General features: G+C 59.0%; 54 protein-coding genes (1 of these 54 only partly in view). 33 read left to right on the forward strand and 21 right to left on the reverse strand.

Going from position 1 to position 56910, the window contains the following annotated elements; all coding sequences use genetic code 11:
- The first annotated feature begins 263 nt into the window (after positions 1-263).
- Together ACOWVD_RS19100 and mdtD are read left to right on the forward strand one after the other, a co-directional pair.
- A complete protein-coding gene (locus tag ACOWVD_RS19100) occupies positions 264-953 on the forward strand; it encodes a FadR/GntR family transcriptional regulator (RefSeq protein ID WP_004933751.1) in 690 nt (229 codons plus the stop codon).
- A 67-nt stretch (positions 954-1020) separates the two neighbouring features.
- The gene (gene mdtD / locus ACOWVD_RS19105) at positions 1021-2436 is read left to right on the forward strand and encodes a multidrug transporter subunit MdtD (protein ID WP_015379462.1); all 1416 of its coding nucleotides are present in this window, start codon (positions 1021-1023) and stop codon (positions 2434-2436) included.
- Here mdtD and rbsR read toward each other — a convergent pair.
- The 7 genes from rbsR to kup form a co-directional block, all read right to left on the reverse strand.
- On the reverse strand, positions 2433-3434 hold the full coding sequence (gene rbsR / locus ACOWVD_RS19110) for a ribose operon transcriptional repressor RbsR (protein WP_197800724.1): 1002 nt from the start codon (positions 3432-3434) through the stop codon (positions 2433-2435). The genes mdtD and rbsR overlap by 4 nt on opposite strands.
- Before the next feature lie 4 nt (positions 3435-3438).
- A complete protein-coding gene (gene rbsK, locus ACOWVD_RS19115; RefSeq protein ID WP_160125844.1) occupies positions 3439-4365 on the reverse strand; it encodes a ribokinase in 927 nt (308 codons plus the stop codon).
- 61 nt (positions 4366-4426) lie between these two features.
- Positions 4427-5314: a ribose ABC transporter substrate-binding protein RbsB gene (gene rbsB, locus ACOWVD_RS19120; protein ID WP_049240409.1), complete on the reverse strand. Its 888-nt coding sequence runs from the start codon at positions 5312-5314 to the stop codon at positions 4427-4429.
- Between the two features lie 24 nt (positions 5315-5338).
- Positions 5339-6307 (reverse strand): ribose ABC transporter permease, encoded by a 969-nt coding sequence (gene rbsC / locus ACOWVD_RS19125; protein ID WP_033652333.1) that lies wholly within the window; start codon positions 6305-6307, stop codon positions 5339-5341.
- Between the two features lie 6 nt (positions 6308-6313).
- On the reverse strand, positions 6314-7819 hold the full coding sequence (gene rbsA, locus ACOWVD_RS19130) for a ribose ABC transporter ATP-binding protein RbsA (RefSeq protein WP_004933767.1): 1506 nt from the start codon (positions 7817-7819) through the stop codon (positions 6314-6316).
- A 7-nt stretch (positions 7820-7826) separates the two neighbouring features.
- Positions 7827-8246: a D-ribose pyranase gene (gene rbsD, locus ACOWVD_RS19135; RefSeq protein ID WP_015379466.1), complete on the reverse strand. Its 420-nt coding sequence runs from the start codon at positions 8244-8246 to the stop codon at positions 7827-7829.
- Positions 8247-8416: 170 nt separating this feature from the next.
- Complete coding sequence (kup, locus tag ACOWVD_RS19140) at positions 8417-10285, reverse strand: low affinity potassium transporter Kup (RefSeq protein ID WP_049240407.1); 1869 nt, start codon at positions 10283-10285, stop codon at positions 8417-8419.
- Between the two features lie 283 nt (positions 10286-10568).
- On the opposite strand from kup, the gene ravA reads away from it, so the two are divergent.
- Together ravA and viaA are read left to right on the forward strand one after the other, a co-directional pair.
- Positions 10569-12077 (forward strand): ATPase RavA, encoded by a 1509-nt coding sequence (gene ravA / locus ACOWVD_RS19145; protein ID WP_049240406.1) that lies wholly within the window; start codon positions 10569-10571, stop codon positions 12075-12077.
- A gap of 2 nt (positions 12078-12079) precedes the next feature.
- Positions 12080-13543, forward strand: coding sequence for an ATPase RavA stimulator ViaA (viaA, locus tag ACOWVD_RS19150; protein ID WP_004933781.1), 1464 nt, complete (start codon positions 12080-12082; stop codon positions 13541-13543).
- Between the two features lie 6 nt (positions 13544-13549).
- Here the strand turns inward: viaA and asnA are convergent, their stop codons facing one another.
- Positions 13550-14542 (reverse strand): aspartate--ammonia ligase, encoded by a 993-nt coding sequence (gene asnA / locus ACOWVD_RS19155; protein WP_049240405.1) that lies wholly within the window; start codon positions 14540-14542, stop codon positions 13550-13552.
- Between the two features lie 155 nt (positions 14543-14697).
- Here asnA and asnC point away from each other — a divergent pair, with 155 nt between their 5' ends.
- The 23 genes from asnC (at position 14698) to ACOWVD_RS19270 (ending at position 37327) form a co-directional block, all read left to right on the forward strand.
- The gene (gene asnC, locus ACOWVD_RS19160; protein ID WP_004933786.1) at positions 14698-15159 is read left to right on the forward strand and encodes a transcriptional regulator AsnC; all 462 of its coding nucleotides are present in this window, start codon (positions 14698-14700) and stop codon (positions 15157-15159) included.
- 100 nt (positions 15160-15259) lie between these two features.
- On the forward strand, positions 15260-15700 hold the full coding sequence (mioC, locus tag ACOWVD_RS19165; RefSeq protein ID WP_016929621.1) for an FMN-binding protein MioC: 441 nt from the start codon (positions 15260-15262) through the stop codon (positions 15698-15700).
- Positions 15701-16080: 380 nt separating this feature from the next.
- Complete coding sequence (gene mnmG / locus ACOWVD_RS19170) at positions 16081-17970, forward strand: tRNA uridine-5-carboxymethylaminomethyl(34) synthesis enzyme MnmG (RefSeq protein WP_049240404.1); 1890 nt, start codon at positions 16081-16083, stop codon at positions 17968-17970.
- A 138-nt stretch (positions 17971-18108) separates the two neighbouring features.
- Complete coding sequence (gene rsmG / locus ACOWVD_RS19175; RefSeq protein ID WP_015379471.1) at positions 18109-18729, forward strand: 16S rRNA (guanine(527)-N(7))-methyltransferase RsmG; 621 nt, start codon at positions 18109-18111, stop codon at positions 18727-18729.
- Between the two features lie 639 nt (positions 18730-19368).
- Positions 19369-19752: a F0F1 ATP synthase subunit I gene (gene atpI, locus ACOWVD_RS19180; protein ID WP_004933796.1), complete on the forward strand. Its 384-nt coding sequence runs from the start codon at positions 19369-19371 to the stop codon at positions 19750-19752.
- 22 nt (positions 19753-19774) lie between these two features.
- Positions 19775-20554 carry a F0F1 ATP synthase subunit A gene (atpB, locus tag ACOWVD_RS19185; RefSeq protein WP_015376132.1) on the forward strand — a complete coding sequence of 260 codons (780 nt, stop codon included), beginning with the start codon at positions 19775-19777 and terminating at the stop codon, positions 20552-20554.
- Positions 20555-20603: 49 nt separating this feature from the next.
- Positions 20604-20843 (forward strand): F0F1 ATP synthase subunit C, encoded by a 240-nt coding sequence (gene atpE / locus ACOWVD_RS19190; protein ID WP_004093904.1) that lies wholly within the window; start codon positions 20604-20606, stop codon positions 20841-20843.
- Between the two features lie 57 nt (positions 20844-20900).
- Positions 20901-21371, forward strand: coding sequence for a F0F1 ATP synthase subunit B (atpF, locus tag ACOWVD_RS19195; protein ID WP_004933804.1), 471 nt, complete (start codon positions 20901-20903; stop codon positions 21369-21371).
- Between the two features lie 14 nt (positions 21372-21385).
- A complete protein-coding gene (gene atpH / locus ACOWVD_RS19200) occupies positions 21386-21919 on the forward strand; it encodes a F0F1 ATP synthase subunit delta (protein ID WP_015376133.1) in 534 nt (177 codons plus the stop codon).
- A 12-nt stretch (positions 21920-21931) separates the two neighbouring features.
- A complete protein-coding gene (gene atpA, locus ACOWVD_RS19205; RefSeq protein ID WP_004933808.1) occupies positions 21932-23473 on the forward strand; it encodes a F0F1 ATP synthase subunit alpha in 1542 nt (513 codons plus the stop codon).
- Positions 23474-23532: 59 nt separating this feature from the next.
- Positions 23533-24396: a F0F1 ATP synthase subunit gamma gene (atpG, locus tag ACOWVD_RS19210; RefSeq protein ID WP_004933811.1), complete on the forward strand. Its 864-nt coding sequence runs from the start codon at positions 23533-23535 to the stop codon at positions 24394-24396.
- 32 nt (positions 24397-24428) lie between these two features.
- Entirely contained in the window at positions 24429-25811 is a 1383-nt protein-coding gene (gene atpD / locus ACOWVD_RS19215; protein WP_033631385.1) for a F0F1 ATP synthase subunit beta, read from the forward strand.
- Between the two features lie 20 nt (positions 25812-25831).
- Positions 25832-26251 (forward strand): F0F1 ATP synthase subunit epsilon, encoded by a 420-nt coding sequence (locus ACOWVD_RS19220; protein WP_004933814.1) that lies wholly within the window; start codon positions 25832-25834, stop codon positions 26249-26251.
- A gap of 290 nt (positions 26252-26541) precedes the next feature.
- Complete coding sequence (gene glmU / locus ACOWVD_RS19225; RefSeq protein ID WP_033631386.1) at positions 26542-27915, forward strand: bifunctional UDP-N-acetylglucosamine diphosphorylase/glucosamine-1-phosphate N-acetyltransferase GlmU; 1374 nt, start codon at positions 26542-26544, stop codon at positions 27913-27915.
- 150 nt (positions 27916-28065) lie between these two features.
- Positions 28066-29895 carry a glutamine--fructose-6-phosphate transaminase (isomerizing) gene (gene glmS, locus ACOWVD_RS19230; RefSeq protein ID WP_049240395.1) on the forward strand — a complete coding sequence of 610 codons (1830 nt, stop codon included), beginning with the start codon at positions 28066-28068 and terminating at the stop codon, positions 29893-29895.
- Between the two features lie 335 nt (positions 29896-30230).
- Positions 30231-31271, forward strand: coding sequence for a phosphate ABC transporter substrate-binding protein PstS (gene pstS / locus ACOWVD_RS19235; protein WP_004933819.1), 1041 nt, complete (start codon positions 30231-30233; stop codon positions 31269-31271).
- Positions 31272-31362: 91 nt separating this feature from the next.
- Complete coding sequence (gene pstC / locus ACOWVD_RS19240; protein WP_004933822.1) at positions 31363-32319, forward strand: phosphate ABC transporter permease PstC; 957 nt, start codon at positions 31363-31365, stop codon at positions 32317-32319.
- 1 nt (position 32320) lies between these two features.
- On the forward strand, positions 32321-33211 hold the full coding sequence (pstA, locus tag ACOWVD_RS19245) for a phosphate ABC transporter permease PstA (RefSeq protein ID WP_004933824.1): 891 nt from the start codon (positions 32321-32323) through the stop codon (positions 33209-33211).
- Positions 33212-33265: 54 nt separating this feature from the next.
- A complete protein-coding gene (gene pstB, locus ACOWVD_RS19250) occupies positions 33266-34036 on the forward strand; it encodes a phosphate ABC transporter ATP-binding protein PstB (RefSeq protein ID WP_016929614.1) in 771 nt (256 codons plus the stop codon).
- 11 nt (positions 34037-34047) lie between these two features.
- Positions 34048-34782, forward strand: coding sequence for a phosphate signaling complex protein PhoU (phoU, locus tag ACOWVD_RS19255; RefSeq protein ID WP_004933833.1), 735 nt, complete (start codon positions 34048-34050; stop codon positions 34780-34782).
- A 168-nt stretch (positions 34783-34950) separates the two neighbouring features.
- Complete coding sequence (locus tag ACOWVD_RS19260) at positions 34951-35790, forward strand: ABC transporter substrate-binding protein (RefSeq protein WP_019455482.1); 840 nt, start codon at positions 34951-34953, stop codon at positions 35788-35790.
- A gap of 81 nt (positions 35791-35871) precedes the next feature.
- Entirely contained in the window at positions 35872-36585 is a 714-nt protein-coding gene (locus ACOWVD_RS19265) for an amino acid ABC transporter permease (protein WP_421105743.1), read from the forward strand.
- 1 nt (position 36586) lies between these two features.
- A complete protein-coding gene (locus ACOWVD_RS19270; RefSeq protein ID WP_015376138.1) occupies positions 36587-37327 on the forward strand; it encodes an amino acid ABC transporter permease in 741 nt (246 codons plus the stop codon).
- Here the strand turns inward: ACOWVD_RS19270 and yieH are convergent.
- Both yieH and ACOWVD_RS19280 read right to left on the reverse strand, forming a co-directional pair.
- Entirely contained in the window at positions 37324-37992 is a 669-nt protein-coding gene (gene yieH / locus ACOWVD_RS19275) for a 6-phosphogluconate phosphatase (protein WP_004933845.1), read from the reverse strand. The genes ACOWVD_RS19270 and yieH overlap by 4 nt on opposite strands.
- A gap of 45 nt (positions 37993-38037) precedes the next feature.
- Entirely contained in the window at positions 38038-38442 is a 405-nt protein-coding gene (locus tag ACOWVD_RS19280) for an NUDIX hydrolase (RefSeq protein WP_049240393.1), read from the reverse strand.
- A gap of 233 nt (positions 38443-38675) precedes the next feature.
- Here ACOWVD_RS19280 and ACOWVD_RS19285 point away from each other — a divergent pair, with 233 nt between their 5' ends.
- Positions 38676-40013, forward strand: coding sequence for an NCS2 family permease (locus ACOWVD_RS19285; protein WP_004933851.1), 1338 nt, complete (start codon positions 38676-38678; stop codon positions 40011-40013).
- Between the two features lie 35 nt (positions 40014-40048).
- Here the strand turns inward: ACOWVD_RS19285 and ACOWVD_RS19290 are convergent, their stop codons facing one another.
- The 9 genes from ACOWVD_RS19290 to rpmH all read right to left on the reverse strand — a co-directional run bounded on the left by ACOWVD_RS19290 (position 40049) and on the right by rpmH (position 47551).
- Positions 40049-41101: a hypothetical protein gene (locus tag ACOWVD_RS19290; protein ID WP_197799081.1), complete on the reverse strand. Its 1053-nt coding sequence runs from the start codon at positions 41099-41101 to the stop codon at positions 40049-40051.
- Between the two features lie 76 nt (positions 41102-41177).
- Positions 41178-41744 carry an NADPH-dependent FMN reductase gene (locus ACOWVD_RS19295; RefSeq protein WP_004933859.1) on the reverse strand — a complete coding sequence of 189 codons (567 nt, stop codon included), beginning with the start codon at positions 41742-41744 and terminating at the stop codon, positions 41178-41180.
- Between the two features lie 161 nt (positions 41745-41905).
- Complete coding sequence (locus tag ACOWVD_RS19300) at positions 41906-42631, reverse strand: 4'-phosphopantetheinyl transferase family protein (RefSeq protein WP_004933861.1); 726 nt, start codon at positions 42629-42631, stop codon at positions 41906-41908.
- Positions 42632-42764: 133 nt separating this feature from the next.
- Positions 42765-43565: an MBL fold metallo-hydrolase gene (locus ACOWVD_RS19305; protein ID WP_049240390.1), complete on the reverse strand. Its 801-nt coding sequence runs from the start codon at positions 43563-43565 to the stop codon at positions 42765-42767.
- 146 nt (positions 43566-43711) lie between these two features.
- Positions 43712-45076 (reverse strand): tRNA uridine-5-carboxymethylaminomethyl(34) synthesis GTPase MnmE, encoded by a 1365-nt coding sequence (mnmE, locus tag ACOWVD_RS19310; protein WP_033649555.1) that lies wholly within the window; start codon positions 45074-45076, stop codon positions 43712-43714.
- Between the two features lie 96 nt (positions 45077-45172).
- Entirely contained in the window at positions 45173-46810 is a 1638-nt protein-coding gene (gene yidC / locus ACOWVD_RS19315; RefSeq protein ID WP_004933876.1) for a membrane protein insertase YidC, read from the reverse strand.
- 2 nt (positions 46811-46812) lie between these two features.
- Positions 46813-47070, reverse strand: coding sequence for a membrane protein insertion efficiency factor YidD (yidD, locus tag ACOWVD_RS19320; protein ID WP_421105744.1), 258 nt, complete (start codon positions 47068-47070; stop codon positions 46813-46815).
- Positions 47034-47393 carry a ribonuclease P protein component gene (gene rnpA / locus ACOWVD_RS19325; protein ID WP_004933883.1) on the reverse strand — a complete coding sequence of 120 codons (360 nt, stop codon included), beginning with the start codon at positions 47391-47393 and terminating at the stop codon, positions 47034-47036. Before rnpA ends, yidD begins: the two co-directional genes overlap by 37 nt.
- A gap of 17 nt (positions 47394-47410) precedes the next feature.
- Positions 47411-47551, reverse strand: a complete 141-nt coding sequence (gene rpmH, locus ACOWVD_RS19330) for a 50S ribosomal protein L34 (RefSeq protein ID WP_000831330.1) — start codon at positions 47549-47551, stop codon at positions 47411-47413.
- Positions 47552-48233: 682 nt separating this feature from the next.
- Here rpmH and dnaA point away from each other — a divergent pair.
- From dnaA to yidA, 5 genes are all read left to right on the forward strand, one after another.
- Positions 48234-49628, forward strand: a complete 1395-nt coding sequence (dnaA, locus tag ACOWVD_RS19335; protein ID WP_004933889.1) for a chromosomal replication initiator protein DnaA — start codon at positions 48234-48236, stop codon at positions 49626-49628.
- 4 nt (positions 49629-49632) lie between these two features.
- A complete protein-coding gene (gene dnaN / locus ACOWVD_RS19340) occupies positions 49633-50733 on the forward strand; it encodes a DNA polymerase III subunit beta (protein ID WP_004933892.1) in 1101 nt (366 codons plus the stop codon).
- 45 nt (positions 50734-50778) lie between these two features.
- Entirely contained in the window at positions 50779-51864 is a 1086-nt protein-coding gene (gene recF, locus ACOWVD_RS19345; protein WP_004933895.1) for a DNA replication/repair protein RecF, read from the forward strand.
- Between the two features lie 18 nt (positions 51865-51882).
- On the forward strand, positions 51883-54297 hold the full coding sequence (gyrB, locus tag ACOWVD_RS19350; protein ID WP_004933898.1) for a DNA topoisomerase (ATP-hydrolyzing) subunit B: 2415 nt from the start codon (positions 51883-51885) through the stop codon (positions 54295-54297).
- Between the two features lie 124 nt (positions 54298-54421).
- A complete protein-coding gene (yidA, locus tag ACOWVD_RS19355) occupies positions 54422-55237 on the forward strand; it encodes a sugar-phosphatase (RefSeq protein WP_021504165.1) in 816 nt (271 codons plus the stop codon).
- Positions 55238-55262: 25 nt separating this feature from the next.
- Here yidA and ACOWVD_RS19360 read toward each other — a convergent pair whose 3' ends face one another.
- Entirely contained in the window at positions 55263-56204 is a 942-nt protein-coding gene (locus tag ACOWVD_RS19360; RefSeq protein ID WP_049240385.1) for an ornithine cyclodeaminase family protein, read from the reverse strand.
- On the reverse strand, positions 56191-56910 hold the 3' portion of the coding sequence (locus ACOWVD_RS19365) for a threonine/serine dehydratase (protein ID WP_049240384.1). The gene runs 249 nt beyond the window's last position; the window shows 720 of its 969 coding nt (coding positions 250-969); its start codon lies off the right edge, out of view — the gene reads right to left on this strand; its stop codon occupies positions 56191-56193. Before ACOWVD_RS19365 ends, ACOWVD_RS19360 begins: the two co-directional genes overlap by 14 nt.

Raw genomic sequence — 56910 nt, forward strand, 5'->3', positions numbered from 1 at the left:
CCCGGAGAGTCAAGCGTTTATTTCGCTTTCTTCTCGCTGACCCGGCGGCTTGTCAGTCGTTGTTCCCGGTCAGTGGAGGCGCATTATAGGGAGTTCTCGGCAGGCCGCAACCCCTAATTGCAAAAAACTTTTCAAGCGCGGATTTTTTCAACAAAAGGGCGAAAAAGCGGCGAATTAATGTCACTTTTTCAGGTAAACAGCCATAAAAGCTGGCGATCACTGGAGTAAAATAGAAATAACGATGTCAGTAAGGATCCGCAGCCATGCCGTTAAATGCACAACAACAGGCCGCCCAACGCAATCTTTCTTATCTGCTTGCAGAAAAACTCGGCCAACAAATTCTGGCAGGCGATTATCAGGCCGGCAGCATCCTGCCTGGTGAAATGGAACTGGGCGAGCAATTCGGCGTCAGCCGCACCGCGGTGCGCGAAGCGGTAAAGATGTTAGCCGCCAAAGGCATGTTGTTGCCGCGCCCGCGCATTGGCACCCGCGTGATGCCGCAAAGCCAATGGAATTTCCTCGATCAAGATTTACTGACCTGGTGGATGACGCGGGAAAACTTCGATCAGGTGATGCAACACTTCCTTATCTTGCGCACCTCGCTGGAGCCGCAGGCCTGCGCGTTGGCGGCAAACCACGCCAGCCCGCAACAAACCAAGTTGCTGGCGGGGCTGATGGCGGAAATGCGCGCGCTGCATACCCAGTTTGATCGCGAGCGTTGGATCCAGGTCGATACCCAATTCCACCAGCTTATCTACGAGGCCAGCGGCAACCCGTTCCTGACCTCGTTCGCCAACCTGTTCAGTTCGGTGTACCAAAGCTACTTCCGCGCCATCACCGGCAATGAAGTGATCAAGCTGCGCCATCATCAGGCTATCGTCGATGCGATACTCGCCGGAGACAGCGCAGGCGCACTCGTCGCCTGCCAGGTGCTGCTGAAAGAGAAAGACTAGACACGCTCCCCGCTTATATATAGAAGAAAGAGACGAGGGACAGACGACCATTTAACCAGGACCGACCATGACCCAATCCGCGCGCAGTATGGCAGGACTACCGTGGATCGCCGCAATGGCGTTCTTTATGCAGGCGCTGGACGCCACTATCCTCAACACCGCGCTGCCGGCGATCGCCCAAAGCCTGGGGCGTTCGCCGCTGGCGATGCAATCGGCCGTCATCAGCTACACGCTGACGGTGGCGATGCTGATCCCGGTCAGCGGTTGGCTGGCGGACCGCTTCGGCACCCGCCGCGTGTTCATCTTCGCCGTCACGTTATTCACCCTCGGTTCGCTGCTGTGCGCCTTGTCTCCTACGTTGAGCGTGCTGGTCGCCTCTCGCGTGCTGCAGGGCATCGGCGGCGCGATGATGATGCCGGTCGCGCGGTTGGCGCTGCTGCGCGCCTACCCGCGCAGCGAACTGCTGCCGGTGCTGAACTTCGTCACCATGCCCGGCCTGGTCGGGCCGATTCTCGGGCCGCTGCTGGGCGGCTGGCTGGTAACCTACGCCACCTGGCACTGGATTTTCCTGATCAATATCCCTATCGGTCTGCTCGGCATCTTCTATGCGCGCAAATACATGCCGGACTTCACCACGCCCAAACGCCGCTTTGATTTCCTTGGTTTTATGCTGTTCGGCCTGAGTCTGGTGCTGATCTCTACCGGGCTGGAACTGTTTGGCGAGCGGGTGCTGGCGAGCTACGTTTCGCTGGGCATTCTGCTCAGCGGCTTCGTGATGCTGTTCGGCTACATCGCGCACGCACGCCGCCACCCTCAGCCGCTGATCGGTCTCGACCTGTTCAAAACCCGCACCTTCTCGGTCGGCATCGCCGGCAACGTCGCCTCCAGGTTGGGCACCGGCTGCGTGCCGTTTTTAATGCCGCTCATGCTGCAGGTGGGATTCGGTTACACGGCAATCGTCGCCGGTTGCATGATGGCGCCAACCGCCATCGGCTCACTGATGGCGAAATCCACCGTCACTCAGGTGCTGCGCTGGTTCGGTTATCGTAAAACGCTGGTCGGCATCACCGTTATCATCGGGGTGCTGATCGCCCAGTTTGCCCTGCAAAGCCCGGGCATGCCGCTGTGGCTGATGATCCTGCCGCTGTTCGTGCTGGGCATGGCGATGTCCACCCAGTTCACCGCCATGAACACCATCAGCCTGGCGGATTTGAACGACGCCAACGCCAGCGCCGGCAACAGCGTCCTGGCGGTCACCCAACAACTGTCCATCAGCTTCGGCGTGGCGATCAGCGCGGCGGTGCTGCGTTTTTACGAATCCCTGTCGTTAGGCACCATGATCGACCACTTCCATTACACCTTTATCACCATGGGGATCGTCACCGTGGCGTCGGCGCTAGTGTTTATGTTGCTGAGAAGGAAAGATGGCCGCAATTTGATCAGCGGCCAGGAAAGCAAGAAAGAAGCGAAGGCGGCCAGTTAACGGCGCCCCACCGAAGCGCGCTCCACCAGCTCGGGCGTCAGCACCAGCACCTGGGGCGCGCGCTCCGGGTTTTGCAGGCGGTTGATCAGCGCATCGATCGCCAGCTCGCCCAGCGAATCCTTCGGTTGATGAATGGTGCTCAGCGGCGGCGCCAGATAACGCGCCAGCTCAATATCATCGTACCCCATCACCGCCATATCCTGCGGCACGGAAAGCCCGGCCTGATACAGCGCCTGATAAACGCCTACCGCCACCGCGTCGTTGCCGGCGAACACCGCATGCGGCGGTTCGTCCAGCGCCAACAGTTGGTGCATGGCATTCACGCCGCCCTCAAACTCAAAGTCGCAATGCACTTCATACCCTGTCGGAACCGGTAATCCGGCGCGCCGCATCGCGTTGCGATAGCCTTCCAGCCGGTGACGGGCGGTGGTTTTATCCTGCGGGCCGGCGATGCAGGCGATCTTGCGGTAGCCGCGGGCGATCAGATGATCGGTCGCCATCTCACCGCCCAGCAGCGAGTTATCCTGAATAATATCGTTCGCGCCCTCGAACGGCGCCCAGTCCATCATCACGATCGGCAATGACGGGTAGCGGCTCAGGGCATCTTGCGATGGCCGGTGGTTTTCGGTGCACATCAACAGCAAACCGTCGACGCGCTTTTGCAGCAGCGTCTCCATGCTGCGGTTCATGCGCGCGGCGTCTTCTTCGGTATTGCACAGGATCAGACTGTAGCCACGTTCATAGCAGCTGCGCTCCACGCCGCGCACCACTTCGGCATAAAACGGGTTGTTGCTGGCGGTCACCAGCATGCCGATGGTGCGGGTCTGATTAAGCTTCAGGCTGCGCGCCAGCGCAGAAGGCGCATAGTTCAACTGTTCCACGGCCGCCATGACCTTGTCGCGCACGCTGTCGCTGACAAAGCGATTGTTGTTGACCACATGCGAAACGGTAGAGGTTGAAACGCCCGCCAGGCGGGCGACATCTTTCATGGTGGCCAAAGGATCACCCCTGTTGCTGCAAGAAGGCGTCAATCTCTTCGCGCCACGGCACCGAAGGCTGCGCGCCGGGGCGGGTTACGGCGATCGCCGCCGCCGCATGGGCGAAACGCACCGCGTCGGCCATGCTGTTGCCTTCCAACAGGGCGGTCACCAGCGCACCGTTAAAGGTATCGCCGGCGGCGATGGTATCCACCGCTTGCACTTTGAAGCCGGGCACCCGTTTGCCGTTGCCGTTTTCGCTCAGCCACACGCCACGGCTGCCGAGGGTGATGATCACCGTCGCGATGCCTTTGTCGTGCAGCGCCTGCGCCGCGCGCGCCGCATCGGCGTCGTTGTCCACAGCGACGCCGGTCAGGCGCTGCGCTTCGGTTTCATTCGGGGTGATCATATCAATCATCCCCAGCAGCTCGTCCGGCAGCTCGCGCGCCGGGGCCGGGTTGAGGATCACTTGCGTTTGATGTTGCTTGGCCAAGCGGGCGGCGGCGATCACCGTCTCCAACGGCGACTCCAGCTGCATCAGCAGGGCATCGGCGTCGATGACTTTTTGCCGGTAGCGCGCCAGGTAATCCGGCGTTACCGCGGCGTTGGCGCCGGCATTGATGCCGATCACGTTCTCGCCTTCGGCGTTGACGAAGATCAGCGCCACGCCGGTGGTGCTGTCGGCGATGGCTTCAATCGGTTGGGTATCAATGCGATCGCTCGCCAGCTGCCGGCGGACACGCTCGCCGATATCGTCGGCGCCCACGCAGGCGATAAAGGCGATCTCCGCCCCACTGCGCCCGGCCGCCACCGCCTGATTCGCTCCCTTGCCGCCAAACGCCACCTTATACTGCTTCCCGATCACCGTTTCGCCCGGGTGGGGGAATTGTTCAATATTGAGGATATGGTCGGCATTGATGCTGCCCAGAACCACCAGCTTACCTGTTTCCATCGCATTGATTCCTGAATTGCGCGCCATCGTAAACGCCCCGTCCCGATGGCGCTGGTATGACTTACTTAGTGACCAGTTTCAAATCGACCGGAATGGTCGCCGGCACTTTTTCGCCTTTCAGCACTTTATCGGCGGTTTCCACGCCTATCACGCCGATCTGATCGGGACGCTGCGCCACGGTCGCCGCCAGCTTGCCGCCTTCAACCGCTTTCACGCCGTCGGCGGTGCCGTCGAAGCCTACCACGATCACGTCGGTTTTACCGGCGGTTTGCAGCGCACGCAGCGCGCCCAGCGCCATTTCATCGTTCTGGGCAAATACCGCCTGCACATCCGGGTGAGCGGTCAGCAGGTTCTGCATCACGTTCAGGCCCTTGGTGCGGTCGAAATCGGCCGGCTGGCTGGCCAGCAGCTTGAATTTATTCTGATCCAGCGACTGTTTGAAGCCTTCGCCGCGTTCACGCGCGGCGGAGGTGCCGGCAATGCCTTCCAGCTGAATCACCTTGGCGTCGGCGCCCGCTTTCTTGGCGATGAAGTCGCCGGCCATTTTGCCGCCCACGCGGTTATCCGAAGCGATATGGCTCACCACTTCACCCTTGCTCGCCACGCGGTCCAACGTGATGACCGGGATCTTAGCCTGGTTGGCCATCTTGATGGCGTTACCGACCGCATCGGAGTCGGTCGGGTTGATCAACAGCAGCTTGGGCGCCCGCACCATCAGATCCTGCACGTTGGCCAGTTCCTTCGCCGGGTTGTTTTGGGAATCCAGCACCACCAGGTTATAACCCAGCTTGTTGGCCTCTTGCTGCGCCCCATCCTTCATCGAGACGAAGAACGGGTTGTTGAGGGTGGACACCACCAGCGCGATGGTCTCTTTGGCCATGGCATTGGCGCTCAGGGTGGCGCTCAGCGCGATGGCGGAGGCTAAGGTTGCCAGTTTTTTCATTTTCATCATCGTGATTCCTGTAGGGGGAGGTTACTTGTTGCTTTTGTTATCTACCAGAACCGCCAGCAGTATCACCACTGCCTTCACGATCATTTGGTAGTAGGAAGAAACACCCAATAAATTCAGGCCGTTGTTCAGGAAGCCGAGGATCAGCGCCCCGATCAGCGTGCCGACGATGCGCCCCTTGCCGCCGGCCAGGCTGGTGCCACCCAGCACCACGGCGGCGATGGCGTCCAGCTCATAGCCGGTGCCGGCGGTCGGCTGCGCCGACGAGAGGCGCGCCACTTCGATTACCCCCGCCAGCGCCGCCAACAGGCCGCACAGCGAGTAGACGATAATCTTCACTTTATCGACGCTGATGCCGGACAGACGGGTCGCCGCTTCATTGCCGCCCAGGGCATAAATATAGCGGCCCAGGCGCGTATGGTGCAGCATATACCAGGCGGCGATGAACACGATCGCCATGATCCAGATCGGCGTCGGCACGCCCAGCGGACGGCCGATGCCGAACCAGCCGAAGGTGTCGGCCACGTCGGTAAAACCGGTGTTGATCGGGCTGCCGTTGGTGTACACCATGGTGACGCCGCGCAGCAGCAGCATCATCACCAGCGTGGCGATAAAGGCCTGCACTTTGCCTTTGGCGACGATCACCCCGGTGCAGGCGCCAATCGCGGCGCCCAGCGCCAAGGCCGCCGCCACCGCCACCAGCGCGTTGACTTCAAAGCCGACGATCGACGCCGCCACCGCGCCGGTCAGGGCCAGCAGCGATCCCACCGACAGATCGATGCCGGAAGTGAGGATCACCAGCGTCATCCCCACCGCCATGATGGCGTTGACCGAGGTCTGCTGCAGAATATTGAACAGGTTGTTCAGTGTGAAGAAGTTCGGGCTCATGGAAGAGACCACAGCGATCAGCACCAGCAGCGCAATCAACGACTTCTGCTCTAACAGCCATTCTTTACTGAACCAGCGCTTAGCTGCGATAGTCTGGGAACTCATATCTGATTACTCCTGCTTTACGCCGTATTGCTTGCCGACGGCTGCCGCCATCAACGCTTCCTGGGTGGCCTGTTCAATCGGGAACTCGCCGCTGAGATGCCCTTCGTGCATCACCAGAATGCGATCGCTCATGCCCATCACCTCCGGCATTTCCGAAGACACCAGAATGATGCTCAGCCCTTCCTGTTTGAACTGGTTGATTAACTGATAGATCTCTTTTTTGGCGCCGACATCGACGCCGCGCGTCGGCTCATCGAGGATCAGCACCTTCGGCCGGGTCATCAGGCCGCGGGCGATCGCCACTTTCTGCTGATTACCGCCGGAAAGCAGACCTATAGGCTGCTCCATCGACGGCGTTTTGATATTGAACAGCCGGATGAAATCCCCCACCGCCTGCCGCTCGTCGGCCTGTTTCAGGCTGCCGTCGGCGCGGCTAAAGTAGCGCAGCGCGGTCAGCGACATGTTTTCCTTCACCGACATGCCCAACACCAGGCCGTCGCGCTTGCGGTCTTCCGAGATATAGACGATGCCGTTCGCCAACCCATCCTGCGGCGAATGGGCGACCACCTCGCGGCCGTCCAGGCTGACGGTGCCGGCCTTACGCGGCGCGGCGCCGTACAGGATCTTCATCAATTCGGTGCGCCCGGCGCCCATCAGCCCGGCCACGCCGAGGATCTCGCCGCGGTACAGCGTAAAGCTGACGTCTTCAACGCCGGGGCCGGAAAGATGACTGACTTCCAGCCGCTTTTCACCACGCGGCAAATCCAGGCGCGGATATTGTTCTTCCAGCTTGCGGCCGACCATCATCTCAATCAGCGAATCTTCCTGCAGCTCGCTCACCGGCCGCTCGGCGATAAACTGCCCGTCGCGGAACACGGTCACGTCGTCGCAGATTTCAAAGATCTCTTTCAGACGGTGCGAGATATAGACGATGCCGCGCCCTTCGGCCTTCAGCTCATTGATCACCTTGAACAGCGAGGCGGTTTCGGTGTCGGTCAGCGCATCGGTCGGTTCGTCCATGATGATCACTTTCGATTCGAAGCTCAGCACCTTGGCGATCTCCACCATCTGCTGATCGCCGATCGACAGCTCGCCCACCAGCCGGTGGCTGCTGTAGCGGAGATTGAGCCGCGCCAACAAGCGATCGGCCTCGGCGTACATGCGCTTCCAGTCAATGCGGCCGAAACGGTTGACGAACTCGCGGCCGAGGAAGATGTTTTCCGCAATCGTCAGCTGCGGGATCAGGTTCAGCTCCTGATGAATAATGCCGATGCCCGCTTCCTGCGAATCCTTGGGCCCGTTGAACGCCACCTCTTTACCGAGAAAATACTGGCTGCCGGCGTCTTTCTGGTAGATGCCGGTCAGCACTTTCATCATGGTGGACTTCCCGGCGCCGTTTTCCCCCACCAGCGCCATCACCTTGCCGGGATAAACGCTGAGGGCAGCGCCGGAAAGCGCCTTCACGCCGGGAAAGGCTTTATCAATCCCTTTCAGTTGCAGTAAAGGTTGCATAAACGCCTCAGAAAGTTACGCCGGCGCACAGGATCACGTTCGCGTAAGGCGAACACTCCCCGCTGCGGATCACCGCCCGGCTGTGCTCGGTTTGCGCTTTAAACGCCTGATGGCTGATATAGCGCACGCTGATGGTATTGCCCTGGCGTTGGCCCAGTGCGGTCAGTTCAGCCAACAGAGCCTCGTGGAGCGACGGATTCTGTTTCACGATCTCTTCCGCCAGGATGGCGCTTTCTACCTGCATCTCTTGCGTGACCGCCGCGAACACCTGCATGAAGGTCGGCACGCCCTGCGTCAACGCCAGATCGATGCGCTGCGTCGCCGCCGGTATCGGCAGGCCCGCATCGCACAGGGTGAGCTGGTCGGTATGCCCCAGCCGGGCAATCACGGCAGACACGTCAGAATTCAGTAATACGCCTTTTTTCATCTTCTCACTCCGCTAGCGAAACGTTTCGCTCTTTGGGGGAGTTTAAAAAAACGGCAGGGGAAGGCAACCAGGACAATGCAGAAGTGTGATCGTTATCGAAACGTTTCGTTCGCGCACGGAGAAAGCGCAAACAAAAGGGGCTCAGCCATGCTGAGCCCCTGTCAGGCGGATTAGATCTCGACCTGCGTACCGAGTTCGATGACCCGGTTCGGCGGGATTTCGAACTGATCCGGCGCGCGCAGGGCATTGCGGCTCAGGGCGACGAACAGTTTGCCGCGCAGGTAGAGGTACCACGGCCGCTTGGTGAGGATCAGCGATTCATGGGACATGAAGAACGACGTCTCCGACATGCGGCACGGCAACCCTTCCAGCCCGCAGCGGTGGAACACCTCCTCGACGTTCGGCGTTTCGCGCCAGCCGTAGCTGGCCACCACCCGCCAGAAGGTCGGCGACAGCTGCTCGATGGTCACCCGGCGCACGTTGTGCACGTAAGGCGCATCCTCGGTGCGCAGCGTCAGCAGCACCACGCGCTCGTGCAGCACCTTGTTGTGCTTCAGGTTGTGCAACAGCGCAAAAGGAATGACGTTGGTGGCGCGCGACAAGAAGACCGCGGTGCCCGGCACCCGTACCGGCGGCGATTTCTCCAGCGAGGCAATCATCGCCTCCAGCGAGTTGCCGTGTTCATGCAGGCGGCGCAGCAAGCGGAAGCGCTCGCTCTTCCAGGTAGTCATAATGATGAACATCACCAGCGCCAGGGTCAGCGGCAGCCAGCCGCCGGAGAACAGCTTCAGGGCGTTGGCAGAGAACATCGGCACGTCGATGATCAGCAAGATGGTTACGATGCCGATCGCCAGGAAGCGGTTCCAGTGCCAGTTATTAATCGCCACCGAAGTGACCAGAATGCTGGTCAGCACCATGGTGCCGGTGACGGCGATACCGTACGCCGCCGCCAGGTTGCTGGAGTGCTCGAAGCCGATGATCACCAGCACCACCGAGATGTACAGCGTCCAGTTGATCACCGGAATGTAGATCTGGCCGGATTCCATTTCCGAGGTGTGAATGATGCGCATCGGCGACAGATAGCCCAGGCGCACCGCCTGGCGAGTCAGCGAGAAGACGCCGGAAATCACCGCCTGCGAAGCGATCACCGTCGCCAGGGTCGCCAGAATCAGCAGCGGGATCAGCGCCCAATCGGGCGCCAGCAGGAAGAACGGGTTTTTGATCGCCTCCGGATTTTTCAGCAGCAGCGCCCCTTGGCCGAAGTAGTTGAGCACCAGCGAAGGCAGCACCACGGTGAACCAGGCCAGGCGGATCGGGAACTTGCCGAAGTGCCCCATATCGGCATACAGCGCCTCGACGCCGGTGATCGACAACACCACTGCCCCCAGTGCGAAGAACGACACCTTCTTATATTCAATGAAGAAGTTGAGCGCCCATTTGGGATTCAGCGCCTGCAGCACTTCCGGGTTTGAAATGATGCTGCGCGCGCCCAGCACCGCCAACACGATGAACCACAGCAGCATCACCGGGGCGAACAGCTTGCCGACGCTGCCGGTGCCGTGCTTTTGAATGACGAACAGCAGCGTCAACACCAGAATGGAGAGCGGCACGATATAGGCATCGAGCGCAGGGGCGGCGATTTCCAACCCTTCTATCGCCGACATCACCGATATCGCCGGGGTGATCACCACCTCGCCATAGAAGAAGCTGCCGCCGATCAGACCCAGTATCACCAGCACCGCCGTGGTGCGCGCCGAGGTATTGCGCCCGGCCAGCGACATCAGCGTCAGAATACCGCCCTCGCCGGCGTTGTCCGCGCGCATCACGTAGGTGAGATATTTGAGGGAAACGATCACGATCAGCATCCAGAAAATCAGCGACAGGAAGCCGAAAACCACGTCTGGACGAACATCGAAGCCGTAATGGCCGGAGAAACACTCTCTCAGCGTATAGAGAGGGCTGGTGCCGATATCACCGTAGACCACGCCGATGGCAGCCAGGGTTACCGCCGATAAGGACTGCTTATGCTCTGCGCTCATAATTCGTTTCTTTATCAGAACATCCGTTAGCGATGCATCCGCATCAGGCAAAATACGGGCTCAAAGATCCGTCACGCCCACCAGAAAGCCGCACAGTATGCACCATTTATACCGCTTGCCTACCCTTATATCAGAGCCGAAAAATAAACAAAATGTGAACCGAATATCCGGCTTAACGTAGAAAAATATTACTAATCAACGGGCTATACCACTAAAAATAATGGTGGTTTATCATCGGATTATCGACCAAGATTGGCTAACTCTCGGACAATGCGACAATTATATGACGCCATCATCCCTTCTGGCAGAACGAATTTCCCGCCTCAGCAGCGCGCTGGAGAGCGGTCTTTATGAGCGGCAAGAGGCGATCCGTCTGTGCCTACTGGCGGCGCTGAGCGGCGAAAGCGTATTCCTGCTCGGCCCGCCCGGCATCGCCAAGAGCCTGATCGCGCGCCGGCTGAAGTTTGCCTTCCGCAACGCCCGCTCCTTTGAATACCTGATGACGCGTTTTTCCACGCCGGAAGAGGTCTTCGGCCCGCTCTCTATCCAGGCGCTGAAAGATGAGGGGCGCTATCAGCGTCTGACCGCCGGCTATCTGCCGGAAGCGGAGATCGTGTTTCTGGACGAGATCTGGAAGGCCGGCCCGGCGATCCTCAACACCCTGCTGACGGCGATCAACGAACGCCGCTTTCGCAACGGCAACAGCGAAGAACCGATCCCGCTGCGCCTGCTGGTCACCGCCTCCAACGAACTGCCCGAAGCGGACAACAGCCTCGAAGCCTTATATGACCGCATGCTGATCCGCCTGTGGCTGGACAAGGTGCAGGATAAACAGAATTTCCGCTCGCTGCTGGTCAACCGCCAGAGCGAAAGCCAAAACCCGGTGCCGGCGGCGCTGAGCATCAGCGACGAAGAGTTTCTGCAGTGGCAACCGCAGATCGATAAGGTGGCGCTGCCGGAAGCCTGCTTTGAGTTGATTTTCCAGCTGCGCCAGCGGCTGGACGCACTGGAGCAGGCGCCATACGTCTCCGATCGGCGCTGGAAAAAAGCCCTGCGCCTGCTGCAAGCCTGCGCCTTCTTCAGCGGGCGCGACGCCATCGCCCCGCTCGATCTGATGCTGTTGAAAGACTGCCTGTGGCACGATCTCACCTCGCTGAAACTGCTGCAACAGCAGATCGATCAGCTGCTGACCGAGTCGGCCTATCAGCAGCAATCGATGCTGATCCAGTTGCAACAGATCCACACCCGCTGGCTGCAGGACCAGCAGCAACAAAGCGACCGGCAGGCCATCAGCCTGGTGAAAAAAGGCGGCATGTTCAGCCGCAAACCGCAATACGCGCCGGCCACGCCGTTCGCCGGCGGCACCCTCACTCTGCTGTTGCAAAAGCCGCTGCAGCTGCATGACATTCAGGTCAACCATCTGAGCATCGAAAGCAGCGCGCTGGACAACTGGCTGCAAAAAGGCGGCGACGTGCGCGCCAAGCTGAACGGCATCGGCTTTGCGCAGCCGATCGACCTGGAAGTGGATGACCAACTGCACCTCACGGTGTTGGACGTCAGCCGCCAGCCGTCGTTGCTGGCGCTGCCGGGCAAACAGGCCACCGCCACGCCACAGGCGCTGCTGGATGAAATGGACGGATTGGCCCAGCGCCTGGCGGAGCAACGCCGCGCCTTCAGCCAACATCAGCCCTGTCTGTTCACCCCCGCCGCCGGCCTGGCCAAGATCGAAGCCAGTCTGCTGCAGGTCGCGGAACAGGTTAAACAGCAACTGCAGCAAATGCGCGGCCAGTAACCATGCTCAGTCTGGAGACGCTCGATCTGCTGCTGGCGATCACCGAAGGCGAGATGATCGAGGAGATGATCGTCGGCATGCTGGCGGCGCCGCAGCTGTCGGTATTCTTTAAAAAGTTTCCGGCCCTTCGCCGAGCGCTGGATCGCGATCTGCCGCGTTGGAAGCTGCAGCTCAAGGAGCGTCTGCAGGAGGCGATGGTGCCGCCGGCGCTGGCGCAGGAATTCTATCGCTACCAGCAGTGCCAGCTGGAGAACAACACCCAGTTCTATCACAACCTCAACGACACCATGGAGCTGCTGCGCCAGCTGGTCTCACCGTTTTATGAACAGGCGCGCGCGCTGGTGGACGCCGCCGATCTGCCCAATCATCCGCTGGACGACAGCTTTCAAACGCTGTTTCTGCAGCGCTGGCGCATCAGCCTGACGCTGCAGGCCACCATGCTGCACCACCAACTGCTGGAACAAGAGCGCGAGCAGCTGATGGCGGAGCTGCAGGAGCGGTTGGCGCTGAGCGGCGCGCTGGAACCGCTGCTGTCGGAAAACGACACCGCCGCCGGCAGGCTGTGGGACATGAGCAAAGGCCAGCTGCAGCGTGGCGATTATCAGCGGCTGGTGGAGTACGGCAACTTTTTGCAGCAGCAGCCGGAGCTGAAAAAACTGGCGCAACAGCTGGGCCGCAGCTATCAGGCCAAGGCGGTGCAGCAACAGGACGCGCAGCCGGAGCCGTTCAGGGTCATGGTGCAGGTGCCGGCCACGCTGCCAGAAGAAGTGAGCGGCATTCATCAAAGCGACGACATTCTGCGCCTGCTGCCGCCGGAGCTGGCGACGCTGGGGATTGAAGAGCTGGAATTCGAGTTTTATCGCCGCCTGTTGGAAAAGCGGCTGCTGAGCTACCGTCTGCAGGGCGACGTCTGGCAGGAACAGATCCTGATCCGCCAGGTCACTCACCAGCAGCAGGATCAACAGCCGCGCGGGCCGTTTATCGTCTGCGTGGACACCTCCGGATCGATGGGCGGTTTCAACGAACAGTGCGCCAAGGCGTTCTGTCTGGCGCTGCTGCGCATTGCGCTGGCGGACAACCGCCGCTGCTATATCATGCTGTTCGCCAACCAGATCGTGCATTACGAACTCACCGCCGCCAGCGGCATCGAGCAGGCAGTGCGCTTTCTCGGCCAGCAGTTTCGTGGCGGTACCGATCTGGCGGCCTGCCTGAACGCCACCGTCACCAAAATGGCGGAGAGCGGCTGGTTCGACGCCGATGCGGTGATCATTTCCGATTTTATTGCCCAGCGGTTGCCGGAGGAGGTAATAAAGAAGGTGAAACAGCAGCAACAAAGCCACCAGCAACGTTTCCACGCGGTGGCGATGTCCGCCTACGGCAAACCCGGCATCATGCGCATCTTCGATCATATCTGGCGCTTTGATACCGGGCTGAAAAGCCGTTTGATGCGCCGCTGGCGGCGCTAGGCGAGATTAGAGCAGGCCTTCGACCGCGCCGCGCACTTCCGGCGACCACACGCCGCATTGCACCTGGCCGATATGCGACAGTTGCAGCAACAACATCACCAGACGCGACTGACCGATGCCGCCGCCGATGGTCTGCGGCATATCGCCGCGCAGCAACGACTGGTGCCATTCCAGCTTCATGCGCTCTTCATCGCCGGTCAGCGCCAGCTGGTGTTTCAGCGCGGCGGCGTCAACGCGGATCCCCATGGAGGACAGCTCGAAAGCGTCCTGCAGCACCGGGTTCCACACCACGATATCGCCGTTCAGGCCCGCCAGGCCATCCGCCGTCGGCGTGGTCCAGTCATCATAATCCGGCGCCCGCACATCGTGCGATTTACCGTGTGACAGCTTGCCGCCGATGCCAATCAGGAACACTGCGCCCAATTCTTTGGCAATCGCCCGCTCGCGCCCCTTGGCGTCCAGATCAGGGTAGCGCTGCAGCAGGGTTTCGCTGTGCAAGAAGTGGATTTGTTCCGGCAGGAACGGGGTCAGGCCATGCTCGCGGCTGACTTCCGCCTCCGTCGCCTTGATCGCAGCGTAAATACTGCGCACGGTGTTTTTCAGGTAGTCCAGGCTACGCTCACCGTCGCCCATCACCCGTTCCCAGTCCCACTGATCGACGTACACCGAGTGGATAGGCGTCAGGCGGTCTTCATCCGGGCGCAGCGCCTTCATATGGGTATACAGGCCTTCGCCGGCACCGAAATCGTAGCTGCCCAGGGTTTTGCGTTTCCATTTCGCCAGCGAATGCACCACTTCGAAGGTGGCGTCCGGCAAGGTTTTGACTTTGACCTGCACCGCTTTCTCGCTGCCGGAAAGGTTATCCTGCGTGCCGTCGCCCAGGCGGCTAAGGATCGGGGCTTGCACTTCGATCAGACCGAGCTGTTGCTCCAGCTGGCGGGAGAAGAAGGATTTGACCTGGCTGATTTGTTGTTGTTTTTGGATAAACTGTTTTTTCATTGCCGTATCTCTTGTAAACCTGTCTCTGTTGCCATCGATTAAGCAACAAAATGACACGACTATTCAATATCCATTAATCAATATTGCCTTTTCACTTTTAATCGTTCATTTTTACCCGGACAGAATTCAACAATCGCTAATTAATGGGGGATTAAATGGCGGAAATTTATCAGATCGATAATCTCGATCGCGGCATTCTCAACGCCCTGATGGACAATGCGCGCACACCGTACGCCGAACTGGCGAAAAACTTCGCCGTCAGCCCCGGCACCATTCATGTGCGGGTGGAGAAGATGAAGCAGGCCGGGATCATCACCGGCGCACGCATCGACGTCAGCCCCAAACAGCTGGGCTACGACGTGTGCTGCTTTATCGGCATCATATTAAAGAGCGCCAAGGATTACCCTTCGGCGCTGAAGAAGCTGGAAAGCCTGGAAGAAGTGGTGGAAGCCTATTACACCACCGGCCACTACAGCGTCTTTATTAAGGTAATGTGCCGATCGATCGACGCGTTGCAACAGGTACTTATCAACAAGATCCAGACCATCGACGAGATCCAGTCCACCGAAACGCTGATCTCACTGCAAAACCCCATTATGCGCACCATCGTGCCGTAACCCGCCAAATTGCATACCCACATTATCCACAGGTAGATCCCAGCCGATTCACAGCGTACAATGCAGCCACTTTGAGTGAGAAGGTTGGGATCGTTGGTTCATGGCAGACATTACTCTGATCAGTGGCAGTACGCTTGGCAGCGCCGAATACGTGGCTGAACATTTGGCTGAAAAGCTGGAAGACGCGGGTTTCTCTACCGAGATGCTGCACGGCCCTGAACTGGATGAACTGCCGTTGACCGGCCGCTGGCTGGTGGTCTCTTCCACGCACGGCGCCGGCGAACTGCCAGATAACCTTCAACCGCTGTTGGAACAGATCGCTGAGCAGCAGCCGGATCTTTCCGAGGTACAGTTCGGCGCCGTCGGTTTGGGCAGTTCGGAATACGACACCTTCTGCGGTGCGATCAAACAGATCGACGATCTGTTGATCGCCAGAGGCGCTAAAAGGATCGGCGATCGTCTCGAGATCGACGTGACCGAGCATGAAATTCCCGAGGATCCGGCCGAGGAATGGGTAAAAAACTGGATTAATTTACTCTAATTCGTCTAAAGATCGTGCGAACGATTGTGGATAACTATACTTAAAAGCAGGGTAAAAGCCGTAGTTATCCCAATAACAACCGTAGCGCGCTTTTTGTCCTGTGTATAACAAGCCTTTTAGATCCCAGCTTATCTGCGTCGGGATCACCGATCATTCACAGCAAACGATCCTCCTTAATCTGCTGATCTTCATCGTGAATAGTCACTTATCCACAGAGGATCGCGATCCTAATAAGAGATCTAATAAAGAGATCTTTAAATAAAAAAGATCTTCTTTTAATTACCGACGATCCTGACCACTTGGTCGATCGTCTAAACTTGAGTAGAATCCCCGACCCCAGGGCAAATACGATCGTTCGCAATACGGCGAGGTGCAGTTCCATGTTTTATCCAGATCAATTTGACGTCATCATCATCGGTGGTGGCCATGCAGGTACCGAGGCCGCCATGGCCGCGGCGCGCATGGGACGTCAGACTTTATTATTGACACACAATATCGATACGCTGGGACAGATGTCCTGTAACCCGGCGATTGGCGGTATTGGTAAAGGGCATCTGGTTAAGGAAATTGATGCGCTCGGCGGCCTGATGGCAACGGCGATCGACCATGCCGGCATCCAGTTTAGGATACTAAACGCCAGCAAAGGCCCAGCCGTTCGCGCCACTCGCGCTCAGGCAGATCGCGTCCTGTATCGGCAGGCGATCCGTACCGCGTTGGAGAACCAGCCCAACCTGATGATCTTCCAACAGCCGGTTGAGGATCTGATCGTCGAAAACGATCGCGTCGTGGGTGCCGTCACCCAAATGGGTCTGAAATTCCGCGCCAAGGCGGTGGTATTGACCGTAGGCACCTTCCTGGACGGCAAGATCCATATCGGCCTGGAGAATTACAGCGGCGGCCGCGCAGGGGATCCTCCTTCGATCTCGCTGTCGCAGCGTTTGCGTGAACTGCCGCTGCGCGTTAACCGCTTGAAAACCGGTACGCCGCCACGCATCGACGCCCGCACTATCGATTTCAGCGTATTGGCGCCGCAACACGGCGATACGCCGGTGCCGGTATTCTCGTTCCTGGGCGATGCCAGCCAGCACCCGGAACAAATGGCGTGCTACATCACCCACACCAATGAAAAAACCCATGACGTGATCCGCAATAACCTCGATCGCAGCCCGATGTATGCCGGGATCATCGAAGGGATCGGCCCACGTTACTGTCCGTCGATCGAAGACAAGGTCATGCGTTTTGCCGATCGCAACGCGCACCAGATCTTCCTTGAGCCGGAAGGCCTGACCAGCAACGAGATTTACCCTAACGGGATCTCCACCAGCCTGCCGTTCGACGTGCAGATGCAGATCGTCCGTTCAATGGAAGGGATGCAGAACGCGCGTATTATTCGCCCTGGTTATGCCATCGAGTACGATTTCTTCGATCCACGCGATCTGAAACCGACGCTGGAAAGCAAATTTATTCAGGGCCTGTTCTTCGCCGGCCAGATCAACGGCACCACCGGCTATGAAGAAGCCGCCGCACAGGGGTTACTTGCCGGTCTGAACGCCGGGCGCTTCGCCGATGAACAAGAGGGCTGGGCGCCACGTCGCGATCAGGCCTACCTCGGCGTGCTGGTGGACGATCTCAGCACCCTCGGCACCAAAGAACCGTACCGCATGTTTACCTCACGCGCCGAGTATCGTCTGATGCTACGCGAAGACAACGCCGATCTCCGCCTGACGGAAAAAGGCCGTGAACTCGGCCTGGTGGACGACGTGCGCTGGGCGCGTTACAGCGAGAAGCTGGAGCGAATCGAACGTGAACGTCAGCGCCTGCGCGACATCTGGATGCATCCGCACGCCGAGAACGTCGAACAGGTCAATGCGTTGCTGAAAGCGCCGCTGTCGCGTGAAGCGAACGGCGAAGAACTGCTGCGCCGTCCTGAGATGGATTACGCGCAGTTGACCGGCATCGACGCCTTCGCGCCGCCGCTGGAGGATGTACAAGCCGCCGAGCAGGTCGAGATCCAGGTCAAATACGAAGGCTATATCGCTCGCCAGCAGGAAGAGATCGAAAAACAGCAGCGTAACGAGAACACCGTGCTGCCGCTGGATCTTGACTACCGTCAGGTTTCGGGGCTGTCGAACGAGGTGATCGCCAAGCTGAACGATCACAAACCGAACTCCATCGGCCAGGCTTCGCGCATCTCCGGCATTACACCGGCGGCGATCTCGATTTTGCTGATCTGGCTGAAAAAGCAGGGACTGCTGCGCCGCAGCGCATAAATTCCGCATCCAGGCGGCCGTTTGCTCAACCCGTAGCCAAACGGCCGCTGACATCACTTGCGCCCTGAATTATCATAGTCGCCTCATTGCGCCAGCTAACCATCCGCTGGTCGTTCAGCGCCTGCCAGAGGATCCGTTGTGCAAAAAAAATTAGACTCGCTGCTCGCGGCAGCAGGCATTGAGCTGCCCGATCAGCAGAAACAGCAGCTGCTGGGCTATGTCGGCATGCTGGATAAGTGGAACAAGGCTTATAACCTCACGTCGGTGCGCGATCCGCAGCAAATGCTGGTGCGCCACATCCTCGACAGTATTGTGGTCAATCCGCATCTGCAGGGCTCGCGTTTTATCGATGTCGGCACCGGCCCCGGCTTGCCGGGCATTCCGCTGGCGATTGTGCGCCCGGACGCGCATTTCACGCTGCTCGACAGCCTGGGCAAGCGCGTGCGTTTCCTGCGCCAGGTGCAGCATGAGCTGGGCCTGAACAATATCGAGCCGGTGCAGAGCCGCGTCGAAGCGTTTCCGGCCGAGCCACCGTTCGATGGCGTGATCAGCCGGGCATTCGCTTCGCTGCAGGATATGCTGTCCTGGTGCCATCACCTGCCGGCGAAAGGGCAGGGGCGTTTTTACGCGTTGAAAGGCGTGCGCCCGGATGAAGAACTGACGCAGCTGCCGGCTGGCGTTAGCCTGGAGTCTATCGTGCGGCTGCAGGTGCCTGAACTGGAAGGCGAACGTCATCTGGTGATTCTTAAGGCAAACTGAGTTTGCTTTTGATCAAACAAGCGTGAATTAAAGGTCGTACTCAGCAGAAAGGTAAGCAGGCTAATTAGTTGGTCGCTTTTTTTAGTTAATTTACTTTCTATTAACACAAAAAACGCGGCTAATTAGCGACAATAGAGTAATTGCATTTAGAAATAGTCACGTTAGCAATCATGTGCGAAAGATTGGCGTTTGCTGCTAATGTTAATTGGCTGTTGGAATATTGCCCCGCTGCTTGTCAATAAAAGGTTTTCATCGGGTATACGGATTGTTTTTGAACAGTTAACTAGTAATGTTTTGATTTATATAATTTTTTGATCGCTCAAATTGCTAAAGACGATTTGGTTGACCATCGGCTATAAATCAGGAAGGGACATTACTGTGATCGGCTTCGCGTTTCTAAACGCAACGCTGGAATAATCAGACAATTAAATGCGCCCTATTATTCCGACCGTTTTCTTGTGAAAATAGGCTGGAATAGGGAAATTTAAATAATTGTTCACCTTTTCGCTACTTATCGATTGAATTCGTTGGTATGCCCCGTATAATTTGCTCGTTTTTTGCTGCTTGACTCAGGACAGCAAAAACAGTTGTATACGTCACTCAGCATACCCCCTCTGGGGTACGGAGAGAACAAACGTCATGTCTGTGTCCCTTTACAGCGGGAAAGTCGCACGCAAACTGCTGTTTTTGCAGTTAATGACTTTTGTTCTGATCAGCGTTGCTTTCTGGCTGAAAAGCCCGGAATGGAGCGCTTCGGCGTTGGCAGGCGGTCTCGCCGCCTGGTTGCCGAGTGCAATGTTTATGCTGTTTGCCTTGCGCCATCAGGCGCAAACGCCGGCGCCCGGTAGGGTTGCCTGGTCGTTCGCCATCGGCGAGGGGCTAAAGGTCGTGATCACCATCGTTTTGCTGATCGTGGCGCTGGGGGTGTTCAAGGCGGAGTTTATACCGCTTGGCCTGACCTATTTAGCGGTGTTAGTGGTGCAGATAGTGGCACCGGCCGTGATTAACAGTTACCGAACTTAACTAAATAAGGGTAAGAGGCATCATGTCTGCAGGAGAAGTCTTGACTCCACAGGAGTATATCGGTCACCACCTGACGCAGCTTCAGGTCGGGACTGGGTTCTGGTCGATCAACATCGACTCGATGTTTTTCTCCGTCGTCCTCGGGGCGCTTTTCCTGGTGATCTTCCGCAAAGTGGCCAAAAACGCCACCAGCGGCGTGCCGGGTAAACTGCAAACCGCCGTGGAGCTGGTGGTCGGTTTCGTCGACAGCAGCGTGCGCGACATGTACCACGGCAAGAGCAAGGTAATTGCGCCGCTGGCGCTGACCGTGTTCGTCTGGGTGTTCCTGATGAACCTGATGGACCTGCTGCCCATCGACTTCCTGCCTTATGTTGGCGAACACATCCTCGGCCTGCCTGCGCTGCGCGTGGTGCCTACCGCCGACGTGAACGTCACGCTGTCGATGGCGCTGGGCGTGTTTATCCTGATTCTGTTCTATAGCATCAAAATGAAAGGCGTTGGCGGGTTTGTTAAAGAGTTGACCATGCAGCCGTTCAACCACCCTGTATTCATTCCTATCAACCTGATTCTTGAAGGTGTCAGCCTGCTGTCCAAACCTGTTTCACTGGGTCTGCGACTGTTCGGCAACATGTATGCGGGTGAGTTGATCTTCATCCTGATTGCCGGCCTGTTGCCGTGGTGGTCACAGTGGGTCCTGAGCTTGCCTTGGGCTATCTTCCACATCCTGATCATTACGCTTCAAGCCTTTATTTTCATGGTTCTGACGATTGTCTATCTGTCGATGGCGTCTGAAGAGCACTGATTTTCTTAAAACACTTGCACTTTTAAACTGAAACAAACTGGAGACTGTCATGGAAAACCTGAGTATGGATCTGCTGTACATGGCTGCCGCTGTGATGATGGGTTTAGCGGCAATCGGTGCTGCGATCGGTATCGGCATCCTGGGTGGTAAATTCTTGGAAGGCGCTGCTCGTCAGCCTGACCTGATTCCTCTGCTGCGTACACAGTTCTTTATCGTTATGGGTCTGGTCGACGCCATCCCGATGATCGCTGTAGGTCTGGGTCTGTACGTGATGTTCGCCGTCGCGTAAGTAGAGCAACCCTCTACGACGTAACCAAACTATTAACTTTTAAAGAGGCATTGTGCTGTGAATCTTAACGCAACAATCCTCGGCCAGGCCATCGCGTTCGTTCTGTTTGTCTGGTTCTGCATGAAGTACGTATGGCCGCCGATCATGGCTGCCATCGAGAAGCGTCAGAAAGAAATCGCTGACGGCCTCGCTTCTGCAGAGCGTGCCAAAAAAGATCTGGACTTAGCGCAAGCCAATGCGACCGACCAGCTGAAAACTGCCAAAGCAGAAGCTCAGGTGATCATCGAGCAAGCGAACAAACGCAAAGCTCAGATCATGGATGAAGCGAAAGCCGAAGCCGAGCAGGAACGTAACAAAATCGTGGCGCAGGCTCAGGCTGAGATCGAAGCCGAACGTAAGCGCGCTCGTGAAGAGTTGCGTAAGCAAGTCGCGATGCTGGCAATTGCCGGCGCCGAGAAGATCATCGAACGTTCCGTGGATGAAGCTGCTAACAGCGACATCGTTGATAAACTGGTCGCTGAACTGTAAGGAGGGAGGGGCTGATGTCTGAATTTGTAACTGTAGCTCGCCCCTACGCCAAAGCAGCTTTTGACTTTGCCGTTGAGCACCAAAGCGTAGAGCGCTGGCAGGACATGCTGGCGTTTGCGGCTGAAGTCACTCGCAATGAACAGATTTCTGAACTGCTGTCTGGCGCGGTTGCGCCAGAAACGCTGTCCAAGACGTTCATCGCGGTTTGTGGCGATCGGCTCGACGAACATGGCCAGAACTTTATCCGTGTAATGGCCGAAAATGGACGTTTACTGGTTCTTCCTGCCGTGCTGCAGCAGTTCATCGAACTGCGCGCCTCGCTGGAATCCACCGTCGAAGTCGAAGTGCTCTCTGCGAGCGCGCTGAACGACGAACAGCAGGCGAAAATCGCCGCTGCGATGGAAAAACGTCTGTCACGCAAAGTTAAGCTGAATTGCAAAATTGACAAGTCTGTACTGGCCGGCATCGTTGTTCGCGCCGGCGATATGGTGATTGATGGCAGCGTTCGCGGTCGTCTTGAACGCCTGACAGACGTCTTGCAGTCTTAAGGGGACTGGAGCATGCAACTGAATTCCACCGAAATCAGCGAACTGATCAAGCAGCGCATTGCTCAGTTCAATGTAGTGAGCGAAGCTCACAATGAAGGTACTATCGTTTCCGTCAGTGACGGGATCATCCGCGTACACGGCCTGGCCGAAGTTATGCAGGGCGAAATGATCGCGCTGCCTGGCAACCGTTACGCAATCGCATTGAACCTGGAGCGCGACTCCGTCGGTGCCGTGGTCATGGGTCCGTACGCGGATCTGGCCGAAGGCATGAAGGTTAAATGCACCGGCCGTATCCTGGAAGTTCCAGTCGGTCGTGGTCTGCTGGGCCGCGTAGTTAACACCCTGGGCGCGCCAATCGACGGCAAAGGCCCGATTGAGAACGACGGTTTCTCTCCGGTAGAAGCTATCGCGCCAGGCGTTATCGAGCGTCAGTCCGTTGATCAGCCGGTTCAGACTGGCTACAAATCCGTTGACGCCATGATTCCAATCGGCCGTGGCCAGCGTGAGCTGGTGATCGGTGACCGTCAGACCGGTAAAACCGCGCTGGCGATCGATGCGATCATCAACCAACGCGACTCCGGCATCAAATGCGTTTACGTGGCTATCGGCCAGAAAGCGTCCACCATCGCTAACGTGGTGCGCAAACTGGAAGAGCACGGCGCACTGGCCAACACCATCGTGGTGGTGGCGACCGCTTCCGAATCCGCTGCACTGCAATACCTGGCGCCATACGCCGGTTGCGCAATGGGCGAATACTTCCGTGACCGCGGTGAAGATGCGCTGATCGTGTACGATGACCTGTCCAAACAGGCCGTTGCTTACCGCCAGATTTCCCTGCTGCTTCGTCGTCCGCCAGGTCGTGAAGCTTACCCAGGCGACGTATTCTACCTGCACTCCCGCTTGCTGGAGCGCGCAGCGCGCGTCAACGCCGAATACGTTGAAGCCTTCACCAAAGGTGAAGTTAAAGGCCAAACCGGTTCACTGACCGCTCTGCCGATCATTGAAACCCAGGCGGGTGACGTTTCCGCGTTCGTTCCGACCAACGTAATCTCGATTACCGATGGTCAGATCTTCCTGGAATCCAACCTGTTCAACTCCGGTATTCGTCCGGCAGTTAACCCGGGTATCTCCGTATCCCGTGTTGGTGGCGCCGCGCAGACCAAGATCATGAAGAAACTGTCCGGTGGTATCCGTACCGCGCTGGCGCAGTATCGTGAACTGGCTGCGTTCTCCCAGTTCGCATCCGATCTGGACGACGCGACCCGCAAACAGCTGAGCCACGGTCAGAAAGTGACCGAGCTGCTGAAACAGAAACAGTATGCGCCGATGTCGGTTGCACAACAGTCTCTGGTGCTGTTTGCCGCAGAACGCGGTTACCTGAACGACGTCGAAGTCGCCAAAGTGGTGAGCTTCGAAGCCGCGCTGGTAGCCTATGCGGACCGCGAGCACGCCGAACTGCTGAACCACATCAACCAAACTGGCAACTTCAATGATGAGATCGAGGGCAAGTTGAAAGACATCCTCGAGACCTTCAAGAAAACCCAGTCCTGGTAACGCCGAACGGTCCTGCTGTTGAAAGACAGCAGGCCGTCTGGCACTGAGGAGAAGCAGAGATGGCCGGCGCAAAAGAGATACGTAGTAAGATCGCTAGCGTGCAAAACACGCAAAAGATCACTAAAGCGATGGAAATGGTCGCCGCCTCCAAAATGCGTAAATCGCAGGATCGCATGGCGGCCAGCCGTCCTTATGCAGAGACCATGCGCAAAGTGATTGGTCACCTTGCGTTAGGGAATCTGGAGTACAAGCACCCGTACCTGGATGAGCGTGACGTTAAGCGCGTCGGGTATCTGGTGGTGTCTACTGACCGTGGTCTCTGCGGCGGCTTGAACATCAACCTGTTCAAAAAGCTGCTGGCGGAGATGAAAGCCTGGTCCGAAAAAGGCGTCGAAACCGATTTGGCGCTGATTGGCTCTAAAGCGGCCTCTTTCTTTGGTTCCGTGGGCGGCAACGTGGTTGCCCAGGTGACCGGCATGGGGGACAAACCTTCCCTGTCGGATCTGATCGGGCCGGTGAAAGTGATGCTGCAGGCTTACGACGAAGGTCGTTTGGACAAGCTGTACATTGTCAGCAACAAATTTGTTAATACGATGTCCCAAGAGCCGCAGGTGCTTCAGCTGCTGCCGTTACCGCCAGCCGATGACGAAGAGCTGAAGAAAACGCCTTGGGATTACCTGTATGAACCCGATCCAAAAGTGCTGCTTGATACCTTGCTGCGCCGCTATGTGGAGTCGCAGGTTTATCAGGGCGTCGTGGAAAACCTGGCCAGCGAGCAGGCCGCACGAATGGTCGCGATGAAAGCCGCAACCGATAACGGCGGTAGCCTGATCAAAGAGCTGCAGTTGGTATACAACAAGGCGCGTCAGGCCAGCATCACTCAGGAACTCACCGAGATCGTTTCGGGAGCCTCCGCGGTTTAAGCTAGGTTTACGAATTACGTAGAGGATTCAAGATGGCTACTGGAAAGATTATCCAGGTAATCGGCGCCGTGGTGGACGTCGAGTTCCCTCAGGATGCCGTACCGAAAGTGTACGACGCCCTTGAGGTAGAAAACGGCACCGAAAAACTGGTGTTGGAAGTTCAGCAACAGCTGGGCGGTGGCGTGGTTCGCTGTATCGCAATGGGGACCTCCGACGGTCTGCGTCGCGGTCTGAAAGTGAACAACCTGGACCACCCGATTGAAGTGCCGGTGGGTAAAGCTACCCTGGGCCGTATCATGAACGTATTGGGTCAACCGATCGACATGAAAGGCGACATCGGCGAAGAAGAGCGTTGGGCGATTCACCGCGCGGCGCCAAGCTACGAAGAGCTGTCCAACTCCCAGGAACTGCTGGAAACCGGTATCAAGGTAATGGACCTGATTTGTCCATTCGCCAAGGGCGGTAAAGTCGGTCTGTTCGGCGGTGCGGGCGTAGGTAAAACCGTAAACATGATGGAGCTGATCCGTAACATCGCGATCGAGCACTCCGGTTATTCCGTGTTTGCGGGCGTGGGCGAGCGTACTCGTGAGGGTAACGACTTCTACCACGAAATGACCGACTCCAACGTTCTGGACAAAGTATCCCTGGTTTATGGCCAGATGAACGAGCCACCAGGTAACCGTCTGCGCGTTGCGCTGACCGGTCTGACCATGGCGGAGAAATTCCGTGACGAAGGCCGTGACGTTCTGCTGTTCGTTGACAACATCTACCGTTACACCCTGGCCGGTACCGAAGTGTCCGCACTTCTGGGCCGTATGCCATCCGCGGTAGGTTATCAGCCAACGCTGGCGGAAGAGATGGGCGTTCTGCAAGAACGTATCACCTCGACCAAGACCGGTTCCATCACTTCCGTACAGGCCGTTTACGTTCCTGCGGATGACTTGACTGACCCGTCTCCAGCCACCACCTTTGCGCACTTGGACGCAACCGTGGTACTGAGCCGTAACATCGCTTCTCTGGGTATCTACCCGGCCGTTGACCCGCTGGATTCCACCAGCCGTCAGCTGGATCCGCTGGTTGTTGGCCAGGAGCACTACGACGTAGCGCGTGGCGTGCAGTCCATTCTGCAACGCTACCAGGAACTGAAAGATATCATCGCGATCCTGGGTATGGACGAGCTGTCTGAAGAAGACAAACTGGTCGTATCCCGTGCGCGTAAGATCCAACGCTTCCTGTCTCAGCCGTTCTTCGTGGCAGAAGTCTTCACCGGTTCTCCGGGCAAGTTCGTATCGCTGAAAGACACCATCCGTGGTTTCAAAGGCATTATGGACGGCGACTATGACCACCTGCCGGAGCAGGCGTTCTACATGGTTGGCACCATTGAAGAAGCAGTGGAAAAAGCCAAGAAACTGTAACGCCTTGAGAGGAGGGTGATATGGCTATGACTTACCATCTGGATGTAGTCAGCGCGGAAAAACAGATGTTTTCCGGCCTGGTGCAGAAGATCCAGGTGACAGGCAGCGAAGGTGAACTGGGGATCTTCCCTGGCCATGCGCCGCTGCTGACTGCCATCAAGCCTGGCATGGTGCGTATTGTTAAGCAGCACGGTGAAGAAGAGTTCATCTACCTGTCCGGCGGCATCCTCGAGGTGCAGCCGAGCGTGGTTACCGTGCTGGCGGACACTGCTATCCGTGGTACTGACCTCGACGAAGCGAGAGCGTTGGAAGCTAAGCGTAAAGCTGAAGAACACATTCGCAGCTCTCATGGCGATGTCGACTATGCTCAGGCATCCGCTGAACTGGCGAAAGCGATCGCAAAACTGCGCGTTATCGAGCTCACCAGAAAAGCGATGTAATGTTTGGGTGCCCGGCACCCAACTTTAAGAAAGCGGCCTATAGGGTCGCTTTTTTTTTACTTTAAAATAAGTATTTCAGCCCGGCGGGCGGTGTGGTGTATAACCGCTGATATCGGGAAATAAACGTCGCCGATCGCCGACAGTTTTTTTGTCCCGACGCCGAATTGGCCGTGATAGCGGCAGACCAAGGCCCACGCGGCCTGCGCCGGGTTCGTGCAGAGAAATATGTAGTAATATCGTCGCTAAACGGTTTTACTTTCGTCTATCAAAATGGAGTTATCAGGTTGCTTATGTCGAACAGCGCAATGAGCGTGGTCATCCTCGCCGCGGGCAAGGGAACACGCATGTATTCCGATCTTCCCAAGGTCTTACATCCGTTGGCCGGCAAGCCGATGGTGCAACACGTCATTGATGCCGCGATGAAACTGGGCGCGCAACAGGTTCATCTGGTATACGGCCACGGCGGCGATCTGTTGAAAAGCACGTTGACCGAAGGCGCGCTGAACTGGGTGCTGCAGGCCGAGCAACTGGGTACCGGCCATGCGATGCAGCAGGCCGCGCCGCACTTTGCCGACGATGAAGACGTGCTGATGCTGTACGGCGATGTGCCGTTAATCTCCGTGGATACGCTGCAACGCCTGCTGGCGGCCAAGCCGCAGGGCGGCATCGGCCTGCTGACGGTCAAGCTGGACGATCCGAGCGGTTACGGCCGCATCGTGCGTGAGCAGGGCAACGTGGTGGGCATCGTCGAACACAAGGACGCCAGCGAGGCACAGCGCCAGATCAACGAGATCAATACCGGCATCCTGGTGGCGAACGGGCGCGATCTGAAGCGCTGGCTGGGAATGTTGAATAACGACAACGCACAGGGCGAGTTTTACATCACCGATATCATTGCGTTGGCCCATGCCGACGGCAAGAAAATCGAAGCCGTGCACCCGTCGCGTTTAAGTGAAGTGGAAGGCGTGAACAACCGTCTGCAGCTGGCGACTCTGGAGCGCGTATTCCAGTCGGAACAGTCTGAAAAGCTGCTGTTGGCCGGCGTGATGTTGTTGGATCCGGCGCGTTTCGATCTGCGCGGGGAGCTTGTTCACGGCCGTGACATCACTATTGATGCGAATGTGATTATCGAAGGTCACGTCAAGCTGGGCGACCGGGTGAAAATCGGCGCCGGCTGCGTGCTGAAAAACTGCGTGATTGGCGATAACTGCGAGATCAGCCCTTACAGCGTGCTGGAAGACAGCGTGCTGGAAGCAGACTGCACGGTGGGGCCGTTCGCCCGCCTGCGCCCAGGCGCGGAGCTGGCGGCAGGGGCCCACGTCGGCAACTTCGTGGAAATGAAAAAGGCGCGTCTGGGCAAAGGCTCCAAGGCCGGCCACCTCAGCTACCTGGGCGATGCCGAAATCGGTGATGACGTGAATATCGGCGCTGGCACCATCACCTGTAACTACGATGGCGCCAACAAGCACAAAACGCTGATCGGCGACGGCGTATTCGTCGGTTCCGATACTCAGCTGGTGGCGCCGGTGTCGGTCGGCAAAGGATCCACCATCGCTGCCGGCACCACGGTGACGCGCGATATCGCCGAGAACGAACTGGTGCTGAGCCGCGTCAAGCAGGTGCACATTCAGGGTTGGCAACGTCCGGTGAAGAAGAAGTCATAGTGTGTTTTGCGTTGGGCTCCGTTCAGAGCCCAATACAAAACATAATAACCCCCACCATCTACAGGCTCGGGGGCGCACGGTAAAAACCGGCAAAAATCAGGTCAAGGCATCGAAAGCGCCCATGAAGGGCGTTCATTAGGAATATAACTGATGTGTGGAATTGTAGGCGCAGTAGCGCAACGTGATATTGCAGAAATCCTGTTGGAAGGTTTACGTCGTCTCGAGTACCGCGGTTATGACTCCGCCGGTCTGGCGGTGGTCGATGAAAAAGGCAACGTTAGTCGCCTGCGTCGCGTTGGCAAGGTACAAAAGCTGGCCGAAGCGGCGGAACAAACCGATCTGCACGGCGGTACCGGCATCGCTCACACCCGTTGGGCTACGCACGGTGAACCGACCGAAGCGAACGCGCACCCGCATGTTTCCGACTACATTACCGTGGTGCATAACGGCATCATCGAAAACCACGAGCCGCTGCGCGAACTGCTGATTGAACGCGGTTACCGTTTCAGCTCTGAAACCGACACCGAAGTGATTGCGCACCTGGTGCACTGGGAACAACTGCAAGGCGGTACGCTGCTGGAAGTGGTTCAGCGCGTGATCCCGCAGCTGCGCGGCGCTTATGGCACCGTGGTGATGGACAGCCGCGATCCGAGCGTGCTGGTCGCGGCGCGTTCCGGCAGCCCGCTGGTTATCGGCCGCGGCGTCGGGGAAAACTTCATCGCTTCCGATCAGCTGGCGCTGCTGCCGGTCACTCGTCGCTTCATCTTCCTGGAAGAGGGCGACGTGGTGGAAGTGACTCGCCGCACCGTCAACATCTTCGACAAACAGGGCAACGCCATCGAGCGTCCTGAGATCGAATCCCAGGTGCAGTATGACGCCGGCGACAAGGGCGCTTATCGCCACTACATGCAAAAAGAGATTTACGAACAGCCGCTGGCGCTGAAAAACACCCTGGAAGGGCGTTTCAGTCATGGCCAAATCAACCTGAGTGAGCTGGGGCCGCACGCCGACGAGTTGCTCGCCAAGGTGCAGCACGTGCAGATCATCGCCTGTGGGACTTCTTACCACTCCGGTATGGTGGCGCGTTACTGGTTCGAAGCGCTGGCCGGCGTGCCGTGCGATGTAGAGATCGCGTCCGAATTCCGTTACCGCAAATCGGCGGTGCGTCCGGGCAGCCTGATCATCACTCTGTCGCAGTCCGGCGAAACCGCCGACACCCTGGCGGCGCTGCGTCTGTCCAAAGAGCTGGGTTATCTCGGTTCGCTGGCCGTTTGTAACGTTGCGGGTTCGTCGCTGGTGCGCGAATCCGATTTGGCGTTGATGACCAAAGCGGGCACGGAAATCGGTGTTGCTTCGACCAAAGCCTTTACCACGCAGCTCACCGTGCTGCTGATGCTGGTGGCGCGCCTGGGCCGCCTGAAAGGCATGGCGGAAAGCGTGGAGCAGGAGATTGTGCACGGCCTGCAGGCGCTGCCGGCGCGTATTGAGCAGATGCTGTCGATGGATAAAGAGATCGAAGCGCTGGCGGAAGGCTTCTCCGACAAGCACCATGCGCTGTTCCTCGGCCGCGGCGATCAGTATCCGATCGCCATGGAAGGGGCGCTGAAGCTGAAAGAGATCTCCTATATTCACGCTGAAGCTTATGCGGCGGGCGAGTTGAAACACGGCCCGCTGGCGCTGATCGACGCCGACATGCCGGTGATCGTGGTGGCGCCAAACAACGAATTGCTGGAAAAGCTGAAGTCTAACATTGAAGAAGTGCGCGCGCGCGGCGGCCAGCTGTACGTGTTCGCCGATCAGGACGCCGGCTTCGTCAGCAGCGAAGGCATGACCCTCATTCCTCTGCCGCACGTCGAGGAAATCGTCGCGCCGATCTTCTACACCGTGCCGTTGCAGCTGCTGTCTTACCACGTGGCGCTGATCAAGGGCACCGACGTTGACCAGCCGCGCAACCTGGCGAAGTCTGTCACCGTAGAGTAATCTGTCGCAGGTAAACTGCAAAAGCCGGCCTTAGCGCCGGCTTTTTTCATGAGTGACCTTAAAGATGACAGCGCTGCCGTTTCGGTGATAAACGTTGTCATATTCAAGCGGATAGGCCGCGCCAAGCCGGTTTTTTATTGCTTGGGAAATGTGCTGTTTCACGGCTAACCTTCTGATTTACATAAAAACAAACACCTATCAAATACGCTGTAATATAACTGTCATATTGCGTACATTTTTCTGTCACCAAACTGTCCTATTTTCCCTCCTGCAGCAATACTTACTCTGATTAAAACGACTCGAAGTCGATTTTAAGTATCCCATTAGGAGGGATTATGAAACTGATGCGTACCACCGTCGCCAGTATTGTGGCAGCGACCTTCTCCCTGACCGCCGTGTCCGCGTTCGCTGCTGCCAGCCTGACCGGTGCAGGTGCGACATTCCCCGCTCCGGTTTACGCCAAGTGGGCAGATTCTTATCAGAAAGAAACCGGCAATAAAGTTAACTATCAGGGCATCGGCTCCTCTGGCGGCGTAAAGCAAATCGTGGCCAACACCGTTGACTTTGGCGCCTCCGACGCCCCGCTGTCTGACGATAAGCTGGCGGCCGATGGCCTGTTCCAGTTCCCGACCGTGATTGGCGGCGTGGTGCTGGCGGTGAATATCCCGGGCATCAAATCCGGCGAACTGACGCTGGACGGCAAAACCCTGGGCGATATCTACCTGGGCAACGTCAAAAAGTGGAACGATCCGGCTATCACCAAGCTGAACCCAGGCGTGAAACTGCCTGACCAGAACATCGCCGTAGTGCGCCGCGCCGACGGTTCCGGCACCTCGTTCGTGTTCACCAGCTACCTGTCCAAGGCCAATGCGCAGTGGAAAGAAAAGATTGGCGCCGGTTCTACCGTTAACTGGCCGACCGGTCTGGGCGGCAAAGGCAACGACGGCATCGCCGCCTTCGTTCAGCGCCTGCCAGGCTCTATCGGCTACGTAGAATACGCTTACGCCAAGCAGAACAACCTGGCTTACACCAAGCTGGTGTCCGCCGACGGCAAACCGGTCAGCCCGACCGAAGAGAGCTTCAGCAACGCCGCCAAGGGCGCGGATTGGAGCAAAACCTTCGCTCAGGATCTGACTGACCAGAAAGGCGACAACGTGTGGCCAATCACCTCCACCACCTTCATCCTGGTGCACAAAGAGCAGAAAAACCCTGCTCAGGGTGCCGAAGTGCTGAAGTTCTTCGACTGGGCCTACAAAACCGGTGCAAAACAAGCTAACGAGCTGGATTACGCCACCCTGCCGGCAGAAGTGGTTGAGCAGGTGCGTGCGGCCTGGAAAACCAACGTAAAAGACAGTTCAGGTAAAGCGCTGTACTAACAACGCAGGGGCGCGGGTTCGCCGCGCCCCACACAGTTCTTCAGGCTCCGATCCCGGTTGGGGCTGCCAGGGTTCAAACAGAGAGTAATCTATGGCTGAGTACAAGCCGACCATCAAAGCACCGGGCAAAAACGGTGACATCATTTTCAGCGCGCTGGTGAGACTGGCTGCGCTGATTACCCTATTGTTGCTGGGTGGCATCATCGTTTCGCTGATCTTCGCCTCCTGGCCAAGCATGCAGAAATTCGGCTTTGCGTTCCTGTGGACCAAAGAGTGGGACGCGCCGGCGGAGCAGTTCGGCGCGCTGGTGCCGATCTACGGCACCGTGGTCACCTCGCTTATCGCGTTGATCATCGCCGTGCCGGTGAGCTTCGGCATCGCGCTGTTCCTGACCGAACTGGCGCCGAACTGGCTGAAGCGGCCGCTGGGCATCGCCATTGAGCTGCTGGCGGCCATTCCGAGCATCGTCTACGGCATGTGGGGCCTGTTCGTGTTCGCCCCGCTGTTCGCCGAATACTTCCAGACGCCGGTGGGCGAAGTACTGTCGGGCATTCCAATCGTCGGCGAGCTGTTCTCCGGCCCGGCCTTCGGCATCGGCATCCTGGCCGCCGGGGTGATCCTGGCTATCATGATCATTCCTTACATCGCTGCGGTGATGCGCGACGTGTTCGAACAGACCCCGGTAATGATGAAAGAGTCGGCCTACGGTATCGGCTGCACCACCTGGGAAGTCATCTGGCGCATCGTGCTGCCGTTCACCAAAAACGGCGTCATCGGCGGCGTGATGCTGGGCCTGGGCCGCGCGCTGGGGGAAACCATGGCGGTGACCTTTATCATCGGCAACACCTACCAGCTCGACAGCGCTTCGCTGTACATGCCGGGCAACAGCATCACCTCGGCGCTGGCCAACGAATTCGCCGAAGCCGAGTCCGGCGTGCACACCGCCGCGTTGATGGAGCTGGGCCTGATTCTGTTTGTTATCACCTTTATCGTGCTGGCGCTGTCGAAACTGATGATCATGCGTCTGGCCAAGAATGAGGGGCGTTAACATGGCGACGATGGATATGCAAAACGCAGTCGTTCTGGCGGAAAGCCGCCGCAAAATGCAGGCCTGGCGTCGGCAGAAAAACCGCCTCGCGCTGTTCCTGTCGATGGCGACCATGGCGTTCGGGCTGTTCTGGCTGATCTGGATCCTGATCGCCACCGTCACCAAAGGCTTCGACGGCATGTCGCTGGCGCTGTTCACCGAAATGACACCGCCGCCGAACACCGCGGGCGGCGGCCTGGCCAACGCCATCGCCGGCAGCGGCCTGCTGATCCTGTGGGCGACCCTCTTCGGTACGCCGCTGGGCATCATGGCCGGCATCTATCTGGCGGAATACGGCCGTAAATCCTGGCTGGCGGAAGTGATCCGCTTTATCAACGACATCCTGCTGTCCGCACCGTCGATCGTGGTGGGCCTGTTCGTTTACACCATCGTGGTGGCGAAGATGGAACACTTCTCCGGTTGGGCCGGCATCGTGGCGCTGGCGCTGCTGCAGGTGCCGATCGTCATTCGCACCACCGAGAACATGCTGAAGCTGGTGCCGGATACGCTGCGCGAGGCCGCCTATGCCCTGGGTACGCCGAAATGGCGCATGATTTCCGCTATCACGCTGAAGGCGTCGGTGTCCGGCATCATCACCGGCGTGCTGCTGGCGATTGCGCGTATCGCGGGGGAAACGGCGCCGCTGCTGTTCACCTCGCTGTCGAACCAGTTCTGGAGCACCGACCTGATGCAGCCGATCGCCAACCTGCCGGTGACCATCTTCAAATTCGCCATGAGCCCGTTCGCCGAATGGCAGCAGCTGGCCTGGGCCGGGGTGCTGTTGATCACCCTGTGCGTACTGTTACTGAATATCCTGGCGCGCGTGATTTTCGCCAAGAAAAAGCATTCATAAAATTTTGAGCGCCGCTTTGGCGGCGCTGATGAAAAGAGAGAAGTCTTGATGAGTATGGTTACTGACGCTTCCAGCAGCAAAATTCAGGTACGCGATCTGAACTTCTACTACGGCAAATTCCATGCGCTGAAGAACATCACGCTGGATATCGCCAAGAACAAGGTCACCGCGTTTATCGGCCCCTCCGGCTGCGGCAAATCCACCCTGCTGCGCACCTTCAACAAGATGTACCAGCTGTACCCGGAACAGCGTGCGGAAGGCGGCATCCTGCTGGACGGCCAGAACATCCTGACCGACAACTCGGATATCGCGCTGCTGCGCGCCAAGGTCGGCATGGTGTTCCAAAAGCCGACGCCGTTCCCGATGTCGATTTACGACAATATCGCCTTCGGCGTTCGCCTGTTTGAAAAGCTGTCGCGCGCCGATATGGACGAGCGCGTGCAGTGGGCGCTGACCAAGGCGGCGCTGTGGAACGAAACCAAGGACAAGCTGCACCAGAGCGGCTACAGCCTCTCCGGCGGCCAGCAGCAGCGTCTGTGCATTGCCCGCGGCATCGCCATTCGTCCGGAAGTGCTGTTGCTGGATGAGCCTTGCTCGGCGCTGGATCCGATTTCCACCGGCAAGATTGAAGAGCTGATCAGCGAACTGAAGGCCGATTACACCGTGGTGATTGTGACGCACAACATGCAGCAGGCGGCGCGCTGCTCCGACTCTACCGCATTTATGTATCTGGGCGAGCTGATCGAGTTCAGTGATACTGATAACCTGTTCACTGCGCCGCAGAAAAAGCAGACTGAAGACTACATCACTGGCCGTTATGGTTGATAGGAAGCATCATGGATAACCTGAATTTAAACAAACACATTTCCGGCCAGTTCAACGCAGAGCTCGAGCATATCCGCACCCAGGTGCTGACCATGGGCGGGCTGGTGGAGCAGCAGCTGACCGACGCCATCACCGCGATGCACAATCAGGATGGCGAGCTGGCCAAGCGCGTGATCGAAGGCGACGCCAAGGTCAACATGATGGAAGTGGCGATCGACGAAGCCTGCGTGCGCATTATCGCCAAGCGCCAGCCGACCGCCAGCGATCTGCGTCTGGTGATGGCGATCATCAAAACCATTTCCGAACTGGAACGCATCGGCGACGTGGCGGACAAGATCTGCCGCACCGCGCTGGAGAAGTTCTCGCACCAGCACCAGCCGCTGCTGGTCAGCCTGGAGTCGCTGGGGCGCCACACCGTGCAGATGCTGCACGACGTGCTGGACGCGTTCGCGCGCATGGATCTGGACGAAGCGATCCGTATTTACCGGGAAGATAAAAAGGTCGACCAGGAATACGAAGGCATCGTGCGTCAGCTGATGACCTACATGATGGAAGATTCGCGCACCATTCCGAGCGTGCTGACCGCGCTGTTCTGCGCCCGTTCTATCGAGCGTATCGGCGATCGCTGCCAGAACATCTGCGAATTTATCTTCTATTTCGTCAAAGGACAGGATTTCCGTCATTTGGGCGGCGACGCCCTGGAAAAGCTGCTGTCTCCGGGCGGTAAAGACGAAAAAGACGACTAACCCTTTCCGGGTAATATCCTTCCAAGGCGCGGTTTCTCGCGCCTTTATTCCATCTTAAGCGCGTAAAGATAAAAAGATTATAAATATAGCTTTTTATATTATTTCCTGACCTATGTGGCGCTTGCTAGCTTATCCGCCAGCAGGACATCAACCACTTAGGAGCTCTCTATGAAACATCGCGCTTTGGCCTTAACGTTATTAGCCAGTCTGACCGGCCTCGCCGCCGGCGCCGCGCACGCGGACAAACTTGACGATATCAAGCAAGCCGGCGTGGTGCGCATCGCGGTGTTCGACAGCAATCCGCCGTTCGGTTACATCGATCCGCAGAGCAAGAAGCTGGTGGGCTACGATGTGGATGTCGCCGACGCGATCGGCAAAGCGCTGGGGGTGAAAGTGGAGCTGCGCGCCACCAACCCGGCCAACCGCATTCCGCTGCTGGTGTCGAAGAAGGTTGACCTGATTGCCGCCAACTTCACCATTACCGACGAGCGCGCCAAGGAAGTGAACTTCAGCGTGCCGTATTTCGCCACCGGCCAGAAATTCATCGCCCGCAAAGGCGTATTGAAAACCCCGGAAGACATCAAGAAGCTGCGCATCGGCGCGGACAAGGGCACGGTGCAGGAAATCACCCTGCGCGAGCGTTTCCCGACGGCGAAAGTGATCTCCTACGATGATACCCCGCTGGCGTTCGTGGCGCTGCGTAACGGCAACGTGCAGGCGATCACTCAGGACGACGCCAAGCTGGTCGGCCTGCTCGGCAACCTGCCGGCGGCGCAAAAGGCGGAGTTTGAAATTTCGCCGTTCAGCCTGACCAAAGAGTATCAGGGCGTCGGCATTCCCAAGGGTGAAGATCGCCTGACCGCCGCGGTGAACGAGACGCTGATCAAGCTGGAAAAAGACGGTGAAGCGGTTAAGATTTACGATCGCTGGTTCGGGCCGGAAACCCAATCCGCCCAGCCGCGCGGCGATTTCAAAATCGCGCCTTTGGATCAGCAACCAAAAGCCTGACTTAACCGCTTGCGGTGAGATAGGCACGGAGGGGCGCAGCTTGCTGCGCCCCTGATGCATTCTGCAAGACAAGGATTGAACATGAATCTGGACTGGCTGCTGGCGCCGCAATACCTGAGCTGGCTGTGGCACGGCTTTCTGCTGACGCTGTGGCTTTCCGCCTGCGCGGGCCTGGCGGCCACGCTGCTGGGCTTCGTGCTGGCGGCGATGCGCGACAGCAGCCTGCGGCCATTGCGCTGGCTGGCGATGGGCTACAGCTCGCTGTTTCGCAATACGCCGCTGCTGGTGCAGCTGTTCTTCTGGTACTTCGCCGCCGGGCAGATCTTGCCGTCCGCCGCCATGCAGTGGCTGAACAGCGCCCATCAGATCGGCCCGCTTGAGTGGCCGTCGTTCGAGTTTCTCGCCGGTTTCTTCGGCCTGACGCTGTACTCCACCGCCTTTATCGCCGAAGAGATCCGCTCCGGCATTCGCGGCATCGCCGGCGGACAGAAATATGCCGCTCAGGCGCTGGGGCTGACCGGCTGGCAGGCGATGCGCTATGTGGTGCTGCCGCAGGCGCTGAAAATCGCGCTGCCGCCGCTGTTGGGGCAATACATGAACGTGATCAAGAACTCGTCGCTGACCATGGCGATCGGCGTGGCTGAACTCTCTTACGCCTCGCGTCAGGTCGAAACCGAAACCCTGCGCACCTTCCAGGCGTTCGGCGTGGCGACGGTACTGTACATCGCCATGATCGCGCTGCTGGAAGGCTGGGGCATGTGGCGACAACAGCGTAAACCGCTGGGAGGGCATTGAGATGGATTTCAGCGTGATTCACGACAACCTGGGCTACCTGCTGTGGGGCACCTGGCCGGATGGGCCGCTGGGCGGCGCGGCGCTGACGTTGGCGATCAGTCTGATGGCCGGCGTGGCCTCGGCGGTGCTCGGCACCCTGCTCGGCGTGGCGCTGGCGATGTCGCGCGGCATCGCCGCCGGGCTGCTGGCGGCGGTGTTGGGCTTTTTCCGCGCCATTCCGGTCATCATGCTGATCTTCTGGACCTATTTCCTGCTGCCGATGGTGTTTGGCGTAGAGATCCCGGAAATCACCACCGTCGTGTGCGCGCTGGCGCTGATCGCCTCGGCCTATCTGGCCCATGCGGTGAAAGCCGGCATCGCCGCGATCGGCCCCGGCCAATGGCAGGCCGGGCTTTCTCTGGGGCTGACCCGCTGGCAGACGCTGCGCATGATCGTGCTGCCGCAGGCGCTGCGCATGATGGTGCCGTCGTTCATCAACCAGTGGATCTCTCTGATCAAAGACACCTCGTTGGCTTATATCGTCGGCGTTGGCGAACTGACCTTCCTGGCGACCCAGGTCAACAACCGCAGCATGGTCTACCCGATGGAAGTGTTCCTGTTCGTGGCGCTGGTCTATTTCGTGTTCTGCCTGGCGCTCGATCTGCTGGCCAACGCGGTCAACCGCCGCTTCGGCGCGCAAACCCGCGCGCTGAAGCGCTCCTGGCGCTGGTGGCGCAACAAGCCGCCGTTGCCGGCCAGTTAATCGGCCGTCAGCCGCCAGCCGCGTTCGCGCCACAGCGCGGGCAATTGAGCCAGGTCGTCAAACGTTGTCACCAGCGGGTGGTCGATCGGCGGGTTATGCGGATCGGCGCAGAAATAAAAGACCGGGATGCCGGCATTGATGCCGGCCTGCGCGCCGGCGGGTGAATCGTCCACCAGGATGCAGCGCGTCACCGGCACCTGCATCTGTTCGGCGGCGTGAAACACGATCGCCGGATCCGGCTTCCAGCGCTGAATGTCATAGCCGCTGAACAACCGGTCATCAAAATAAGGCAGCATGCCGGTCAGGCCGAGCGAGTGCTGCATCTTGCTGACCGGCCCGTTGGAGACGGTGCAGACTGGCACCGTCACCTGCGCCAGCAGCTCGCGGGCGCCGGCAATCTGCTGCAGCTCGCTGTCGAACAGCCGCGCCACTTCCTGCCGATACAGCGGCTCCAGCGTCTCTTTTGCCAGGTCAGTGCCCTGCTCGGCGTTGACCCGATCGATGATCTCGTACAGCTTCACCCCTTTGTATTTCTTGAACACCTCTTCCAGCGACAGATGAATGCCGTAGCGGGCGAACATGTGCACATAGGCTTTGCTGCACAGCACTTCGCTGTCCACCAGCGTGCCGTCGCAGTCGAACAAAATGCAGTCAATCTGATTCATGCGGGACAGGTTCCTTGGGTTAACGCCGCTGAGGCGACTCAGCGATCACTTGATCAGGTTACGCGCCTTGAGATCGTGCAAAATCAGCGCGGCGACGTGTGAGCACTGCGGCAGATCGCGGCTGTCGCACCATTTCAGCTCGGCGATTTCGGCGGCCGGCTGCAACTGCCCGGTAAAGTCGGCCTGGTAGCAGCGAATGCGCACCAGGGTGCCGTCCTGCTTGCCGTCTGCCGGGCCGGAGAACTCGCCGTAAAATGCGATGGAGTTCGGCTGCAGCGCGACGGTCAGCTCTTCGTCGATTTCGCGGCACAGCGCCTGTTCGTCGGTTTCACCCGCTTCGCGCTTTCCGCCCGGCATATAAAACAGCGTCTTGTTGTGCGAGCGCACCAGCGCCACTTTGTCATCTTTCAGCGCGATCAACGCCAGCTTATCGATAAAGGTCGAAGACATGCGGATTCCTGTTTGTTAACGGATAGGGAAAGAGGGGGCGATAGGCCATTTTATCGGCCGTGCCGGCAAACGGCAACGCAATGGGCGGTCGGGGGATGAATGTCTGTAAATACAAGCCGTTGACGCATTTAGCCGTAAAGACGGCGAAAAAAACCTGTGACCGGCGTCAAAAGCCCCACTTTTTGTTATAGGATAGCCGGCGACTGTCCATTCCCATTTTCGGAATTCTGATAATGACCAAACCAGTATCTGGCCTTGACGCTGAGCAAGGCTTGCTTGGGCGCGTGTTTAAACTCAAGCAACATGGCACGACGGCGCGTACGGAAACGATTGCCGGTATCACCACCTTCCTCACCATGGTGTATATCGTGTTCGTTAACCCGCAAATTTTGGGCGCGGCGGGCATGGATACCCAGGCGGTATTTGTCACCACCTGTTTGATCGCCGCCTTCGGCAGCATCTTTATGGGCCTGCTGGCGAACCTGCCGGTGGCGTTGGCGCCGGCGATGGGGCTGAACGCTTTCTTCGCCTTCGTGGTGGTCGGGGCGATGGGCATCTCCTGGCAGGTGGGCATGGGCGCCATCTTCTGGGGCGCGGTCGGCCTGCTGCTGCTGACCATTTTCCGCATTCGCTACTGGATGATCGCCAACATTCCGGTCAGCCTGCGCGTCGGCATCACCAGCGGCATCGGCCTGTTCATCGGCATGATGGGGCTGAAAAACGCCGGCATCGTGGTGGCCAACCCGGACACCTTGGTGACCATCGGCAGCCTGACCTCGCACAACGTGCTGCTGGGGGCGCTCGGCTTCTTCATCATCGCCGTACTCTCTTCGCGTAACTTCCATGCGGCGGTGCTGGTGTCGATCGTGGTCACCACCCTGATCGGCTGGATGCTGGGCGACGTGAAATACGGCGGCCTGTTCTCGCTGCCGCCGAGCATTACCTCGGTGGTGGGCCAGGTCGATGTGGCCGGCGCGCTGAACATCGGGCTGGCCGGGGTCATCTTCTCGTTTATGCTGGTGAACCTGTTCGACTCCTCCGGCACCCTGATCGGCGTCACCGATAAAGCCGGTCTGACCGACAACCAGGGCAAGTTCCCACGCATGAAGCAGGCGCTGTACGTTGACAGCATCAGCTCGGTGGCCGGTTCGCTGGCGGGCACCTCTTCCGTGACCGCTTATATCGAAAGCTCATCCGGCGTCGCCGTCGGCGGCCGCACCGGTTTGACGGCGGTGGTCACCGGCCTGCTGTTCCTGCTGGTGATCTTCCTGTCGCCGCTGGCGGGCATGGTGCCGGCTTACGCCGCCGCCGGCGCGCTGATCTACGTCGGCGTGCTGATGACCTCCAGCCTGGCGCGGGTGAAGTGGGACGATCTGACCGAAGCGGTGCCGGCGTTTGTCACCGCGGTGATGATGCCGTTCAGCTTCTCGATCACCGAGGGCATCGCGCTCGGCTTTATCTCCTACTGCGTGATGAAGCTGGGTACCGGCCGCTGGCGTGAAATCAGCCCGTGCGTGGTGGTGGTGGCGCTGCTGTTCGTGCTTAAGATCGTCTTCGTCGACGGCCATTGACAGCCAAAGGGCCGATGGCGGTCGGCCCTGAATCCCTAGACGCCCGGCGTCGCATCCGGCGCCTGATCCAACACCCACTGCAACGGCCGTCTGAAGCGCGCCTGCCAGCTGCCGGCGGCATCCTCTCCCTGGGCGAAGTGCAGCGTCTGCACCTGATTATCCTCCCCGAACAGATTGGCGAAGTGCAACGCCAGCGCCTGCTCGCTGAAGGTCTGCCGATCGTAATACGCCATCACGATTTTCTTTTTCGCCGCCAGCGACTGCTGGGCCGGCTTGATTTCGCCGTGGGGGGCGATCAGGAGCGCGCCGGCATAATACTGCGGGTATTTCGCGAGCAGGTTGGCGGCATGCAGCGCGCCCTGGCCGCGAGCGCTGAGATAAATTCGTTGGGGATCCAGCTTTAGCTGCGGAGCCAGCTGTTGCACCGTGCGCTGCAGGGCGGTTTGGGTGCTCTCGTCGCTGTAATTTGACCAGCGGAAGCTGTTTTCCGACAGCATCTGCGTGCCGTTGATCTCGATGTAGGCCACGCCCATTTCGCCGAACAGCAGCCGCTCCTCGGGGCTGATGGCGGCGGCTTTGCCGTAGGTATGCAGGAAGATCACCGTTGGCCAGCCTGCGGGCGGCGCTTCGCCGTCCGGCACCGCGTAGCTGGCTTTGCCTTCATACTGACGGGCGTGCTGCAGATAGCGCGCTTTGGTGGCGGCCAAAATGGATTGGTAAGTGGCGGAGTGTTGGATGCTGTTGAAGGCGTCGTCCTCCAGCAGGTTGTAGTAGTACCACAGGCCGCGGTCGGCGCTCAGCTGCAGGTAACGCTCCGCCAGTTCGGTTTGCCCTTTCTCCGCCGACGACACCGCCAGCTGGTAGGGCGCCCAGACGTTGCGGCCGTCTTCGCGCATCAGCGTCAGGTACAGCGACATGGCGCCGAGCTTTTTGTCTTCCTGGGTTTGCGCGGAACGCGACAGTTGGGCGTTGAGCGCGCTGTGCGCCGGCAGCTCCAGCGGCTCTTCACCGGCGGGATAACGCATGTCTGCGGCGAAAGCGGGACTGGTGATGGAAACGAAAAATAACGCTAAAATGAAAAAATACATGATGCTATGGCTTTAATTTCAATAAATTGACGGACGTCATGTCCTGTTGCGGCACCCAGCGGGCGCCGCGAGACCTTCACTCCACGCGGCGAATAAAATCGCTGAACGCGGACAGCTGGCCGGTCAGGAAATCCAGCGTTCCCTGATCGCTCAGTTCACCGGCCTGTTCATCGACCTTGCTCTGGATCACGCCGCCCATAAACTCAGGCTTGTTCATTACCATCGCATCGAGGAACACCAGGATCTGGCGCAGATGGTATTGGCAGCGCGCGCCGCCGATCGGCCCCATTGAGCTGGTTTGAATGGCGACCGGCTTGCCGGCCAGCGGCTGATTCGGTACGCGAGACAGCCAGTCGATGGCGTTCTTCAACCCGCCGGGCACGGAATAGTTATATTCAGGGGTGACGATGATCACGCCGTCGGCCTGGCGGATCTGCTCGGCGATCGCCTCGACCGCGGCAGGGAAGCCTTCACCCTGTTGCATGTCGGCGTCGTACAGCGGGATATCGCGGATGGAGGGCAGCGCTTCAATGGTGACGCCCTGCGGGGCCAGGCCAGGCAGGGCGCGGGCCACCATGGCGTTGTAGGAGCCTTTGCGCAGGCTGCCGAGTAGAGTGACGATTTTTAGGGCTTGGTCTGACATGGTGATTCTCCCTTTCGAATGAGCAGATTCAGCGTACAACATGGGCGAATAGTAGGCTAAAGCGCGGGTCGAGAATAGGCGATTGCTCAACATTTAGCTGTCTTTACAATTTAATCCAGTAACTGGTGCGGTAAAGATCGCGTTATCCGCTTTGCGCCGCGTCAACCTGGCGTCTTCAGGCCCGTCAGTTTAACGAAGCGTGAGGATGCCGCCGGGCTGCGCGGCGAGATTTCCCCGTCTTTGTGCAGGCCGCCGCGCTCTTCATAGCGCCAGCACAGCAGGCGATCCAGCCCGGGGCTGCCGGCGCAGGCCCAGCTCAGATATTCGTCGGCGTCGCTCATCACCTGAACGTCCGGCGTGGCGCTGGAGCGCAGGTGGCCGGAGAAGGGATGCAGACGCAGCGTAGACTGGCCGCTGTTGCCGAGGCCGGAAATTTTCAGCACGCTTTGCCGAATGCTCCACAGCTGAGTCTCCGCCTCCAGCCGATCGTCCTGCGCGCCGATCCAGGCGCTTTCCGCCGGCGTCTGGTGCGCGTTCTGCAGCGCGCTTTGCCGGCTGCCGCGCGCCCGCATCACTTCGATATCCAGTCCGACTTTGCCTTCGTCGCTGAGCAGCACGCCCACGGTGTTGCTGGCATAGGCGAGGCTAAAATCGGGCAGCTGATGGTCGGCGAAGCAGGGGCGGCCGGTGGGCGTGGTGGCTATAGGGGGAAGCGTCGGCAGGCCGTACAGGTAGAACATCATTTCGGCGAGCAGAATGCGCCCTTGCAGGTAGCGCGTGCGGCGCTTAACGGAAAAGGTGCGGGTGGCGGCTATCACTTCGTCGGCGAGTCTCTGGGTATCCAGGACAGCGGAGGCCGGGGTCCATCGGGCAAAATGACACGCCATTGTTCGCTCCATGACAGAGGGTCGCTAAGAACGCAGGGGGGTTAGATTAAGACTAAGTTGAGGATTTATCATCAAAAAACACTATGCGTTTTATCCGATTTGTTGCCGATTTCAGTGATGAACGGCGCAGGCGTTATTCCAGGATCCAGCTATCGCCGGTGGCCGGCGCGATACCTTCCGGCAGCCATAGCCGGCCCCACGCGCCGGTACAGTGGCAACCCATGATCTTTTCCGGCTGGTGCTGCCGTAAAAAACGGCGGACGCGCCAGAGCGTGCGCGGGGAAGCGCAACGCAGATGAAAACCGCCAATCAAGGCGTGGATCCGATCGATCCCGGTGATTTTCTGGCAGTGGCGCACGATATTCACAATCCCGCGATGCCCGCAGCCGGTCACGATCACCAGACCGCGATCCGATTTGTAAATCAGCACCCCTTCGTCGATAACGTAATCCACCGCCGCGTTTTCCCCGGTAATCACCCCGTAGGCGCGCGGTGCGGGCACGGCGATTTCACCTGACCACATAAAGCGATCGCCGATCGCCAGCGGCTCGCGGCTGTAGTGCATGTTATGGCGCGAGTAGTCGATGTCCAAAGAGAGTTTTTTGATTTTGTGGGTGTGGCCCAGCACCTTCAGCGCCGCATAGCGCTCATCGCCGACCTGCGGGTGGCAGATGATGCGGCTGTTGTCCGGCAGCCAGGCGACGCCGCCGCAGTGGTCATAGTGGCCGTGGGAGAGCACCGTCGCGGTGATACGGGAGAGATCGACGCCCATCAGCGCCGCATTACGCAGGAAGCTGTCGTCGGGGCCGGTGTCGAACAGTATGGAGGTCGTCTCGTCCTCAATCAGCAGGCTTAACCCGGCCTTGGCCTGCAATAGCGGGTTGGCGCCGGCGGCGCGGCGGTTTTCCAGCAATACCTTGAGGGTTAACGCCATGTTGACTCGTTCCTGAGAAAGACACCTGACCGTCCAGTATATCGCGGGCAGTTGCGGCGGCGCTGTGAGCCAGCGCGCAGAGCGAGAGCGGGAAAGAAAAACGGCCGGAACAGGGGGCCCCGGCCGTGAAGGCCTCTGGCAGCGCGTTATTTACCGATACAGAAGCTGGAGAAAATGCGGCCTAGCAGGTCGTCGGAGGTGAATTCGCCGGTGATTTCGCTCAGGGCCAGCTGCGCCTGGCGCAGTTCCTCGGCCAGCAGCTCGCCCGCGTAAGCGCTCACTAACTGTTCTTTGCCCTGCACCAGATGCTGCGCCGCCAGTTCCAGCGCCTGCAGGTGGCGACGGCGCGCCAGGAAGCCGCCTTCCATGTTGCTGGTGAAGCCCATGCTCTGTTTCAGATGATCGCGCAGCACATCGACGCCTTCGCCGGTGCGGGCCGACAGGCGAATAAGTGAGTGGTTATTCACTTCCGTCAGGCCCAGCGTTTCACCGGTGATGTCGGCTTTGTTGCGCACCACTGTGATCGGCAGCGTGCCCGGCAGGCGCGCCATAAACTCCGGCCAGATCTCCGCCGGCTCGGTGGCGGCGGTGGTGGTGCCGTCCACCATAAACAGCACCCTGTCGGCTTGTTCGATCTCGTTCCAGGCACGTTCGATGCCGATACGCTCCACTTCGTCGCTGGCGTCGCGCAGGCCGGCGGTGTCGATGATGTGCAGCGGCATGCCGTCGATATGGATATGTTCGCGCAAGACGTCGCGGGTGGTGCCGGCGATATCGGTGACGATCGCCGCCTCGCGCCCGGCCAACGCATTGAGCAGGCTGGATTTACCGGCGTTGGGGCGCCCGGCGATCACCACCTTCATTCCTTCGCGCAGCAGGCTGCCCTGGCGCGCTTCGCCGCGCACGCTGTCCAGATCCGCCATGACGTCGTTGAGCTGCGCCTCGATTTTACCGTCGGACAGGAAGTCGATTTCCTCGTCCGGGAAGTCGATCGCCGCTTCCACGTAGATTCGCAGGTGAGTGAGCGCTTCCACGAGCTGGTGGATGCGGGTGGAAAATGCGCCCTGCAGCGAGTTCATCGCCGAACGCGCCGCCTGCTCGGAGCTGGCGTCGATCAGATCGGCGATCGCTTCGGCCTGCGCCAGATCGAGTTTGTCGTTGAGAAACGCGCGCTCGGAGAACTCGCCGGGCCGGGCGATGCGCACGTCGGGCAGCGCCAGCACGCGCTTGAGCAGCAGATCGAGGATCACCGGCCCGCCGTGGCCCTGCAGCTCCAGCACGTCTTCGCCGGTAAAGGAGTTTGGCCCCGGAAACCACAGCGCGATGCCCTGATCGAGGGTGGCGCCGGCGGCGTCACGGAACGGCAGATAGTCAGCGTAGCGCGGCTTCGGCAGCTTGCCGAGCAACGCCTGGGCGACGTCTTTGGCCTTGCTTCCGGAAATGCGCAGAATGCCGACGCCGCCGCGTCCCGGCGGGGTGGCTTGGGCTACGATGGTATCGGTGGTGCTCATAACGGTTCTCTCTGACGATTAAGATGCAAAAAGGCGGTCTAATGACCGCCTTTGGTGTGACTGCAAGGGTCGGCGCGCCGAACCCCTACACTACGCTTAGCTTTTTTTCTTGTCGCGGCTGTGCAGACCGCGTTTTTCCAGACCACGGTAAATCAGCTGCTGCTGCAGGATGGTCACCAGGTTGCTGACGATGTAGTACAGCACCAGACCGGACGGGAACCACAGGAAGAACACTGTGAAGATCACCGGCATGAAGGTCATGATTTTCTGCTGCATCGGGTCAGTCACGGTGGTCGGCGACATCTTCTGAATGAAGAACATCGTCACGCCCATCAGGATTGGCAGGATGTAGTACGGGTCCTGCGCCGACAGGTCATGGATCCACAGGGCGAACGGCGCGTGGCGCAGTTCGACTGAACCCATCAGCATGTAGTACAGCGCCAGGAAGATCGGCATCTGAATGATCAGCGGCAGACAGCCGCCGAGCGGGTTCACTTTCTCCGCCTTGTACAGCGCCATCATCTCTTGGCTCATGCGCTGTTTGTCATCGCCGATGCGCTCGCGCATCGCCTGCAACTTCGGCTGCAGCATGCGCATTTTCGCCATCGAGGTGTACTGCGCCTTGGTCAGCGGGTACATGATGCCGCGCACGATGAAGGTGATGATGATGATGGAGAAGCCCCAGTTGCCGATAAAGCCGTGGATGAACTTCAGCAGTTTGAACAGCGGCTGGGAGATGAACCACAGCCAACCGTAATCCACGGTCAGATCCAGGTGTGGCGCCAGCTGAGCCATCTGGTCCTGCAGCTCCGGGCCGACCCACAGGGTCGCGTTCAGCTGTTGCTGAGCGCCCGGCTGCACCACGACCGGTGTAGATTTGAAGCCGATGGTGGACAGGTTGTCACCCGGTTTGGCGGTGTAGAAGGTGTTGTCACCCTTGGTCGCCGGCACCCACGCGGTGGCGAAGTACTGCTGCAGCATCGCAACCCAACCGTCTTTGGTGGTGACGCTCAGGTTTTCGTCTTTGTCGAACGCGTATTTCTGGTACTTGTCCTCGCTGGACGAGTACGCCGCGCCGCGGAAGGTGTGCAGCGCGAAGTTGCTGCTGCCGGTGTCACGGTGCTTAGGCAATTCGGTGGTCTGCTTCAGCTGGCCGAACAGGGTCAGCTCCAGCGGCGTCGCGCCTTTGTTGTCGATGCTGTAATCCACGCCGACCGCATAGTGGTTGCGTTTGAGCACGAAGGTCTTGGTGTAGATCGCGCCGTCTTTACCGGTGTAGGTCAATGGGATGCGCAGCTCGTCCTGGCCTTCCGGCAGGGTGTAGCTGTCTTGCGCCGCCTGATACAGCGGGCGTTCGCCGTTGGCCGGGTTGTCCGGGCCGTTTTTACCGGTCAGGCCGCTTTGCGCCTGATAGACGAACGACGGGGTGGTTTCCAGCAGTTGGAACGGAGTCGATGAACCCAGAGTATCCGGGTAGGCCAACAGTTTAGCCTGCTCGATATCGCCACCACGGGTGTTGATGGTCAGTGACAGCACGTCGGTGTTCACGGTAATCAGCTTACCCTGACCACTGGCTGGCACGGCCTGGCTGGCGGCATCACCGGCTACTGCGTTCGAAGTCTGTTGCGTGGTCTGTGCGGCCGGCTGCGGAGCGTTGTCCGTTTGCCATGCCTGCCAGATCATGAAAGACACGAACAGCAGAGCGATGAGGAGAAGATTGCGTTGCGAATCCATCGTTAGTATTCTCTGTTATCGTCGGTTTTTGGCGGCACCGGATCATCGCCACCTGGGTTCAAAGGGTGGCATTTTAATACGCGTTTCAATGCTAACCAACTGCCTTTTATCATGCCAAACCTGCTTAATGCCTCAATTGCGTAATGAGAGCATGTCGGCTGGAAGCGACAACGAGGCCCTAGCAGCGGGCTGATGACGAGCTGATAGGCCCGCACCAGCCCGATCAGGATGCGGGAGCCTGGCGACAGTGGCGACGCCATAATTTATCCAAAGCTTCCGTCAGCGCGCGGTTATCCAAATCCGCTATCCCCTTTTTGGCCACCACGACAAAATCCATCGCCGGTAATTCGTGCTGACGCAGGCGGAAGCTTTCGCGGGTTAGGCGTTTGATCCGATTACGCTCGTGCGCGCGTTTGACGTGTTTTTTGGCGACGGTAAGACCGATGCGGGGATGCCCCAGCTGGTTCAGGCGGCCGAGGATGGTGATTTGCGGCGTGCCAGCCCGTTGTGGCTGCTGGAAGACGAAAGTGAAATGAGTGGGAGTTAACAAACGTAACTCCCTGGGAAAAGCGAGCTTAACCACTCAGCGGGTTAGCTTTATTACTTAGAAACAGTCAGACGAGCACGGCCTTTCGCACGACGGCGGGCCAGAACTTGACGACCATTTTTGGTGGCCATACGAGCACGGAAACCGTGGCTACGGTTGCGCTTCAATACGGACGGTTGGAAAGTGCGTTTCATAGCGATTTCTACCTAAACTTAAAATAATTACTGATCAGTAAACGCGTTTGGCTACTCGGCGTGAAGATGACCGACGCCTCAATCGCAATACATAAAGAAGCGGGATTGTAATAATTGTACAGTCCTGAGTCAATTCGCATCGCGCCAGCCTACCTGGTTGTCTGCCAATAACGGAACAAAATCCGCTCTTGGCCCGTGGTCACCGCAGAATCCTGTCTGGCTAATGACGCACCATAAGGAACCAGGTATCACACGTAGGGCGAAGATTATACGGACTCGGGGTGAAATCGCAAGGATCCCCGTGAGATCCTTTGCGCGCGATCGCAGGATCCGACGTGGATAACAGGGTATAACCGGTTGACAATGTAAAAAACGCGGCGCAGCGGCCGGGATCTGCGCGGTCATTCGGCGCTGGCGGCGAAAAGATCGCCGCCGGCCGCGGCCTGTGGATAAAATGGATCTAATCTGTGAGGAAGGGGAGGATCTCTTGCGCGGATTGCGCTATGATCCGTCATTCCGATCGCGATCCCTCATGCCGGGATCGTGAGGGACACAAACCGTGAAAGGCGGTTCGCATCCCCCACAGGCAAACAGCCGATGCCGGGTATGTGTCAAAAATCATGAGTTATAAAAAAGTTGCCCGTTTCTTTTCTTTATTGATCTTGTTCGAGTGGAGTCCGCCGTGTCACTTTCGCTTTGGCAGCAGTGTCTTGCCCGATTGCAGGATGAGTTACCTGCCACAGAATTTAGTATGTGGATTCGCCCATTGCAGGCGGAACTGAGTGACAACACCCTGGCGCTGTACGCGCCTAACCGTTTTGTGCTGGATTGGGTTCGCGATAAGTACTTAAACAACATCAATGGTCTGCTGAATGATTTCTGCGGCACGGATGCGCCTTTGCTGCGTTTTGAAGTCGGCAGCAAGCCGATCACGCAGGTGATCAGCCAGACCGTGACCGCCAGCGTCAGCAGCGCCCCTGCGGCTCCGGCGGCGCGCACGGCCGCGCCTTCGCGCCCGAGCTGGGACAACGCTGCGGCGCAGCCCGAGCTCTCTTACCGCTCCAACGTCAACCCTAAACACACCTTCGACAACTTCGTCGAGGGTAAGTCCAACCAGCTGGCGCGCGCGGCGGCTCGCCAGGTGGCGGACAATCCGGGCGGCGCCTACAACCCTTTGTTTCTGTATGGCGGCACCGGCCTGGGTAAAACTCACCTGCTGCACGCGGTGGGCAACGGCATCATGGCGCGCAAGGCCAACGCCAAAGTGGTCTACATGCACTCGGAACGCTTTGTGCAGGACATGGTCAAAGCGTTGCAGAACAATGCCATCGAAGAGTTTAAGCGCTACTACCGTTCGGTCGACGCGTTGCTGATCGATGACATCCAATTCTTTGCCAACAAGGAGCGTTCGCAGGAAGAGTTCTTCCATACCTTTAACGCCCTGTTGGAAGGCAATCAGCAAATCATCCTGACTTCGGATCGCTACCCTAAAGAGATCAACGGGGTGGAAGATCGTCTGAAGTCCCGCTTCGGCTGGGGGCTGACGGTGGCGATCGAGCCGCCGGAGCTGGAAACCCGCGTGGCGATCCTGATGAAAAAGGCCGACGAAAACGACATTCGCCTGCCGGGCGAAGTGGCGTTCTTCATCGCCAAGCGCCTGCGTTCCAACGTGCGTGAGCTCGAAGGGGCGCTGAACCGCGTGATCGCCAACGCCAACTTTACCGGCCGGGCCATCACCATCGATTTCGTGCGCGAAGCGCTGCGCGATCTGCTGGCGCTGCAGGAAAAGCTGGTCACCATCGACAATATCCAAAAGACGGTGGCGGAGTATTACAAGATTAAAGTCGCGGATTTGCTGTCCAAGCGGCGTTCGCGATCCGTTGCCCGCCCGCGCCAGATGGCGATGGCGCTGGCGAAGGAACTCACCAACCACAGCCTGCCGGAAATCGGCGATGCGTTTGGTGGCCGCGACCATACCACGGTGTTGCACGCCTGCCGGAAGATCGAGCAGCTGCGTGAGGAAAGTCACGACATCAAAGAAGATTTCTCCAATTTAATCAGAACATTATCTTCATAGCGCTATGAAATTTATCGTTGAACGTGAGCATCTGCTAAAACCGCTGCAACAGGTGAGCAGCCCGCTGGGCGGCCGCCCGACCTTGCCGATCCTGGGCAACCTGCTGTTGCAGGTGACGGAAGGCTCCCTGCTGCTGACCGGCACCGATCTGGAGATGGAGATGGTGGCGCGCGTCGCCCTGTCCCAGCCGCACGAGCCGGGCGCGACGACTGTGCCCGCGCGCAAATTCTTTGATATCTGCCGTGGCCTGCCGGAAGGGGCGGAGATTGCCGTCACGCTGGAGAGCGAGCGCATGCTGGTGCGGTCCGGCCGCAGCCGCTTCTCGCTGTCCACGCTGCCCGCGGCGGACTTCCCGAACCTGGACGACTGGCAGAGCGAGGTGGAGTTCACCTTGCCGCAGGCGACGCTGAAGCGCCTGATCGAAGCCACCCAGTTCTCGATGGCCCATCAGGACGTGCGTTACTACCTGAACGGCATGTTGTTTGAAACCGAAGGCGAAGAGCTGCGCACCGTCGCGACCGACGGCCACCGCCTGGCGGTGTGCTCGATGCCGATCGGCCAGCAGCTGCCGTCGCATTCGGTGATCGTGCCGCGTAAAGGGGTGATGGAACTGGTGCGTCTGCTGGACGGCGGCGATTCGCTGCTGCAGCTGCAGATCGGCAGCAACAACATCCGCGCCCACGTTGGCGATTTCATCTTCACGTCCAAGCTGGTTGACGGCCGTTTCCCGGACTATCGCCGCGTCTTGCCGAAGAATCCGGACAAAACGCTGGAAGCCGGCTGTGATCTGCTCAAGCAGGCGTTCGCCCGCGCGGCCATTCTCTCGAACGAGAAATTCCGCGGCGTGCGGCTGTACGTCAGCCAGAACCAGCTGAAGATCACCGCCAACAACCCGGAGCAGGAAGAGGCGGAAGAGATCCTCGACGTCAGCTACGACGGCGCGGAGATGGAGATCGGCTTCAACGTCAGCTACGTGCTGGACGTGTTGAACGCGCTCAAGTGTGAAGACGTGCGCCTGCTGTTGACCGACTCGGTCTCCAGCGTGCAGATCGAAGACGGCGCCAGCCAGGCGGCGGCCTACGTTGTCATGCCAATGCGGTTGTAGTCTCGTTACCTTGAATTACAGCACCGTCATCGGTAAAGAGATTGCATGGCTCTGACGCGTTTATTGATTAAAGACTTCCGCAATATCGAGGCGGCGGATTTGGCGCTGGCGCCGGGATTCAACTTCCTGGTCGGCGCCAACGGCAGCGGCAAGACCAGCGTGTTGGAGGCGGTGTATACGCTCGGCCATGGCCGCGCCTTTCGCAGCCTGCAGGCCGGTCGGGTCATTCGCCACGACCAACCGGAGTTCGTGCTGCACGGCCGCATCGAAGGCGCGGAGCGCGAGCTGTCGGTAGGATTGAGCAAGAGCCGTCAGGGTGACAGCAAAGTACGCATCGATGGCAGCGACGGCCACAAGGTGGCCGAGCTGGCGCAGCTGCTGCCCATGCAGCTGATCACCCCCGAAGGTTTTACCCTGCTGAATGGCGGGCCGAAATTCCGGCGCGCCTTCCTGGACTGGGGCTGTTTTCATAACGAACCCGGTTTTTTCACCGCCTGGAGCAACCTGAAACGGTTACTGAAGCAGCGCAATGCCGCGCTGCGCCAGGTGAGTCGCTATGCGCAGATCCGCGCCTGGGATCAGGAACTGATCCCGCTCGCGGAGCGCATCAGCGAATGGCGGGCGGAATACAGCGACGCGATCGCCGCGGATATCACCGCGACCTGCGCGCAGTTTCTGCCTGAATTCGCCCTGAGCTTCTCCTTCCAGCGCGGCTGGGACAAAGAGAGCGACTACGGCGAGCTGCTGGAGCGCCAGTTTGAGCGCGACAGGGCGTTGACCTATACCGCGGTGGGGCCGCATAAAGCGGATTTTCGCATTCGTGCCGACGGCACGCCGGTAGAGGATTTGTTATCGCGCGGTCAGCTTAAGCTGCTGATGTGCGCGTTGCGCTTGGCGCAGGGTGAGTTTCTCACCCGGCAGAGCGGGCGGCGTTGCCTGTATCTGATTGATGATTTTGCCTCCGAGCTGGACACCGGCCGTCGCCGGTTGCTGGCCGATCGCCTGAAAGCCACCCAGGCCCAGGTTTTTGTCAGCGCGGTCAGCGCTGAACAAGTGACCGACATGGCCGGTGAAAAGGGCAAGATGTTCCGCGTGGAACAGGGTAAAATAGAGGTTCAACCACAGGACTAAAATGAGCGAGAAACGTTGATGTCGAATTCTTATGACTCCTCAAGTATCAAGGTATTAAAAGGGCTGGATGCGGTGCGCAAGCGCCCGGGCATGTATATCGGCGATACCGATGACGGCACCGGTCTGCACCACATGGTATTCGAGGTTGTGGACAACGCTATCGACGAAGCGCTCGCGGGCCACTGTAGTGACATTCAGGTCACCATCCATGCCGACAACTCGGTATCGGTGCAGGATGACGGCCGCGGCATTCCGACCGGCATTCACCCGGAAGAAGGGGTTTCAGCCGCAGAGGTCATCATGACCGTGCTGCACGCCGGCGGTAAATTCGACGACAACTCCTATAAAGTTTCCGGCGGCCTGCACGGCGTGGGCGTCTCGGTGGTTAACGCCCTGTCGGAGAAACTGGAGCTGGTGATCCGCCGCGAAGGCAAAGTGCACGAACAAACTTACAGCCACGGCGAGCCGCAGGCGCCGCTGAACGTGGTGGGCGAAACCGAGCAGACCGGCACCATGGTGCGCTTCTGGCCGAGTCACCAGACTTTCACCAACGTGACCGAATTCGAGTACGACATTCTGGCCAAGCGTCTGCGCGAGCTGTCCTTCCTCAACTCCGGCGTGTCTATTCGCCTGAAGGACAAGCGCACCGACCGTGAAGACCACTTCCATTACGAAGGCGGCATCAAGGCGTTTGTCGAGTACCTGAACAAGAACAAAACCCCGATCCACCCGAACGTGTTCTACTTCTCCACCGTGAAAGACGACATCGGCGTGGAAGTGGCGCTGCAGTGGAACGACGGTTTCCAGGAAAACATCTACTGCTTCACCAACAACATTCCGCAGCGCGACGGCGGCACGCACCTGGTCGGTTTCCGTACCGCGATGACCCGTACGCTGAACAGCTACATGGAGAAGGAAGGCTACAGCAAGAAGGCCAAGGTCAGCGCTACCGGCGATGACGCGCGTGAAGGCCTGATCGCCGTGGTGTCGGTGAAGGTGCCGGATCCGAAGTTCTCCTCTCAGACCAAGGACAAGCTGGTCTCTTCCGAGGTGAAAACCGCGGTTGAAACGCTGATGAACGAGAAGCTGGTGGATTACCTGATGGAGAATCCGGGCGACGCGAAAATCGTGGTCGGCAAAATCATCGACGCGGCGCGCGCGCGCGAAGCGGCGCGTAAAGCGCGTGAGATGACCCGCCGCAAAGGCGCGCTGGATCTGGCCGGCCTGCCGGGCAAGCTGGCGGACTGCCAGGAACGCGATCCGGCGCTGTCCGAACTGTACCTGGTGGAAGGGGACTCCGCGGGCGGCTCTGCCAAGCAGGGGCGCAACCGCAAGAATCAGGCTATCTTGCCGCTGAAGGGTAAAATCCTCAACGTCGAGAAAGCGCGTTTCGACAAAATGCTCTCTTCGCAGGAAGTGGCGACGCTGATCACCGCGCTGGGTTGCGGCATCGGCCGCGACGAGTACAGCCCGGACAAGCTGCGTTATCACAGCATCATCATCATGACCGATGCCGACGTCGACGGTTCGCACATCCGTACGCTGCTGTTGACCTTCTTCTACCGCCAGATGCCGGAAATCATCGAGCGTGGCCACGTATTCATCGCACAGCCGCCGCTGTACAAGGTGAAGAAAGGCAAGCAGGAGCAGTACATCAAAGATGACGAGGCGATGGATCAGTACCAGATCGCCATCGCGATGGACGGCGCTACGCTGCACACCAACGCCAGCGCACCGGCGCTCGGCGGCGAGCAGTTGGAAAAACTGGTGGCCGAGCACTACGGCGTGCAGAAGCTGATCGGCCGCATGGAGCGCCGCTACCCGCGCGCGCTGCTGAACAGCCTGATCTATCAGCCGACGCTGAACGAAGGCGATCTCAGCGATGAAGCCAAGGTGAAGACCTGGATCGCGTCGCTGGTGCAGGCGCTGAACGACAAAGAGCAGCACGGCAGCAGCTATGACTTCGTGATCTTCGAGAACCGCGAACGCCAGATGTTCGAGCCGGCGCTGCGCATCCGCACCCACGGCGTGGATACCGACTACAAGCTGGACTTCGACTTCATCCACGGCGGTGAATACCGCAAGATCTGCCAGCTGGGCGAGCAGCTGCGCGGGCTGATCGAAGAGGGCGCGTTCATCGAGCGCGGCGAACGCCGTCAGCCGGTAGACAGCTTCGAACAGGCGCTGGAGTGGCTGGTGAAAGAGTCGCGCCGCGGCCTGTCGGTGCAGCGTTATAAAGGTCTGGGCGAGATGAACCCGGAGCAGCTGTGGGAAACCACCATGGATCCGGAAAGCCGCCGCATGCTGCGCGTGACCGTCAAGGACGCCATCGCTGCCGATCAGCTGTTCACCACGCTGATGGGCGATGCGGTTGAACCGCGTCGCGCCTTTATCGAAGAAAACGCCCTGAAAGCGGCGAACATCGATATCTGATGCGTTAATGGCTGTGAAAATCCGCGCCGGGCGACCCGCGCGGATTTTTTTTGGCCTTTTTTGGCGCTGACAGCCGAGGCTGAAACGCGTTAGCATGAATAAAAACCACTGGGAGAAGCGTTGAATGGCTATTGAACTGATTGCGATCGACATGGACGGCACGTTGCTGGATCCGCAGCATCAAATCACGCCGGCGGTAAAGCAGGCTATCGCGGCGGCGCGGCGCAAAGGGGTGCACGTGGTGCTGGCCACCGGGCGGCCTTATGTCGGCGTGCAGGACTATCTGCGCCAGTTGGACATTCAGGGCCCCGGCGATTTCTGTATCACCTATAACGGCGCGCTGGTGTTGCGCGCGGTCGACGGCGCCTGCATCCTGCAGGAAACCCTGGGCTTCGAGGATTATCTGCACTTCGAGCAGATGGCGCGCGAGTTAGGCGTTCACTTCCAGGCGTTTGATTTCGATACCTTGTATACCCCGAACAAGGACATCGGCAAGTACACCATACACGAGGCGGAAATGACCGGCATTCCGCTGAAATACCGCAGCGTGGAAGAGATGGATCGCCAGATGCGTTTTCCAAAAGTGATGATGATCGACGAACCGGCGCTGCTGGACAGCGCCATCGCGCGCATCCCGGAGGAAACGCGCGCGCGTTACACTATCTTGAAAAGTGCGCCTTACTACCTCGAGATCTTACATAAAAACGTCGATAAGGGCGCCGGGGTGAAAATGCTGGCCGAGCACCTCGGCGTGGCGCGGGAAAACATCATGACGCTGGGGGATCAGGCTAACGATACGGCGATGATCGAATATGCCGGCGTCGGTGTGGCGATGGGCAACGCCATTCCCGAGCTGAAAGCGGTGGCGCAGTTTGTCACCAGCGCCAATACCGAAGACGGCGTGGCGCGCGCTATCGAGAAGTTCGTGCTCAACGCCTGAGAAAACGGGGCGCTGCGGCGCCCCTTTATACTTTCGCCAACACCCCTTTGGCGATCTGCAGATCCTGAATCGCCAAGCCGGTGAGATCGGCGATGGTGATGTGCTGCGGCTCGCGTCGTACCCGCCCGCCCTGCGCCAATGCGGCGCCCATTTCGACGATCGGCGTTGAAGTCAGCTTGTTCTGCCGATAAGCCGTCGCGATCTCGCCATAGTCTGTGCACTGAGCCAGCGCATCGACCAACAGCGCGTCAGCGCGGGCCACCAGCTCGGTCGCCAGCTCCTGCTTACCGGGCGCGTCGGCACCCACTGCGGTAATGTGCGTGCCGGGCCGAATATCCGCCGCCTGCAAAATCGGTTCGCGGCTGGGCGTGGTGGTGACGATCAGCTGACAGTGCGCCGCCAGCTCCGCCGCATCCTGCGTGACCCGCACCCGAAAACCCTCAGCCTCGGCATCGCGCCGATACGCCGCCAGCGCCTGTTCGTTGCGGCCCCACACCCATACCTCGCGGCAATCGGTCACCGGTTTCAGACATTGCAGCTGCAGCCGCGCCTGCAGGCCGGTGCCGACCATGCCGATCGCCTGAATATGCGGCGGCACGCACAGCTCGGCGACGATGCGGCCGGCCAGGGCGGTGCGCAGCGCGGTCAGCCAACCTTCATCTTGCAGCAGCGCCTGCGGCTCGCCGGTCTGGGCGGAGAACGCCATCATCAGCCCCTGATTGCTCGACAGGCCGTGTTCGGCATTGCGATAGAAACCGGTAGAGATCTTGACCACGAACAGTTCGTCGCCTTCCAACCAGGCGGACTTGATGCAGCAGTCGCCGGCGGCCTGCTCGAACAGGAAATGCTGTACCGGCGGCTGTTGCACCCGCTGTTGCGAGTAGGCGATAAACCCCTGCTTCAGCAGCGGCGTAATGGCCTCGGCGTCGAACGCGGCGAGGATTTGCTGCTGATTAAGGATGCGCATCGGCGATGGCCTTGAGGTATTTCTCCAGCACGATGTTTTTACCGCACAGCACCACCGCCACCTTTTTCCCCTGGTATTCCGGCGCCAGTTTGATCGCCGCCGCCAGCGCCACGCCGGCCGCGCCTTCGATAATCCAGCGATCGCTGGCGGCGATCCGGCGCATCGCGTGTTTGATCTCCGCCTCACTGACCAGCACTTTACGGTCAATCAGCTGCTGGCACAGCGGGAAGGTTACGGCGCCCGGCTCAACGCCGCCGGCGGTGCCGTCGGACAGGGTTTCTTGTTCTTCCACCGGGAAGATATGGCCGGCTTCCAGCGCGCTGTACAGGCTGGTGGCGTTTTTCGGCCAGCAGGCGATAAGCTGCGTGTTCGGCGACAGTTGCCGCAGAACGGTGCCGATGCCGGCGATATAGCCACCGCCGCCGACCGCCACGAACACCGCGTCCAGATCGGCGAGTTGTTCCACCAGCTCCATGCCGCAGGTGCCCTGGCCGGCAATGACCTGCTCGTCGTTATACGGCGAGATGTAGGTTTTTCCCTGTTCGCGTGCGGCCTGTTCCCCCGCCAGTTCGGCGTTCAGCGCGTCGCCCGGCACCAATTCCACGGTGCCGCCCAGCGCCCGGATGGTGTCGAGCTTGATGCTCGCCGCCGTCTCCGGCGCATAAACCGTGACGCCAACGCCCATCCGTTGCCCCGCCAGGGCGAC

This window comes from Serratia sp. SA088 (assembly GCF_049065515.1).
GTDB classification, from domain to species: domain Bacteria; phylum Pseudomonadota; class Gammaproteobacteria; order Enterobacterales; family Enterobacteriaceae; genus Serratia; species Serratia nematodiphila.

Excerpts from the sequence above, each read along its gene's own strand:
- ACOWVD_RS19295 (WP_004933859.1), bottom strand. The coding sequence starts at position 41,744 with ATGTCAGACCAAGCCCTAAAAATCGTCACTCTACTCGGCAGCCTGCGC.
- ACOWVD_RS19270 (WP_015376138.1), top strand. The coding sequence starts at position 36,587 with ATGGATTTCAGCGTGATTCACGACAACCTGGGCTACCTGCTGTGGGGC.
- recF (WP_004933895.1), top strand. The coding sequence starts at position 50,779 with ATGGCTCTGACGCGTTTATTGATTAAAGACTTCCGCAATATCGAGGCG.
- atpG (WP_004933811.1), top strand. The coding sequence starts at position 23,533 with ATGGCCGGCGCAAAAGAGATACGTAGTAAGATCGCTAGCGTGCAAAAC.
- asnA (WP_049240405.1), bottom strand. The coding sequence starts at position 14,542 with ATGAAAAAACAGTTTATCCAAAAACAACAACAAATCAGCCAGGTCAAA.
- ACOWVD_RS19300 (WP_004933861.1), bottom strand. The coding sequence starts at position 42,631 with ATGGCGTGTCATTTTGCCCGATGGACCCCGGCCTCCGCTGTCCTGGAT.
- atpA (WP_004933808.1), top strand. The coding sequence starts at position 21,932 with ATGCAACTGAATTCCACCGAAATCAGCGAACTGATCAAGCAGCGCATT.
- rpmH (WP_000831330.1), bottom strand. The coding sequence starts at position 47,551 with ATGAAACGCACTTTCCAACCGTCCGTATTGAAGCGCAACCGTAGCCAC.
- yidD (WP_421105744.1), bottom strand. The coding sequence starts at position 47,070 with ATGGCGTCGCCACTGTCGCCAGGCTCCCGCATCCTGATCGGGCTGGTG.
- gyrB (WP_004933898.1), top strand. The coding sequence starts at position 51,883 with ATGTCGAATTCTTATGACTCCTCAAGTATCAAGGTATTAAAAGGGCTG.
- ACOWVD_RS19220 (WP_004933814.1), top strand. The coding sequence starts at position 25,832 with ATGGCTATGACTTACCATCTGGATGTAGTCAGCGCGGAAAAACAGATG.
- ravA (WP_049240406.1), top strand. The coding sequence starts at position 10,569 with ATGACGCCATCATCCCTTCTGGCAGAACGAATTTCCCGCCTCAGCAGC.
- rbsC (WP_033652333.1), bottom strand. The coding sequence starts at position 6,307 with ATGAGTTCCCAGACTATCGCAGCTAAGCGCTGGTTCAGTAAAGAATGG.
- rbsA (WP_004933767.1), bottom strand. The coding sequence starts at position 7,819 with ATGCAACCTTTACTGCAACTGAAAGGGATTGATAAAGCCTTTCCCGGC.
- pstC (WP_004933822.1), top strand. The coding sequence starts at position 31,363 with ATGGCTGAGTACAAGCCGACCATCAAAGCACCGGGCAAAAACGGTGAC.
- viaA (WP_004933781.1), top strand. The coding sequence starts at position 12,080 with ATGCTCAGTCTGGAGACGCTCGATCTGCTGCTGGCGATCACCGAAGGC.
- ACOWVD_RS19285 (WP_004933851.1), top strand. The coding sequence starts at position 38,676 with ATGACCAAACCAGTATCTGGCCTTGACGCTGAGCAAGGCTTGCTTGGG.
- pstB (WP_016929614.1), top strand. The coding sequence starts at position 33,266 with ATGGTTACTGACGCTTCCAGCAGCAAAATTCAGGTACGCGATCTGAAC.
- atpE (WP_004093904.1), top strand. The coding sequence starts at position 20,604 with ATGGAAAACCTGAGTATGGATCTGCTGTACATGGCTGCCGCTGTGATG.
- kup (WP_049240407.1), bottom strand. The coding sequence starts at position 10,285 with ATGAGCGCAGAGCATAAGCAGTCCTTATCGGCGGTAACCCTGGCTGCC.
- mnmG (WP_049240404.1), top strand. The coding sequence starts at position 16,081 with ATGTTTTATCCAGATCAATTTGACGTCATCATCATCGGTGGTGGCCAT.
- rbsB (WP_049240409.1), bottom strand. The coding sequence starts at position 5,314 with ATGAAAATGAAAAAACTGGCAACCTTAGCCTCCGCCATCGCGCTGAGC.
- yidC (WP_004933876.1), bottom strand. The coding sequence starts at position 46,810 with ATGGATTCGCAACGCAATCTTCTCCTCATCGCTCTGCTGTTCGTGTCT.
- rbsK (WP_160125844.1), bottom strand. The coding sequence starts at position 4,365 with ATGGAAACAGGTAAGCTGGTGGTTCTGGGCAGCATCAATGCCGACCAT.
- atpB (WP_015376132.1), top strand. The coding sequence starts at position 19,775 with ATGTCTGCAGGAGAAGTCTTGACTCCACAGGAGTATATCGGTCACCAC.
- pstA (WP_004933824.1), top strand. The coding sequence starts at position 32,321 with ATGGCGACGATGGATATGCAAAACGCAGTCGTTCTGGCGGAAAGCCGC.
- ACOWVD_RS19260 (WP_019455482.1), top strand. The coding sequence starts at position 34,951 with ATGAAACATCGCGCTTTGGCCTTAACGTTATTAGCCAGTCTGACCGGC.
- ACOWVD_RS19100 (WP_004933751.1), top strand. The coding sequence starts at position 264 with ATGCCGTTAAATGCACAACAACAGGCCGCCCAACGCAATCTTTCTTAT.
- mnmE (WP_033649555.1), bottom strand. The coding sequence starts at position 45,076 with ATGAGCACCACCGATACCATCGTAGCCCAAGCCACCCCGCCGGGACGC.
- glmS (WP_049240395.1), top strand. The coding sequence starts at position 28,066 with ATGTGTGGAATTGTAGGCGCAGTAGCGCAACGTGATATTGCAGAAATC.
- mdtD (WP_015379462.1), top strand. The coding sequence starts at position 1,021 with ATGACCCAATCCGCGCGCAGTATGGCAGGACTACCGTGGATCGCCGCA.
- ACOWVD_RS19305 (WP_049240390.1), bottom strand. The coding sequence starts at position 43,565 with ATGGCGTTAACCCTCAAGGTATTGCTGGAAAACCGCCGCGCCGCCGGC.
- atpD (WP_033631385.1), top strand. The coding sequence starts at position 24,429 with ATGGCTACTGGAAAGATTATCCAGGTAATCGGCGCCGTGGTGGACGTC.
- ACOWVD_RS19265 (WP_421105743.1), top strand. The coding sequence starts at position 35,872 with ATGAATCTGGACTGGCTGCTGGCGCCGCAATACCTGAGCTGGCTGTGG.
- glmU (WP_033631386.1), top strand. The coding sequence starts at position 26,542 with ATGTCGAACAGCGCAATGAGCGTGGTCATCCTCGCCGCGGGCAAGGGA.
- atpI (WP_004933796.1), top strand. The coding sequence starts at position 19,369 with ATGTCTGTGTCCCTTTACAGCGGGAAAGTCGCACGCAAACTGCTGTTT.
- yidA (WP_021504165.1), top strand. The coding sequence starts at position 54,422 with ATGGCTATTGAACTGATTGCGATCGACATGGACGGCACGTTGCTGGAT.
- mioC (WP_016929621.1), top strand. The coding sequence starts at position 15,260 with ATGGCAGACATTACTCTGATCAGTGGCAGTACGCTTGGCAGCGCCGAA.
- ACOWVD_RS19290 (WP_197799081.1), bottom strand. The coding sequence starts at position 41,101 with ATGTATTTTTTCATTTTAGCGTTATTTTTCGTTTCCATCACCAGTCCC.
- pstS (WP_004933819.1), top strand. The coding sequence starts at position 30,231 with ATGAAACTGATGCGTACCACCGTCGCCAGTATTGTGGCAGCGACCTTC.
- ACOWVD_RS19360 (WP_049240385.1), bottom strand. The coding sequence starts at position 56,204 with ATGCGCATCCTTAATCAGCAGCAAATCCTCGCCGCGTTCGACGCCGAG.
- atpH (WP_015376133.1), top strand. The coding sequence starts at position 21,386 with ATGTCTGAATTTGTAACTGTAGCTCGCCCCTACGCCAAAGCAGCTTTT.
- yieH (WP_004933845.1), bottom strand. The coding sequence starts at position 37,992 with ATGAATCAGATTGACTGCATTTTGTTCGACTGCGACGGCACGCTGGTG.
- dnaN (WP_004933892.1), top strand. The coding sequence starts at position 49,633 with ATGAAATTTATCGTTGAACGTGAGCATCTGCTAAAACCGCTGCAACAG.
- rbsD (WP_015379466.1), bottom strand. The coding sequence starts at position 8,246 with ATGAAAAAAGGCGTATTACTGAATTCTGACGTGTCTGCCGTGATTGCC.
- phoU (WP_004933833.1), top strand. The coding sequence starts at position 34,048 with ATGGATAACCTGAATTTAAACAAACACATTTCCGGCCAGTTCAACGCA.
- asnC (WP_004933786.1), top strand. The coding sequence starts at position 14,698 with ATGGCGGAAATTTATCAGATCGATAATCTCGATCGCGGCATTCTCAAC.
- ACOWVD_RS19280 (WP_049240393.1), bottom strand. The coding sequence starts at position 38,442 with ATGTCTTCGACCTTTATCGATAAGCTGGCGTTGATCGCGCTGAAAGAT.